Source organism: Pseudomonas sp. REP124 (genome assembly GCF_020164475.1).
Lineage (GTDB): Bacteria > Pseudomonadota > Gammaproteobacteria > Pseudomonadales > Pseudomonadaceae > Aquipseudomonas.
Map to the genome: position 1 here is coordinate 1 of NZ_JAIQWX010000036.1, position 46,874 is coordinate 46,874.

Here is a 46,874-nt window from a genome sequence, read left to right on the forward strand (position 1 = left end):
TTCGTTTCGCCACATTTCTATGCAATAGCTCCGGGCGTGGCTATCATGCGGGCCTCATGGTGAGGCGAGACTTGCATGCTGACGTTGTTAAAGCTTCTTAAGGATGGTCGATTTCACTCGGGCCAAGCTCTGGGTTCTGCCTTGGGTGTCAGTCGCAGTGCTGTATGGAAGCAGCTTCAACAGCTAGAGGCTGAGCTGGGGCTGACCATTCACAAAGTGCGAGGGCGTGGCTATCAATTGTCTGCGCCGCTGACGCTACTTGATTCTGCAGAAATCAAGAAAATGCCGCCGTACCGCGATTGGCCTGTGCTGGTCTTCGACTCAATCGATTCCACGAACGCTGAAGCCCTGCGGGCGATCGAGCGGCTTCAGCCTGCGCCATTTCTGGTGCTCGCTGAGCGGCAGACAGCTGGGCGCGGACGGCGTGGTCGGAAGTGGGTAAGTCCGTTCGCGGAAAACGTCTACTACAGCCTGGTGCTTCGTATTGATGGTGGGATGCGCCAGCTGGAAGGCCTGAGCCTCGTTGTTGGGCTCGCCGTTATGCATTCTCTGCGTGAGCTTGGTGTTCCTGGTGTGGGCTTGAAGTGGCCTAACGATGTCTTGGTCGGCCAGAAAAAAATTGCAGGGATATTGCTTGAGTTGGTTGGCGATCCTGCTGATGTGTGTCACGTGGTGCTGGGTGTCGGTATAAATGTGAACATGCAGATGACTGATGAGGTTGATCAGCAGTGGACCTCTATGCGCTTGGAAGCCAGCAGGGCCTTCGATCGTAATCGTTTGGTTGCGGAGCTGGGGGGGATGCTTCAGAAATACCTCGAACGGCATCGGGTTGGCGGTTTTGCAGCAGTCCAGGCTGAGTGGGAGCAAAACCATCTATGGCAGGGGCGCGCGGTGTCGCTAATCGCGGGTGCCAACCAGATCGATGGTGAAGTATTAGGTATCGATAGTCAGGGCGCCTTGCGTCTGAAGGTGGGTGGTGTGGAAAAGGTCTTCAGTGGCGGCGAGCTCAGCTTGAGGTTGCGCAATGATTCTTGAGCTTGACTGTGGAAACAGCTTTATCAAATGGCGTGTGCTCGGCGCGAATGCCTGCCTGCTGGTGGGGGAGGGTGTTGCCGATTCTGATCATGCGCTGATTGACGGTTTGAATGCGCTAGATGGGTTGTCCTTGAAGTTTTGTCGGCTGGTGAGTGTCCGCACTGCCGAGGAAACCGGTGTGTTAATCGCATTACTAAAGGCATCCTTTGATGTTTCGGTGGTCTGTGCCGCCCCAGCACAGGAAATGTCCGGCGTTCGTAATGGTTACGAAGAATTTGAGCGGTTGGGACTTGATCGCTGGCTCGCCTTGTTGGGGGGGTATCACCTGGCTGCGGGCGCTTGCCTTGTATTGGATTTTGGTACGGCCGTTACAGCGGATTTCGTTGCTGCGGATGGCGAGCATCTTGGTGGGTTCATTTGTCCGGGGATGCCGTTGATGCGTAACCAGCTCCGTACCCATACCCGGAAAATTCGCTATGGCGACGCCGCGGCTGAACGTGCGTTGGAGAACCTTATCCCGGGTCGTACGACGGTTGAGGCGGTTGAGCGCGGTTGTCTGCTGATGTTGCGAGGTTTCGTTCTCACTCAGCTTGAATTGGCGCGCGACTATTGGGGGCAAGATTTCACGGTCTTTCTTACGGGTGGGGATGCATCCCAGGTCTCGGAGATGGTGCCGCAGGCCAAGGTGGTTCCGGATCTGGTATTTGTTGGCTTGGCCATGGCTTGTCCCTTGCCCTGAGGTCTTTATGCGCTGGTTGTTTTTACTGCTGCTTGTTCTGAACGTCTTTTACTACATCTGGCATCAGCAAGAGGCTCCTTTGCGGGCAAAGGACGTAACGCCTCTGAGTTTATATAAAGGAGGGCAGCAGGATATTCGGCTTTTGAGTGAGGCGCCTGACGCAGCCAGGGACAAGGGCAAGGTGGTTCAGGCTGATGGTGGTTGTCTCTACTTGGGTGGTTTTGCTCGGCAGGACGCAGCTCAGGGGCTTGAGCGCAGGTTGACGGGTATGGACGTCAAGTTTCAAAGTTTGCCCAGGGCGGGCTCGGAAACCGCGTCGTACTGGGTGCGTGTTGCCCCGGAAAGCAGGCGCTGGCTGGATGACCTGCAGCTGATAAACCTTTCTAAAGAATTCAATGAGTTAAAACATAAAATAATGCCTTGCGAGGGGGTTGCGCCTTCGGAATAGTTTGCATAGAATGGCGCCCGCTCCACAGCGAAGACCTAAAGCGGTAAGCGATGTGAAGCGAAGTCAAAGCAGCTAACCTCAAGATTTTAATGAGAAAATGCTTGACAGAAGGCTGGCATAGTATAGAATGCCGGCTCGCTTAGGAGGGGTTCCCGAGCGGCCAAAGGGATCAGACTGTAAATCTGACGTCTACGACTTCGAAGGTTCGAATCCTTCCCCCTCCACCATTTTAGCGAGAGCTGCACGCCTCGCGGGTATAGTTTAGTGGTAGAACCTCAGCCTTCCAAGCTGATGATGCGGGTTCGATTCCCGCTACCCGCTCCAAGTTTGCAGGTTTTGCATAGTGTTACGCTCTTGTAGCTCAGTTGGTAGAGCACACCCTTGGTAAGGGTGAGGTCAGCGGTTCAAATCCGCTCAAGAGCTCCATATAACAAGGCAGATATGAAAATATCTGCCTTTGTTTTAATGGCCTGCAATGGTTGTGTTGGATTTGGTGGTGTTGTATGGCCGGATTCCTGTCTAGACCGGGTCATTGATTAAGCTGTTGTAAAGTCTCCTTCAGGTCAGCATAATGGTCGGCCTGATTTTGTTTTAGGTCAGTAGCTCAATTGGCAGAGCGACGGTCTCCAAAACCGTAGGTTGGGGGTTCGATTCCCTCCTGACCTGCCAGATTCACCAGGTGTGTCTGGCTTTCTTTTCACAGGATCTTCATAGATGACTCCTAAAGCTGAAGCTCAAGGCTCTCGCTTCGATCTGCTCAAGTGGCTAGTGGTAGTCGCTTTGGTGGTTGTTGGCGTTGTTGGCAATCAGTACTTCTCTGCTTCGCCGATCCTGTACCGTGTGCTTGCTTTGCTCGTGATTGCTGCTGTCGCTGCGTTTGTGGGTCTGCAGACTGTCAAGGGTAAGTCTTTCTTTGTGCTGGTGAAGGAAGCGCGCACCGAAATTCGTAAAGTCGTATGGCCAACTCGTCAGGAAACCACTCAGACCACGTTGATCGTTGTGGCTGTTGTTCTGGTTATGGCGTTGCTGTTGTGGGGTCTTGATTCCCTGCTCGGCTGGCTTGTTTCCTTGATTGTCGGTTAAGGGTGTCCCGTGGCTAAGCGTTGGTATGTTGTTCATGCTTACTCGGGTTACGAGAAGCACGTAATGCGCTCGTTGATCGAGCGTGTAAAGCTGGCTGGCATGGAAGATGGTTTCGGCGAAATTCTGGTCCCCACTGAAGAAGTGGTTGAGATGCGGAATGGTCAGAAGCGCAAGAGCGAGCGCAAATTCTTTCCAGGCTATGTGCTGGTCCAGATGGATATGAACGAGGGTACTTGGCACTTGGTCAAGGATACTCCTCGTGTCATGGGCTTTATCGGTGGGACCGCTGATAAACCTGCGCCGATTACTGACAAAGAAGCAGAGGCAATTCTGCGTCGTGTCGCTGATGGTAGCGATAAGCCGAAGCCTAAGACGCTGTTTGAGCCGGGTGAGACTGTTCGTGTCAATGACGGTCCGTTCGCTGACTTTAACGGCGTTGTCGAAGAAGTTAACTACGAAAAGAGCCGGATCCAGGTGGCAGTGCTCATTTTCGGTCGCTCTACTCCGGTAGAGTTGGAGTTCAGCCAGGTCGAAAAGGTCTAGTTGAGCAAGCATCCCAACCCCGCAGCCGTAGGCTGTGGGGTTTTGTCGTCACTGGGATAAACGCGCAAGCAACCGGGGAGCCTTTCGAGGCGTTTGAACCCGTAATTGGAGTGCCTCATGGCCAAGAAGATTACCGCTTACATCAAGCTGCAAGTGAAGGCCGCTCAGGCTAACCCAAGCCCACCTGTTGGTCCTGCTCTGGGTCAGCACGGCGTGAACATCATGGAATTCTGCAAGGCTTTCAATGCCCGTACTCAGGGTCTTGAGCCAGGTCTGCCGACTCCAGTGATCATCACTGTTTACAGCGACCGTAGCTTCACGTTCGAAACCAAATCCACCCCTGCTTCGGTTCTGCTGAAGAAGGCGGCAGGTCTGACCAGCGGTTCCGCTCGTCCGAACACCGTTAAGGTTGGCACCGTAACTCGTGCTCAGCTGGAAGAAATCGCGAAAACCAAAAACGCGGATCTGACTGCAGCTGATATGGAAGCAGCCGTGCGTACTATCGCCGGTTCTGCTCGTAGCATGGGCCTTAACGTGGAGGGTGTGTAATGGCTAAGCTGACCAAGCGTCAAAAGGCTATCGCCGGCAAAATCGAAGCAGGCAAGTCCTACAACATTGTAGACGCCGCTGCACTGCTGGCCGAGCTGTCGACTGTCAAGTTCAGCGAGTCGTTCGACGTTGCTGTAAACCTGGGTGTTGACCCACGTAAATCCGACCAGGTCGTTCGTAGCGCTACCGTGCTGCCGCACGGCACTGGCAAGACCGTTCGCGTTGCTGTGTTCACCCAGGGTCCAGCTGCTGAGGCCGCTCTGGCTGCCGGCGCTGACCGTGTAGGTATGGACGAACTGGCTGCCGAAATGAAAGGCGGCGACCTGAACTATGACGTAGTGATTGCATCTCCTGATGCAATGCGCGTTGTAGGTCAGTTGGGTCAGATCCTCGGTCCACGTGGTCTGATGCCTAACCCTAAAGTCGGCACCGTAACTCCAGACGTAGCTACCGCGGTTAAAAACGCCAAGGCTGGTCAGGTTCGTTATCGCACCGACAAAAACGGCATCATCCACACTTCCGTTGGCAAGATCGGCTTCGATGCCGTCAAGCTGAAGGAAAACGTTGAAGCCCTGATCGCTGACCTGAAGCGTATCAAGCCAGCTTCTTCGAAAGGTATCTACGTCAAGCGCGTAACCCTGAGCACCACTATGGGCCCAGGTCTGGTCATCGATCAGAGCTCGCTGGACGCGTAAGACGCGAATTGGCGCAAGAGATTGCGCCAATTGAAAAATTGGGGTCCCTGCCTGGCGGGGGCTGTCCAAGACCGTAGGCGACGAAAGTCTTAAACCACAAGCCTACGCAGATGGTGCTCCCGGTTCCTTACCGAATCAGACACCAAAACGACATCCGGTTTCGACTGGATGAAACGGTAACAAGCAGGAGTTAAACCCGTGGCAATTAAACTCGAAGACAAGAAGGCCATCGTCGCTGAAGTCAACGAGGCTGCCAAAGTCGCTCTGTCCGCTGTCGTGGCCGATGCCCGTGGCGTAACAGTAGGCGCAATGACCGGACTCCGTAAAGAGGCTCGTGAAGCTGGCGTTTACGTACGTGTCGTACGTAACACCCTGCTCAAGCGCGCTGTTGATGGCACTGAGTTCAGTGTTCTCAACGACGTGTTCACCGGCCCTACCCTGATCGCTTTCTCCAACGAACACCCGGGCGCTGCTGCTCGTCTGTTCAAAGAGTTCGCCAAGGGGCAGGACAAGTTCGAGATCAAGGCAGCTGCGTTTGATGGCAAGTTCCTTGCCGCTAACCAGATCGACGTGTTGGCTACTTTGCCGACCCGCGACGAAGCTATTGCGAAACTGATGAGCGTGATCCAAGGCGCTACCAGCAAGCTGGCTCGTACCCTGGCAGCCGTTCGCGACCAGAAAGAAGCTGCTGCAGCCTAAGGCGCAGTCGAATCTTTCAAAATCATATGTTTAATTTGATGGCTGCGTAGGCTGTCACCCCAATACAGGATTCAAGTCATGTCTCTGACTAACGAACAAATCATCGAAGCAATCGGCCAGAAAACCGTTCTGGAAGTTGTTGAGCTGATCAAAGCAATGGAAGAAACCTTCGGCGTGACCGCTGCTGTTGCTGCTGCTGGTCCAGCTGCTGCTGCCGCTGTTGTTGAAGAGCAAACCGAGTTCAACGTTGTTCTGGTTGAAGCCGGCGAGAAGAAAGTAAACGTGATCAAGGCAGTTCGTGAACTGACCGGTCTGGGCCTGAAAGAAGCCAAAGAGAAAGTCGACGGCGCTCCTCAGGTTGTAGCTGAAGGCGTTTCGAAAGAAGCTGCTGAAGACGCTAAGAAGAAGCTGGAAGAAGCAGGCGCTAAAGTCGAGCTGAAGTAAGCATCGACTTTGCTCCTCCAGCCCGAGCGTCAAGCGAAAGGCTGATGGCTGGTGGCTTTTGCCACCGGCCTTTTTCCGTTATTGGCGCTCGACTGGGTCGGCGCCTATAACGAGCTGTACCACCCGATGCGGTGGCGCAAACCATGGGGTTTGCACGATTTTCTGGCTACTCCCGTCGGGAGGGCCAAACAAGCAGGTGACCAAGCTGGGGAACGCTGATGGCTTACTCATACACTGAGAAAAAACGTATCCGCAAGGACTTTAGCAAGTTGCCGGACGTCATGGATGTGCCTTACCTCCTGGCCATCCAGCTGGATTCGTATCGTGAATTCTTGCAAGCGGGAGCGACTAAAGATCAGTTCCGCGACGTGGGCCTGCATGCGGCCTTCAAATCCGTTTTCCCGATCATCAGCTACTCCGGCAATGCTGCGCTGGAGTACGTCGGTTATCGTCTGGGCGAACCGGCATTTGATGTCAAAGAATGCGTATTGCGCGGTGTAACTTACGCCGTACCTTTGCGGGTAAAAGTGCGCCTGATCATTTTCGACAAAGAATCGTCGAACAAAGCGATCAAGGACATCAAAGAGCAAGAAGTCTACATGGGTGAAATCCCCCTGATGACTGAAAACGGTACCTTCGTAATCAACGGTACCGAGCGTGTGATCGTTTCCCAGCTGCACCGTTCTCCGGGTGTGTTCTTCGACCACGACCGTGGCAAGACGCACAGCTCCGGTAAGCTGCTGTACTCCGCGCGCATCATTCCTTACCGCGGTTCGTGGCTGGACTTCGAGTTCGACCCGAAAGACTGCGTATTCGTGCGTATCGACCGTCGTCGCAAGCTGCCTGCATCGGTATTGCTGCGCGCGCTCGGCTATACAACTGAAGAAGTGCTGGACGCGTTCTACACCACCAACGTATTCCACCTGAGCGGCGAAACGCTCAGCCTGGAGCTGGTGCCTTCCCGTCTGCGTGGCGAAGTTGCTGTTCTGGACATCCAGGATGCCAGCGGCAAAGTCATCGTTGAGCAGGGCCGTCGTATTACCGCGCGCCACATCAACCAGATCGAAAAAGCCGGCATCAAAATGCTGGACGTGCCTCTGGACTACGTCCTGGGTCGTACTACCGCCAAGGCGATCGTGCACCCGGCTACCGGCGAAATCCTGGCTGAGTGCAACACCGAGCTGAGCACCGAGATCCTGGCAAAAATCGCCAAGGCTCAGGTCGTTCGCGTCGAGACTCTGTACACCAACGACATCGACTGCGGTCCGTTCATCTCCGATACGCTGAAGATCGACTCCACCAGCAACCAATTGGAAGCCCTGGTCGAGATCTATCGCATGATGCGTCCAGGCGAGCCGCCAACCAAAGACGCTGCCGAAACCCTGTTCAACAACCTGTTCTTCAGTCCTGAGCGCTATGACCTGTCTGCGGTCGGCCGGATGAAGTTCAACCGTCGTATCGGTCGTACCGAAATCGAAGGTTCGGGCGTACTGTGCAAGGAAGACATCGTCGCGGTACTGAAGACTCTGGTCGACATCCGTAACGGTAAAGGCATCGTCGATGACATCGACCACCTGGGTAACCGTCGTGTTCGCTGCGTAGGCGAGATGGCCGAGAACCAGTTCCGCGTTGGCCTGGTACGTGTTGAGCGTGCGGTCAAAGAGCGTCTGTCGATGGCTGAAAGCGAAGGCCTGATGCCGCAAGATCTCATCAACGCCAAGCCAGTGGCTGCGGCGGTAAAAGAGTTCTTCGGTTCCAGCCAGCTGTCCCAGTTCATGGACCAGAACAACCCGCTGTCCGAGATTACCCACAAGCGTCGTGTTTCCGCACTCGGCCCGGGTGGTTTGACTCGCGAGCGCGCCGGCTTTGAAGTTCGTGACGTACACCCGACTCACTACGGTCGTGTATGCCCGATCGAGACGCCGGAAGGTCCGAACATCGGTCTGATCAACTCCCTGGCTGCGTATGCGCGCACCAACCAGTACGGCTTCCTCGAGAGCCCGTACCGTGTGGTGAAAGACGCTCTGGTCACTGACGACATCGTATTCCTGTCGGCCATCGAAGAAGCTGATCACGTGATCGCTCAGGCTTCGGCCACGATGAACGAGAAGAAGTACCTGGTCGATGAACTGGTTGCCGTTCGTCACCTGAACGAGTTCACCGTCAAGGCGCCAGAAGACGTCACCTTGATGGACGTATCGCCGAAGCAGGTTGTTTCGGTTGCAGCGTCGCTGATCCCGTTCCTCGAGCACGACGACGCCAACCGTGCGTTGATGGGTTCGAACATGCAGCGTCAAGCTGTACCAACCCTGCGTGCTGACAAGCCGCTGGTAGGTACCGGTATGGAGCGTAACGTGGCTCGCGACTCCGGCGTTTGCGTCGTGGCTCGTCGTGGCGGCGTGATCGACTCTGTCGACGCCAGCCGTATTGTTGTTCGTGTTGCAGATGACGAAGTTGAAACCGGTGAAGCCGGTGTGGACATCTACAACCTGACCAAATACACCCGCTCCAACCAGAACACCTGCATCAACCAGCGTCCGCTGGTGCGTAAAGGTGATCGGGTTCAGCGCAGCGACATCATGGCCGACGGTCCGTCCACCGACATGGGTGAACTGGCTCTGGGTCAGAACATGCGCATCGCGTTCATGGCATGGAACGGCTTCAACTTCGAAGACTCCATCTGCCTGTCCGAGCGTGTGGTACAGGAAGACCGTTTCACCACGATCCACATTCAGGAACTGACCTGTGTGGCGCGTGACACCAAGCTTGGTCCAGAGGAAATCACTGCGGACATCCCGAACGTGGGTGAGGCTGCACTGAACAAGCTGGACGAAGCCGGTATCGTTTACGTTGGTGCCGAAGTTGGCCCGGGCGACATCCTGGTTGGTAAGGTCACTCCGAAAGGTGAGACCCAACTGACACCGGAAGAAAAACTGCTGCGTGCGATCTTCGGTGAGAAGGCCAGCGACGTTAAAGACACTTCCCTGCGCGTACCAACCGGTACCAAAGGTACGGTCATCGACGTTCAGGTCTTCACCCGTGACGGCGTTGAGCGTGACAGCCGCGCCCTGTCCATCGAGAAGAGCCAGCTCGACGAGATCCGCAAGGATCTGAACGAAGAGTTCCGTATCGTTGAAGGTGCTACCTTCGAACGTCTGCGTTCCGCTCTGGTCGGCCACGTAGCCGAAGGCGGCGCAGGTCTGAAGAAAGGTCAGGTCATCTCTGATGAGGTCCTCGACGGTCTTGAGCATGGTCAGTGGTTCAAACTGCGCATGGCTGAAGATGCTCTGAACGAGCAGCTCGAGAAGGCTCAGGCCTACATCGTTGATCGCCGCCGTCTGTTGGACGACAAGTTCGAAGACAAGAAGCGCAAACTGCAGCAGGGCGATGACCTGGCTCCAGGCGTGCTGAAAATCGTCAAGGTTTACCTGGCAATCCGTCGTCGCATCCAGCCGGGCGACAAGATGGCCGGTCGTCACGGTAACAAAGGTGTGGTCTCCGTGATCATGCCGGTTGAAGACATGCCGCACGATGCCAATGGCACCCCGGTCGATGTGGTCCTCAACCCGCTGGGCGTACCTTCGCGTATGAACGTTGGTCAGATCCTTGAAACCCACCTGGGCCTCGCGGCCAAAGGTCTGGGCGAGAAGATCAACCGCATGGTCGAAGAGCAACGTAAGGTCGCTGAACTGCGCACCTTCCTGGATGAGATCTACAACCAGATCGGTGGTCGTAACGAAGCGCTGGATACGTTCTCCGACCAGGAAATCCTGGATCTGGCTCAGAACCTGCGCAACGGCGTTCCTATGGCCACTCCGGTATTCGACGGTGCCAAGGAAGTTGAAATCAAGGCCATGCTGAAACTGGCTGATCTGCCAGAAAGTGGCCAGATGCAGCTGACTGACGGCCGTACCGGCAACAAGTTCGAGCGCCCGGTTACCGTTGGCTACATGTACATGCTGAAGCTGAACCACTTGGTAGACGACAAGATGCACGCGCGTTCTACCGGTTCGTACAGCCTGGTTACCCAGCAGCCGCTGGGTGGTAAGGCGCAGTTCGGTGGTCAGCGTTTCGGGGAGATGGAGGTCTGGGCACTGGAAGCATACGGTGCTGCATACACTCTGCAAGAAATGCTCACAGTGAAGTCGGACGATGTGAACGGTCGGACCAAGATGTACAAAAACATCGTGGACGGCGATCACCGTATGGAGCCGGGCATGCCCGAGTCCTTCAACGTGTTGATCAAAGAAATTCGTTCCCTCGGCATCGATATCGATCTGGAAACCGAATAACACGTGACGCGAATCGAGAGCGGGGCAGGATTGCCCGCTCTCTGCTCCGCCAGGAGGAAAGGCCTTGAAAGACCTACTGAATTTGCTGAAAAACCAGGGTCAAGTCGAAGAGTTCGATGCCATCCGTATCGGATTGGCATCGCCTGAGATGATCCGTTCGTGGTCGTTCGGTGAAGTTAAAAAGCCGGAAACCATCAACTACCGTACGTTCAAGCCTGAGCGTGACGGTCTGTTCTGCGCCAAGATCTTTGGCCCGGTAAAGGATTACGAGTGCCTGTGCGGTAAGTACAAGCGCTTGAAGCACCGCGGTGTGATCTGCGAGAAGTGCGGCGTTGAAGTTGCACTGGCAAAAGTTCGTCGTGAGCGCATGGCGCACATTGAACTGGCATCGCCGGTTGCCCACATCTGGTTCCTGAAGTCGCTGCCGTCCCGTATCGGCTTGCTGATGGACATGACCCTGCGTGATATCGAGCGCGTTCTCTACTTCGAGAGCTACGTCGTTATCGATCCAGGCATGACCACCCTTGAAAAAGGTCAGCTGCTGAACGACGAGCAGTACTTCGAAGCCCTCGAAGAATTCGGTGACGATTTCGATGCCCGCATGGGTGCCGAAGCTGTCCGCGAACTGCTGCACGCTATCGATCTGGAACACGAGATTGGCCGTCTGCGTGAAGAAATTCCGCAAACCAACTCCGAAACCAAAATCAAGAAGCTGTCCAAGCGTCTGAAGTTGATGGAAGCCTTCCAGGGTTCCGGCAACCTGCCAGAGTGGATGGTGTTGACCGTTCTGCCGGTTCTGCCGCCAGATCTGCGTCCACTGGTCCCACTGGATGGCGGTCGTTTCGCGACTTCCGACCTCAACGATCTGTATCGTCGAGTGATCAACCGTAACAACCGCTTGAAGCGTCTGCTCGATCTGTCCGCTCCGGACATCATCGTGCGCAACGAAAAGCGTATGTTGCAGGAAGCTGTCGACGCACTGCTCGACAACGGTCGTCGTGGCCGCGCTATCACCGGTTCCAACAAGCGTCCTCTGAAATCCCTGGCTGACATGATCAAGGGTAAGCAAGGTCGTTTCCGTCAGAACCTGCTCGGTAAGCGTGTTGACTACTCCGGTCGTTCGGTAATTACCGTAGGTCCGACCCTGCGTCTGCACCAGTGCGGTCTGCCGAAGAAAATGGCTCTCGAGCTGTTCAAGCCGTTCATTTTCGGCAAGCTGGAAATGCGTGGTCTCGCAACCACCATCAAGGCCGCCAAAAAGATGGTCGAGCGCGAGCTGCCGGAAGTTTGGGACGTTCTTGCTGAAGTGATTCGCGAACACCCGGTTCTGCTCAACCGTGCACCGACCCTTCACCGTCTGGGTATCCAGGCGTTTGAACCGGTACTGATCGAAGGTAAGGCTATCCAGCTGCACCCGCTGGTCTGTGCTGCGTACAACGCCGACTTCGACGGCGACCAAATGGCCGTGCACGTACCGCTGACACTGGAAGCCCAGCTGGAAGCGCGTGCGTTGATGATGTCGACCAACAACATTCTGTCGCCAGCCAACGGTGAGCCGATCATCGTTCCGTCGCAGGACGTTGTATTGGGTCTGTACTACATGACTCGTGAAGCGATCAACGCCAAGGGCGAAGGTCGTGTGTTCGCGGATCTGCAGGAAGTTGACCGCGTATTCCGCGCTGGCGAAGCCGCGCTGCACGCGAAAGTCAAAGTGCGGATCAACGAAACCGTTAACGATCGTGATGGCGGCAGCGTGACCAGCACCCGTATCGTCGACACCACCGTCGGCCGTGCGCTGTTGTTCCAGGTCGTACCAAAAGGTCTGTCCTTCGACGTCGTCAACTTGCCGATGAAGAAAAAGGCGATCTCGAAGCTGATCAACCAGTGCTACCGCGTGGTTGGTCTGAAAGAGACCGTGATCTTCGCTGACCAGTTGATGTACACCGGTTTTGCCTATTCGACCATTTCCGGCGTTTCCATCGGTGTTAACGACTTCGTTATCCCAGATGAAAAAGCCCGCATTATCGGTACCGCTACCGACGAAGTGAAAGAGATCGAAAGCCAGTACGCTTCCGGCCTGGTAACCCAGGGCGAGAAGTACAACAAGGTAATCGACCTCTGGTCCAAGGCGAACGACGAAGTTTCCAAGGCGATGATGGCCAACCTCTCGAAAGAGAAAGTCATCGACCGTCACGGTGACGAAGTCGACCAGGAATCCTTCAACTCGATGTACATGATGGCCGACTCGGGTGCGCGGGGTTCTGCTGCGCAAATCCGTCAGCTCGCCGGTATGCGTGGTCTGATGGCCAAGCCAGACGGTTCCATCATCGAGACGCCGATTACTGCGAACTTCCGTGAAGGTTTGAGCGTACTTCAGTACTTCATCTCCACTCACGGTGCTCGTAAGGGTTTGGCGGATACCGCATTGAAAACTGCGAACTCCGGTTACCTGACTCGTCGTCTGGTAGACGTGGCGCAGGATCTGGTTGTTACCGAGATCGATTGCGGCACCGAGCACGGCCTGCTGATGACTCCGCACATTGAAGGCGGTGACGTTGTAGAGCCTCTGGGTGAGCGCGTATTGGGTCGTGTTATCGCCCGTGATGTATTCAAGCCAGGTACCGAGGACGTCATCGTTCCTGCCGGCACGCTGGTTGACGAGAAGTGGGTTGAATTCATCGAGCTGAACAGCATCGACGAAGTGATCGTGCGTTCGCCGATCAGCTGCGAAACCCGCTATGGCATTTGCGCCAAGTGCTACGGCCGTGATCTGGCTCGTGGTCACCAGGTGAACATCGGTGAATCGGTCGGCGTTATCGCTGCCCAGTCCATTGGTGAGCCGGGTACCCAGCTGACAATGCGTACGTTCCACATCGGTGGTGCTGCAAGCCGGACCTCCGCAGCCGACAGCGTTCAGGTGAAGAATGGCGGTACCGTCCGTCTGCACAACCTGAAGCACGTTGAGCGAGCAGATGGTCACCTGGTGGCGGTATCCCGTTCCGGTGAGCTGGCTATCGCTGATGACTTCGGTCGCGAGCGCGAGCGTTACAAGCTGCCGTACGGTGCTGTGATTTCGGTTAAAGAAGGTGACAAGGTCGACGCTGGCGCCATCGTGGCCAAGTGGGATCCGCACACTCACCCGATCGTTACCGAAATGAAAGGTACCGTGACCTACGTGGGCATGGAAGAAGGCATCACGATCAAGCGTCAGACTGACGAATTGACCGGTATGACCAACATTGAAGTACTTGATCCGAAAGATCGTCCAGCTGCTGGCAAGGACATCCGTCCTGCCGTGAAGATGGTCGACGACAACGGCAAGGATCTGTTGCTGCCAGGCACTGACGTTATCGCTCAGTACTTCTTGCCAGCTAACGCCCTGGTCGGTGTTGCGGACGGTGCGAAAATCGCGATCGGTGACGTTATCGCGCGTATTCCGCAAGAAACTTCGAAGACTCGTGACATCACCGGTGGTCTGCCGCGTGTTGCCGACTTGTTCGAAGCTCGTCGTCCGAAAGAGGCTTCGATTCTGGCGGAAGTCAGCGGTACCATCGCGTTCGGTAAAGAGACCAAGGGCAAGCGCCGTCTGGTCATTACCCCGAACGACGGTAGCGATCCGTATGAAGAGCTGATTCCGAAGTGGCGTCACCTGAACGTCTTCGAAGGCGAACAAGTGAACCGCGGCGAAGTTATCTCCGACGGTCCAAGCGATCCACACGACATCCTGCGTCTGCTGGGTGTGAGTGCGCTGGCCAAGTACATCGTTAACGAGATCCAGGACGTTTACCGTCTGCAAGGCGTGAAGATCAACGACAAGCACATCGAGACCATCCTGCGTCAGATGCTGCGTAAAGTTGAGATCTCCGAGTCCGGCGACTCCAGCTTCATCAAGGGCGACCAGATGGAACTGACTCACGTACTGGTAGAGAACGAGCGTCTGAACGCGGAAGACAAGTTTGTCGCCAAGTTCACCCGCGTTCTGCTGGGTATCACCAAGGCGTCGTTATCCACCGAATCGTTCATCTCGGCGGCTTCCTTCCAGGAAACCACTCGCGTATTGACCGAAGCGGCGGTAACCGGCAAGCGCGATTACCTGCGCGGCCTGAAAGAAAACGTGGTCGTGGGTCGTCTGATCCCGGCTGGTACCGGTCTGGCTTATCACAGCGAGCGTAAGCGTCGCCGTGATGCGGACAAACCGTTGCGCGTGAGCGCCAGTGAAGTGGAAGCTGCACTGACCGAAGCGCTGAACTCGAGCGGTAACTGAGTTCTGCGGTAAATAAGCGTGAGGCCCTGGCCGCTCCGTTCATCGAATCAAGACAAATTGTCGAGGTTGGATGTGCGGGGAGGGCGGGGCCTTGCCTTGACTGGGGGCAGGATCCTCTTTAGACTCTTGTACCCCTAAATTTGGCGGGGATTCGTTCCTGCCATTTTGCTTTTCTTGCAAGACAATAGCGTCGCAAGACAACAGTGGAGCTAGTAGATGGCAACTATCAACCAGCTGGTACGTCAGCCGCGTAAGCGTATCGTCGAGAAATCCGACGTGCCTGCGCTGCAGAACTGCCCGCAGCGTCGTGGCGTGTGCACCCGTGTGTACACCACCACGCCGAAAAAACCTAACTCGGCACTGCGTAAAGTATGCCGTGTGCGTCTGACCAACGGTTTCGAGGTTTCCTCGTACATCGGTGGTGAAGGCCACAACCTGCAAGAGCACAGCGTGGTACTGATCCGCGGCGGTCGTGTAAAAGACTTGCCAGGTGTTCGTTACCACACCGTTCGCGGTTCTTTGGATACTTCCGGCGTTAAAGGTCGTAACCAGGGTCGTTCGAAGTACGGTACCAAGCGTCCGAAGTAATCGGCCGCTCTGCAGTTATCTATTTTATTGAGTCGATAAGAGTAAGGTCGGGCACGCATCTCTCGAGATCTGTTCCGAACTAACCTGAAGACCGTTTGAGGGCTTATCAATGCCAAGACGTCGCGTAGCAGCAAAGCGTGAGATTCTGGACGATCCGAAATACGGAAGCCAAATCCTCGCCAAATTCATGAACCACGTTATGGAAAGCGGCAAGAAAGCCGTTGCCGAGCGTATCGTTTATGGTGCCCTGGAAACCGTTGCGGCTCGTAAGACCGGCACCGATCCCCTGGAACTCTTCGAAAAAGCACTCGACGCCATCGCTCCGCTGGTCGAAGTGAAGTCGCGCCGCGTTGGTGGTGCTACTTACCAGGTTCCGGTCGAGGTTCGTCCTTCCCGTCGTAACGCTCTGGCAATGCGCTGGTTGGTAGACTTCGCCCGTAAGCGTGGCGAGAAGTCTATGGCTCTGCGTTTGGCTGGCGAGCTGCTGGATGCCGCTGAAGGTAAAGGTGCTGCAGTTAAGAAGCGTGAAGACGTGCACCGCATGGCTGAAGCTAACAAAGCTTTCTCGCACTACCGCTTCTAATTTTAGCGTCACTAATTTTGCGAGGGCTTTATGGCTCGTACTACACCGATTAATCGCTACCGTAACATTGGTATCGTAGCTCACGTGGATGCTGGTAAAACCACCACCACCGAGCGCGTCCTTTTTTACACTGGCAAAAGTCACAAAATGGGCGAGGTGCATGACGGCGCCGCGACCACCGACTGGATGGTGCAGGAGCAGGAGCGTGGTATTACCATTACTTCTGCTGCAATTACCACTTTCTGGCAGGGTTCTGACAAGCAGTTCAAGGACCAGTACCGCTTCAACGTAATCGATACCCCGGGTCACGTAGACTTCACTATTGAAGTTGAGCGTTCCCTGCGTGTACTCGACGGCGCTGTCGTTGTGTTCTGTGGTACTTCGGGTGTTGAACCTCAGTCCGAAACCGTATGGCGTCAGGCCAACAAATACGGCGTTCCGCGTCTTGTTTACGTAAACAAGATGGACCGTGCTGGTGCGAACTTCCTGCGCGTGATCGGTCAGATCAAGCAGCGTCTGGGTCACACTCCGGTGCCGATTCAGTTGGCTATCGGTTCCGAAGACAATTTCCAGGGTCAGATCGATCTGATGACCATGGAAGCTGTTTACTGGAACGATGCTGACAAGGGCACCAAGCCTCGTCGTGAAGCTATCCCTGCCGAACTGCAGGAACTGGCTGAAGAATGGCGCAACAACATGGTTGAGGCTGCGGCCGAAGCCAGCGAAGAGCTGATGAACAAGTACCTCGAAGGGGAAGAACTCTCCGTTGAGGAAATCAAGGCTGCTCTGCGTCAGCGTACTATCGCTGGTGAGATCGTCCTGGCTGTTTGCGGTTCTTCCTTCAAGAACAAGGGCGTTCCCCTGGTTCTCGACGCCGTTATCGACTTCCTGCCAGCTCCTACCGATATTCCTGCCATCAAGGGTACCGACCCGGATGACGAGGAGCATCACATGGAGCGTCATGCGGACGACAACGAGCCGTTCTCGGCTTTGGCGTTCAAGATCGCTACCGACCCATTCGTGGGTACTTTGACTTTCGTCCGTGTTTACTCGGGCGTGTTGAACTCCGGCGACGGCGTTATCAACTCGGTCAAAGGCAAGAAAGAGCGTGTCGGTCGTATGGTGCAGATGCACGCAAACAACCGTGAAGAGATCAAGGAAGTACGCGCTGGTGACATCGCGGCCCTGATCGGCATGAAGGACGTCACCACTGGTGAAACCTTGTGCAACGCTGAAAAGCCAATCATCCTCGTTCGCATGGACTTCCCGGAGCCGGTTATTTCGGTAGCCGTTGAGCCTAAGACCAAGGATGACCAGGAAAAAATGGGTATCGCACTGGGCAAACTCGCTCAGGAAGACCCTTCTTTCCGCGTCAAGACTGATGAAGAGACCGGTCAAACGATCATCTCTGGCATGGGCGAGCTGCACCTGGACATCCTGATTGACCGGATGCGCCGCGAGTTTAACGTCGAAGCCAACATCGGTAAGCCTCAGGTTTCCTATCGTGAGAAGATCACGAAGAACTGCGAAATCGAAGGCAAGTTCGTTCGTCAGTCCGGTGGTCGTGGCCAGTTCGGTCACTGCTGGATTCGTTTCGCCCCTGCTGACGATGGTCAGGAAGGTCTGGTGTTTGCGAACGAAGTAGTGGGTGGTGTGGTTCCTAAGGAATACATCCCGGCTATCCAGAAGGGTATCGAAGAGCAGATGAAGAACGGCGTCGTTGCCGGCTATCCGCTGATCGGTCTGAAGGCTACCGTGTTTGATGGTTCTTACCACGACGTCGACTCCAACGAGATGGCGTTTAAGGTGGCTGCTTCCATGGCGACCAAGCAACTGGCCCAGAAGGGTGGCGGTGTGGTGCTTGAGCCGATCATGAAGGTAGAGGTTGTTACACCTGAAGACTATATGGGTGACGTGATGGGCGACCTTAACCGTCGTCGCGGCATGATTCAGGGTATGGAAGATACGGTCTCCGGCAAGGTAATTCGCGCCGAAGTTCCGCTGGGCGAGATGTTCGGTTATGCGACCGACGTTCGCTCCATGTCCCAGGGTCGCGCAAGTTACTCTATGGAATTCGAGAAGTACTCTGAAGCTCCGTCGCACATCGTCGAAGCTATTGTTAAAAAATAAGGCTGTTTCAGTCCCCTTTAGGCAAGGAGTTAATTGTCGTGGCTAAAGAAAAATTTGATCGTTCCCTACCGCACGTAAACGTTGGCACCATCGGTCACGTTGACCACGGTAAAACCACTCTGACCGCTGCTCTGACTCGCGTCTGCTCCGAAGTTTTCGGTTCGGCCGTAGTTGAATTCGACAAGATCGACAGCGCTCCAGAAGAAAAAGCTCGCGGTATTACCATTAACACCGCGCACGTTGAGTACAACTCGAACATTCGTCACTACGCTCACGTTGACTGCCCAGGTCACGCTGACTACGTGAAGAACATGATCACCGGTGCTGCCCAGATGGACGGCGCGATCCTGGTTTGCTCGGCTGCCGATGGTCCGATGCCACAAACCCGTGAGCACATCCTGCTGTCCCGTCAGGTAGGCGTTCCGTACATCGTGGTTTTCCTGAACAAGGCTGACCTGGTAGACGACGCTGAGCTGCTGGAACTGGTTGAGATGGAAGTTCGCGACCTGCTGAGCACTTACGACTTCCCAGGTGATGACACTCCAATCATCATCGGTTCCGCTCGTATGGCGCTGGAAGGCAAAGACGACAACGAAATGGGCACTACCGCTGTTAAGAAGCTGGTAGAAACTCTGGACAGCTACATCCCAGAGCCAGAGCGTGCTATCGACAAGCCGTTCCTGATGCCAATCGAAGACGTATTCTCGATCTCCGGTCGTGGTACTGTTGTGACTGGTCGTATCGAGCGCGGTATCGTTCGCGTTCAAGACGCACTGGAAATCGTTGGTCTGCGTGACACCACCACCACCACCTGCACCGGTGTTGAAATGTTCCGCAAGCTGCTGGACGAAGGTCGTGCTGGCGAGAACTGCGGCGTTCTGCTGCGTGGTACCAAGCGTGACGACGTTGAGCGTGGTCAGGTTCTGGTTAAGCCAGGTTCGGTTAAGCCGCACACCAAGTTCACCGCAGAAGTTTACGTTCTGAGCAAGGAAGAAGGCGGCCGTCACACTCCGTTCTTCAAAGGCTACCGTCCACAGTTCTACTTCCGTACTACTGACGTGACCGGTAACTGCGAGCTGCCAGAAGGCGTTGAAATGGTAATGCCAGGTGACAACATTCAGATGACTGTTACCCTGATCAAAACCATCGCAATGGAAGACGGTCTGCGCTTCGCTATCCGTGAAGGCGGCCGTACCGTTGGTGCTGGTGTTGTAGCTAAAATCATCGAGTAATCTCTTGTCGAGATAGCTTTGATGCTTTGAAAAAGCCCCCGCTCAGCGGGGGCTTTTTTATTGGGTTGACACCTATCTGGGGCGTCTATAGAATTGCGCCTCCTTTTAACGGGCGTATTGCGCCCGGTGGGAATAGCAGCCGGAGTCTGAAATCCAATGCAAAATCAGCAAATCCGTATCAGGTTGAAGGCTTTCGACCATCGCCTGATCGACCAATCAACCCAGGAAATCGTGGAAACCGCGAAACGTACTGGTGCTCAAGTGCGTGGTCCAATTCCATTGCCTACCCGTAAAGAGCGGTTCACCGTTCTGGTCTCCCCGCACGTCAACAAAGACGCGCGTGACCAGTACGAGATCCGTACTCATAAGCGCGTTCTGGACATCGTCCAGCCAACGGATAAAACCGTTGATGCTCTTATGAAGCTTGATCTTGCGGCCGGTGTGGAAGTGCAGATCAGCCTCGGCTAAGACTCGGTCTTGGTCGTGTAACGCTCTGAAATGGGCGGCCATAGCGGGTGAAAGCCCCGTACACTCATGAGGTTTACAACATGACTATTGGTGTAGTCGGTCGTAAATGCGGTATGACCCGTATTTTCACCGAAGAAGGTGTCTCCATTCCGGTCACGGTCATTGAGATCGAGCCGAATCGTGTCACCCAGTTCAAAACTGAAGAGACCGATGGCTATCGTGCAGTGCAAGTCACTGTCGGCGAGCGTCGTGCTTCGCGTGTAACAGCAGCTCAGGCTGGCCACTTCGCCAAGGCGAACGTTGCCGCTGGTCGTACCGTAATGGAATTCCGTCTTGAAGAAGGCGAGTACCAGGCCGGCGATCTGATCAAAGCCGAACTCTTCGCCGCTGGTCAGCTGGTTGATGTAACCGGTCAGTCCAAAGGTAAAGGCTTCCAGGGTACGATCAAGCGTTGGAACTTCCGCGGGCAAGATAACACCCACGGTAACTCCGTATCCCACCGCGTTCCAGGCTCTATCGGCCAGTGCCAGACTCCTGGTCGTGTATTCAAGGGCAAGAAAATGTCCGGTCATATGGGCGCTGAGCGCGTGACCGTGCAGTCCCTCGAAGTAGTGCGCGTGGACGCTGAACGCAATCTGTTGTTGGTCAAGGGCGCTGTTCCTGGCGCTACTGGCGGCAACGTGGTTGTACGTCCAGCAGCCAAGGCTCGCGGTTAAGGGGAAGCTGACATGCAATTAAATGTAAATGACGCTCAAGCGATCGAAGTTTCCGAACTGACATTTGGCGGCGAATTCAACGAGACGCTGGTTCACCAAGCAGTCGTGGCCTACATGGCTGGCGGCCGTCAGGGTAGCAAGCAGCAGAAGACCCGTTCCGACGTTTCCGGTGGCGGCAAGCGCCCATGGCGTCAGAAAGGTACTGGCCGTGCTCGTGCCGGTACTATCCGTAGCCCAATCTGGCGTGGCGGCGGTACCACTTTCGCAGCTCGTCCTCAGGATCACTCCCAGAAGCTGAACAAGAAAATGTATCGCGCTGCGCTGCGTTCGATTCTTGCTGAGCTGGTGCGTACTGATCGTCTGGTCGTGGTTCAGGATTTTGCTGTTGAAACTCCGAAAACCAAAGACCTGCTGGGCAAGCTGAACAACATGAGCCTGACCGACGTTTTGATCGTGTCGGACGCTGTTGATCAGAACCTGTACCTGGCTGCTCGCAACCTGCCGCACGTAGATGTTCGTGATGTGCAAGGTTCCGATCCAGTTAGTCTGATCGCATACGACAAGGTGTTGATCACCGTGTCGGCCGTGAAGAAATTCGAGGAGCTGCTGGGATGAACCAGGAACGCGTATTTAAAGTTCTGCTTGGCCCGCACGTTTCCGAGAAGGCTACGGTTCTGGCAGACAAGAAAGGCCAGTTCGTTTTCAAGGTTGCTACTGACGCAACCAAGCTGGAAATCAAGAAGGCCGTCGAAAGCCTGTTCAGCGTGAAAGTAGAACGCGTTACTACCCTGAATGTTCTGGGTAAGAGCAAGCGTACTGCTCGCGGTCTGGGCAAGCGTAATGACTGGAAGAAGGCAGTTATCTCCCTTCAGCCAGGCCAAGATCTCGATTTCAGCAGCAGTGCTGAGTAAGGAAGGGGTGCATCATGGCAATCGTTAAATGCAAACCGACTTCCCCTGGCCGCCGTTTTGTGGTCAAGGTGGTCAACCAGGAGCTGCATAAAGGCGCTCCTCACGCACCGCTGCTCGAGAAGAAATCGAAGTCTGGTGGTCGTAACAACAATGGCCGTATTACCACTCGTCACGTTGGTGGTGGTCATAAGCAGCATTATCGTCTGGTCGACTTCCGTCGCAACGACAAAGATGGCATCGCTGCCACTGTCGAGCGTATCGAATACGATCCAAACCGTACTGCTCACATCGCTCTGCTGCTGTACGCAGATGGCGAGCGTCGCTACATCATCGCCCCTAAAGGCGTGAGCGCTGGCGACCAGCTGATCGCAGGTGCTCTGGCGCCGATCAAGCCGGGCAACGCTCTGCAACTGCGTAACATTCCAGTTGGTAGCACCGTACACGGCATCGAGTTGAAGCCAGGTAAAGGCGCTCAGATCGCTCGTTCCGCTGGTGCTTCGGCTCAGCTGATCGCTCGTGAAGGTGTCTACGTGACCCTGCGTCTGCGTTCTGGTGAGATGCGTAAAGTGCTGGCTGAATGCCGCGCGACCCTGGGTGAAGTCTCGAACTCCGAGCACAGCCTGCGTTCGCTGGGTAAAGCTGGTGCCAAACGCTGGCGTGGCGTTCGCCCAACCGTTCGTGGTGTTGCCATGAACCCGGTTGACCACCCGCATGGTGGTGGTGAAGGTCGTACCTCCGGTGGTCGTCATCCGGTATCGCCATGGGGCTTCCCGACTAAGGGCGCGAAGACTCGTGGTAATAAGCGTACCGACAAAATGATCGTCCGTCGTCGCAAGTAAATAGAGGGATACGACAGTGCCACGTTCTCTGAAAAAAGGTCCTTTTATCGATCTTCACCTACTGAAGAAGATCGAAGTGGCGGCGGAGAAGAACGATCGCAAACCAGTGAAAACCTGGTCGCGCCGTTCGATGATCCTGCCACAAATGGTCGGTTTGACCATCGCTGTACACAACGGTCGTCAGCACGTCCCAGTTCTCGTGAACGAAGACATGGTCGGCCACAAACTGGGCGAGTTCGCCGGTACCCGCACTTATCGCGGGCACGTGGCAGACAAGAAAGCCAAGCGTTAAGGGGTTAGGAAATGGAAGTAGCCGCTAAGTTGTCGGGCGCTCGAATCTCCGCCCAGAAAGCCCGCTTGGTCGCCGACCAGATCCGCGGGAAGAAGGTGGGCGAAGCGCTCAACCTGTTGGCTTTCAGCAGCAAGAAAGCCGCCGAGATCATGAAGAAAGTGCTGGAGTCGGCCGTAGCCAACGCCGAGCATAACGAAGGCGCAGACGTTGATGACCTGAAGGTCAGCACCGTTTTCGTCAACGAAGGGCGTTCGCTGAAGCGCATCATGCCACGTGCCAAAGGCCGTGCTGATCGCATCGTCAAGCGGTCTTGCCATATCACTGTCAAGGTTGCTGACAAGTAACGGAGTCGAAGAGATGGGTCAGAAAGTACATCCCATTGGCATTCGCCTGGGAATCGTCAAGGAGCACACCTCCGTCTGGTACGCAGACGGTCGGACTTATGCGGACTATTTGCTCGCAGATCTGAATGTGCGTGAGTATCTCCAAGACAAACTAAAAAGCGCGTCCGTAAGCCGTATCGATATCCATCGTCCGGCTCAAACTGCACGCATCACCATCCACACCGCTCGTCCAGGTATCGTTATCGGGAAGAAAGGTGAAGATGTTGAGAAACTGCGTCAGGACCTGACCAAGCAAATGGGTGTGCCTGTGCACATCAATATCGAAGAGATCCGCAAGCCGGAGCTCGACGGTATGCTGGTTGCGCAGAGCGTAGCTCAGCAGCTGGAGCGTCGTGTAATGTTCCGTCGCGCTATGAAGCGCGCAGTACAGAACGCCATGCGCATTGGTGCCAAAGGCATCAAAATCCAAGTGAGCGGTCGTCTCGGCGGTGCTGAAATCGCACGTACTGAATGGTATCGCGAAGGTCGTGTGCCACTGCACACCCTGCGTGCCGATATCGACTATGCCACCTACGAAGCTCACACCACTTACGGTGTGATCGGTGTGAAGGTTTGGATCTTCAAAGGCGAAGTAATTGGTGGTCGCCAAGAAGAGCTGAAGCCACAAGCACCAGCGCCTCGTAAAAAAGCTGCTAAGTAAGGGGTACGCAAAATGTTGCAACCAAAGCGTACGAAGTTCCGCAAGCAGATGACCGGCCACAACCGTGGTCTGGCACTGCGCGGTAGCAAAGTCAGCTTCGGCGAGTTCGCGCTGAAGTCTGTTGCTCGTGGTCGTCTCACCGCTCGTCAGATCGAGTCAGCGCGTCGTGCTCTGACCCGTCACGTAAAGCGTGGCGGCAAGATCTGGATCCGTGTATTCCCGGACAAGCCTATTTCCAAAAAGCCTCTCGAAGTTCGGATGGGTAAAGGTAAGGGTAACGTCGAATACTGGGTTGCCCAGATTCAGCCAGGCAAAGTCCTGTATGAAATCGAGGGTGTTTCTGAAGAGCTGGCGCGTGAGGCTTTCGCCCTGGCTGCTGCAAAGCTGCCGCTCGCCACCTCCTTTGTTAAGCGGACGGTGATGTGATGAAAGCGAATGAACTTCGTGAAAAATCCGCACAGCAGCTGAACGAGCAACTGCTCGGCTTGCTGCGCGACCAGTTCAATCTGCGCATGCAGAAAGCAACTGGCCAGTTGGGGCAGTCGCATCTGCTCTCGCAAGTTAAGCGTGACATCGCTCGCGTGAAGACTGTGCTCAACCAGCAGGCAGGTAAGTGATCATGGCTGAAGCCGAAAAGACTGTCCGTACGCTGACTGGCCGTGTTGTCAGCGACAAGATGGACAAAACCATCACCGTTCTGATCGAGCGTCGCGTTAAGCACCCGATCTACGGTAAATATGTTAAGCGTTCGACTAAGCTGCACGCGCACGACGAAACCAACCAGTGCCACATCGGCGACAAAGTCACTATTCGTGAAACTCGTCCTTTGGCCAAGACCAAGTCTTGGGCGCTGGTTGATATTCTCGAACGCGCTGTGGAAGTCTAAGGACTAGGGGTCGGAGAAATTATATGATTCAGACTCAATCCATGCTCGATGTGGCCGATAACAGCGGCGCTCGCCGTGTTATGTGCATCAAGGTGCTGGGTGGCTCCCATCGTCGTTACGCTGGTATCGGTGACATCATCAAAGTTACCGTCAAGGAAGCAATTCCTCGCGGTAAAGTGAAAAAAGGCCAAGTGATGACTGCTGTAGTAGTCCGCACTCGTCACGGCGTACGTCGTGCTGATGGCTCCATTATCCGCTTTGATGGCAACGCTGCTGTTCTGTTGAACAACAAGCAAGAGCCGATCGGCACCCGTATCTTTGGGCCAGTGACCCGTGAACTTCGTACTGAGAAGTTCATGAAGATCGTCTCGCTCGCCCCAGAAGTGCTGTAAGGAGATCCGACATGCAAAAGATTCGTCGTGACGACGAGATCATCGTGATCGCCGGCAAAGACAAAGGTAAGCGCGGTAAGGTGCTGAAGGTTCTTGCTGACAACCGTCTGGTTGTTGGTGGTCTGAACCTGGTCAAGCGTCATACCAAGCCTAACCCGATGTCGGGCGTACAAGGCGGTATCGTCGAGAAAGAAGCGCCACTGCACGCTTCCAACGTCGCCATCTTCAACGGCGAAACCAACAAGGCTGACCGCGTTGGTTTCAAAGTAGAAGACGGTAAGAAAATTCGTGTCTTCAAGTCGACCCAAAAAGCGGTTGATGCTTGAACACTGCTAGGTAGAAGACCATGGCACGACTAAAAGAGATTTACCGGAAGGAAATCGCACCGAAACTTAAGGAAGAACTTAAGCTTTCGAACGTGATGGAAGTTCCGCGCGTTACCAAGATCACCCTGAACATGGGTCTGGGCGAAGCGATCGGCGACAAGAAAGTCATCGAGCACGCTGTTGCTGACCTGGAAAAGATCACCGGCCAGAAAGTCGTTGTGACCTACGCTCGCAAATCCATCGCTGGCTTTAAAGTCCGTGAAGGTTGGCCGATCGGCGTCAAAGTGACCCTGCGCCGTGAGCGTATGTACGAGTTCCTGGATCGTCTGCTGTCGATCTCCCTGCCTCGGGTTCGCGACTTCCGCGGCCTGAATGCCAAGTCCTTCGATGGTCGTGGCAACTACAGCATGGGCGTGAAAGAGCAGATCATTTTCCCGGAAATCGACTACGACAAGATCGATGCTCTCCGCGGTCTGGACATTACCCTGACCACCACTGCCAAGAACGATGACGAAGGCCGCGCACTGCTGCGTGCTTTCAAATTCCCGTTCCGCAACTGATTGGAGTAGGAAAATGGCCAAGAAGAGCATGAAAAACCGTGAGCTGAAGCGTCAGCTCACTGTTGCCAAGTACGCCACCAAGCGTGCAGCGCTGAAAGCTATCATCGTTGATCTGAACGCAAGTCCAGAAGCGCGTTGGGAAGCTACCGTAGCTCTGCAGAAGCAACCACGTGACGCAAGCGCCTCGCGCATGCGTAACCGTTGCCGCCTGACTGGTCGTCCGCATGGCGTTTACCGCAAGTTCGGCCTGGGCCGTAACAAACTGCGTGAAGCGGCAATGCGTGGTGACGTACCAGGTCTGGTTAAAGCCAGCTGGTAAGCACTGTCAAAGTCTCGGCGTTCCGGTTTGCAATAACCTGACCGCCGGTGGCCTTGAATCTGAATCAAGCCCCTTATGGGGCTTGATTCATTTCCGGGGTGTGTCTAGAATACCCGGCTCGCCTGAGCCCGTGTTTTTTATGCTCGGAGATTCTCGGCGATACGTAGTAGCCGCAAGGCTAATTTTTCTGTTTTAGGAGCGTCTAGCCCATGAGTATGCAGGACCCGTTAGCGGACATGCTAACTCGAATCCGTAATGCCCAGATGGCTGAAAAGTCCGTCGTAAGCATGCCTTCTTCCACGTTGAAGGTGGCTGTTGCCAAAGTCCTGAAGGACGAAGGTTACATTGCGGGTTATCAGATCAGCAGCGAAACCAAGCCACTGCTGTCTATCGAGCTGAAATATTTCGAAGGCCGTCCGGTTATCGAAGAAGTTAAGCGCGTTAGCCGTCCAGGCCTGCGTCAGTACAAGTCCGTCGAAGATCTGCCGAAAGTTCGTGGCGGTCTGGGCGTGTCTATCGTCTCCACCAACAAGGGTGTGATGACTGATCGTGCTGCGCGCGCTGCCGGTGTCGGCGGCGAAGTTCTTTGCACTGTGTTCTAAGGGGGGATAAGCATGTCTCGCGTCGCTAAGAACCCCGTTAAGCTGCCAGCCGGCGTCGAAGTAAAATTCGCAGGCCAACAGCTTTCGGTGAAGGGTGCCAAGGGCACTCTCGAACTGAACGTCCATTCGTCCGTTGAGATCGTTGAAGAAGCCGGTGAGTTGCGTTTCGCTGCTCGCAATGGCGATCAACAGACTCGCGCAATGGCCGGTACCACTCGTGCGCTGGTTAACAACATGGTCCAAGGCGTAAGCCAAGGCTTCGAGCGCAAGCTCCAGCTGGTCGGTGTTGGTTACAAAGCGCAAGCAAAAGGCACAGTGCTGAACCTGGCTCTTGGCTTCTCGCATCCAGTGGATTACGAACTGCCGGCAGGCATCACTGCTGAGACTCCTAGCCAGACCGATATCCTGATCAAGGGCATCGACAAGCAGCTGGTAGGTCAAGTGGCCGCCGAGATCCGCGACTTCCGTCCACCAGAGCCGTACAAAGGCAAAGGTGTGCGCTACGCGGACGAAGTCGTCCGTCGTAAAGAAGCCAAGAAGAAGTAGGGCATAGCAAATGACCGACAAAAAAGTTACTCGACTGCGTCGCGCTCGCAAAGCACGCCTGAAAATGCACGAACTCGAAGTCGTGCGTCTCTGCGTGTTCCGCTCTTCGCAGCACATCTACGCCCAGGTCATTTCGGCCGACGGCAACAAAGTCCTGGCAAGCGCCTCGACTTTGGATAAAGAACTGCGTGATGGTGCCACCGGCAACATCGACGCGGCCACTAAGGTTGGCCAGCTGGTCGCTTCGCGTGCTAAGGCCGCTGGCGTCTCGCAGGTGGCTTTCGACCGCTCTGGCTTCAAGTACCACGGCCGCGTTAAGGCGCTGGCTGATGCTGCTCGTGAAGCTGGGCTGGAGTTCTAAGTTATGTCAAATAACGACCAAAAGCGCGACGAAGGCTACATCGAGAAGCTGGTTCAAGTTAACCGCGTAGCCAAAACCGTTAAAGGCGGCCGTATCTTCACTTTCACCGCGTTGACCGTGGTTGGTGATGGTAAAGGGCGTGTTGGCTTCGGCCGTGGCAAGTCGCGTGAAGTGCCTGCTGCGATCCAGAAGGCAATGGAAGCTGCTCGCCGCAACATGATCCAGGTTGATCTGAACGGCACCACTCTGCAGTACTCCACGAAGTCCGCTCACGGCGCTTCGAAGGTTTACATGCAGCCTGCTTCTGAAGGTACCGGTATCATCGCTGGCGGCGCTATGCGTGCCGTTCTCGAAGTTGCTGGCGTTCAGAACGTTCTGGCCAAGTGCTATGGCTCGACTAACCCTGTAAACGTGGTTCACGCCACTTTCAAGGGTCTGAAGGCTATGCAATCTCCTGAGTCCATTGCTGCCAAGCGTGGCAAAAGCGTGAAGGAGATCATCTGATCATGGCTACCGTAAAAGTTACGCTGATCAAAAGCATGACCGGCCGCATCCCTAACCACAAACTGTGCGTTAAGGGTCTGGGTCTGCGTCGCATCGGTCACACTGTAGAAGTCCAGGATACTCCCGAGAATCGCGGGATGATCAACAAGGCTTACTACATGCTGCGTGTCGAGGGTTAATCGATGAAACTCAATGATCTGAGTCCAGCGCCGGGTTCCCGTCGCGAAAAGCATCGTCCGGGCCGTGGTATCGGTAGTGGTTTGGGTAAGACTGGTGGCCGTGGTCACAAAGGTCAGACCTCCCGCTCCGGTGGCACCATTGCTCCAGGCTTTGAAGGCGGTCAACAGCCGCTGCATCGTCGCCTGCCGAAGTTCGGTTTCGTTTCCCTGAAAGCCATGGATCGCGCAGAAGTGCGTCTGTCCGAGCTGGCTAAAGTGGAAGGCGACATCGTCACCGTGCAGTCCCTGAAAGATGCCAACGTGATCAACGTCAACGTACAGCGCGTGAAAATCATGCTGTCCGGTGAAGTGGCTCGCGCTGTAACCATCGGAAAGGGAATCGGCGCCACCAAAGGTGCGCGTGCGGCTATCGAAGCAGCTGGCGGCAAGTTCGAGGAATAAATGGCTAAGCAAGGTGCTCTCTCTGCGCTCGGCAAAGGCGGTATGTCTGAACTCTGGGCTCGTCTGCGTTTTCTGTTCCTGGCGATTATCGTCTACCGAATAGGCGCACACATCCCGGTTCCAGGTATCAACCCGGACCGACTCGCGGACCTGTTTCGACAGAATGAGGGGACCATTCTTAGCTTGTTCAACATGTTTTCCGGCGGCGCGCTGGAGCGTATGAGCATCTTTGCACTGGGGATCATGCCGTACATTTCGGCGTCGATCATCATGCAGCTCATGACCGCTGTCAGTCCGCAGCTGGAGCAGTTGAAGAAGGAAGGTGAAGCTGGCCGTCGCAAGATCAGCCAGTACACCCGCTACGGCACTGTCGTCCTCGCCCTCGTTCAGGCTATTGGCATGTCCATTGGTCTGGCGGGGCAGGGCGTAGCGTTCACTGGTGACTTTGGCTTCCATTTCGTCGCGGTATCCACTTTTGTGGCTGGCGCGATGTTCATGATGTGGCTGGGTGAGCAGATTACTGAGCGTGGTGTTGGCAACGGTATCTCGATGTTGATTTTTTCGGGTATCGTCGCCGGTCTTCCGAGAGCGATCGGGCAGTCTTTCGAGTCTGCGCGTCAGGGTGATATCAACATCTTCGCCCTGGTTGCCATCGGTTTGCTGGCAGTAGCGATTATCGGTTTCGTGGTGTTCATTGAGCGTGGTCAGCGTCGTATCGCTGTTCACTACGCCAAGCGTCAGCAGGGCCGCAAGGTCTTTGCTGCGCAGACCAGCCACTTGCCGTTGAAGGTGAACATGGCCGGCGTTATTCCGGCCATTTTCGCGAGCAGCATCTTGCTGTTCCCGGCTTCGTTGGGTGCCTGGTTCGGCCAGTCTGAAGGTATGGGCTGGTTGCAGGACATCTCGCAGTCGATCGCTCCTGGTCAGCCGTTGAATATTCTGCTGTTTAGTGCAGGGATTATTTTCTTCTGCTTCTTCTATACGGCGTTGATGTTCAATCCGAAAGACGTAGCGGAAAACCTGAAGAAGTCCGGTGCCTTTATTCCGGGCATCCGTCCAGGTGAGCAGTCTGCGCGCTACATTGATGGCGTTCTGACTCGCTTGACCATGTTCGGTGCTCTTTACATGACGGCCGTCTGCCTGTTGCCCCAGTTCCTGGTGGTTGCAGCCAACGTTCCGTTCTACCTTGGCGGGACCTCGTTGCTGATCGTGGTCGTGGTTGTGATGGACTTCATGTCCCAAGTACAATCGCACCTCGTTTCGCACCAGTACGAATCCCTGATGAAGAAAGCCAACCTGAAGGGTTACGGCAGCGGCATGTTGCGCTGAGTACCCATAAGGTTCGAGGAGTTGGTGATGAAAGTTCGTGCATCGGTGAAAAAGCTGTGCCGTAACTGCAAGATTATTCGCCGCGAAGGTGTTGTTCGAGTAATTTGCAGCGCGGAACCGCGTCACAAACAGCGCCAAGGCTGAGTGTGATTGTGCTTCAAGCCCGGCAGCTAGTGCGCTGCCGGGTTGATTATTTGTTATTACAGCGATATTATCTCGCGCCCTATTTCTTGGCTTCCGGGGCGTAGGTAGCTGTCAATTGGAGTCCCACTGAATGGCCCGTATTGCAGGCGTTAACATTCCAGATAACAAGCATACTGTTATCTCGCTGACCTACATCTATGGTGTTGGTCGCACTACTGCACAGAAAATCTGTGCAGAGACTGGGGTAAACCCAGCTGCGAAGATCAAGGATCTGAGCGACGAGCAAATTGAACAGCTGCGTGGCGAAGTGGCGAAGTTCACCACTGAAGGTGACCTGCGTCGCGAAATCAACATGAAAATCAAGCGCTTGATGGACCTCGGTTGCTATCGCGGTCTGCGTCATCGTCGTGGTCTGCCAGTACGCGGTCAGCGTACCAAGACCAACGCGCGTACCCGTAAAGGTCCGCGTAAGCCGATCCGCAAGTAATCGCCCCAGCGAATCGACAGGAATTTAATCATGGCAAAACCTGCTGCTCGTCCTCGTAAAAAAGTTAAAAAGACAGTGGTTGATGGCATCGCCCACATCCATGCTTCTTTTAACAACACCATCGTGACCATTACCGACCGTCAAGGTAACGCTCTTTCCTGGGCTACCTCCGGTGGTTCGGGTTTCCGCGGTTCCCGCAAGTCCACCCCGTTCGCTGCTCAAGTAGCTGCTGAGCGTGCTGGTCAAGCTGCGCTGGAATACGGCCTGAAAAACCTCGACGTAAACGTCAAGGGCCCAGGTCCAGGTCGTGAATCCGCAGTCCGCGCTTTGAACGGCTGTGGCTACAAGATCGCCAGCATCACCGACGTGACGCCAATCCCGCACAACGGGTGCCGTCCGCCGAAGAAGCGCCGCGTGTAATCCAGGAGATTGTAAAGAATGGCTCGTTACATTGGTCCAAAATGCAAACTCGCTCGTCGCGAAGGCACCGATCTCTTCCTGAAGAGCGGCGTGCGCGCGATCGAATCGAAGTGCAACATTGAAGCAGCACCTGGTATCCACGGCCAGCGCCGCGGTCGCCAGTCCGATTACGGCACCCAACTGCGTGAAAAGCAGAAGGTCCGTCGTATCTACGGCGTTCTCGAGCGTCAGTTCAGCGGCTACTACAAAGAAGCTGCTGGCAAGAAAGGCGCAACTGGCGAAAACCTGTTGCAACTGCTCGAATGCCGTCTGGACAACGTTGTATACCGTATGGGCTTTGGTTCGACTCGTGCCGAATCCCGTCAGCTGGTATCGCACAAGTCGATCAGCGTAAACGGCAAAACCGTTAACGTTCCGTCCTACCAGGTTCGTGCTGGTGACGTGGTTGCTGTTCGCGAGAAAGCAAAAAACCAACTTCGCATTGTCCAAGCTCTCGATCTGTGTGCTCAACGTGGCCGCGTAGAGTGGGTAGAAGTAGACACTGAGAAGAAGTCGGGCGTTTTCAAGAACGTTCCAGCTCGCAGTGATCTGTCCGCCGACATCAACGAAAGCCTGATTGTCGAGCTCTACTCCAAGTAAGGGCTAGAAAATAGGTGCATCCATGCAGATTTCGGTAAATGAGTTCCTGACACCCCGTCACATTGATGTGCAGGTTGTCAGTCCAACCCGCGCCAAGATCACTCTCGAGCCTCTCGAGCGTGGTTTTGGCCACACCCTGGGCAACGCGCTGCGCCGCATCCTGTTGTCCTCAATGCCTGGCTGTGCAGTAGTCGAGGCCGAGATTGACGGTGTGCTCCACGAGTACAGCGCCATCGAAGGTGTACAGGAAGACGTAATTGAAATCCTGTTGAACCTTAAGGGTCTGGCTATCAAGCTGCACGGCCGTGACGAAGTTACGCTGACCTTGTCGAAGAAGGGTTCGGGGGTGGTTACCGCTGCCGATATTCAGCTGGATCATGATGTCGAGATCGTTAATCCCGATCACGTAATCGCTAACCTGGCGTCTAACGGCGCCCTGAACATGAAGCTCGTAGTAGCTCGTGGTCGTGGTTATGAGCCGGCAGACTCGCGTCAGAGCGATGAAGACGAAAGCCGCAGCATTGGTCGCTTGCAGCTCGACTCTTCGTTCAGCCCGGTTCGCCGTATCGCATACGTGGTGGAAAACGCCCGTGTCGAGCAGCGTACTAACCTGGACAAGCTGGTTATTGATCTGGAAACCAACGGTACTCTGGATCCTGAAGAGGCTATCCGCCGTGCTGCAACCATTCTGCAACAGCAGTTGGCTGCGTTCGTCGACCTCAAAGGTGACAGCGAACCAGTGGTAATCGAGCAGGAAGACGAGATCGATCCGATCCTGCTTCGCCCGGTTGACGATCTGGAACTGACTGTACGTTCGGCTAACTGCCTTAAGGCGGAAAACATCTACTACATCGGCGACCTGATTCAGCGTACCGAAGTAGAGCTGTTGAAGACTCCGAACCTGGGCAAGAAATCCTTGACTGAAATCAAGGACGTTCTGGCCTCCCGCGGTCTGTCCCTCGGCATGCGCCTCGACAACTGGCCGCCTGCAAGTCTTAAGAAGGACGACAAGGCGACTGCCTGATCGTCGTAATCACCGAACGTAGTGTTTGGTAAGGAATGAACCATGCGTCATCGTAAAAGTGGGCGTCACCTGAGCCGCACCAGCTCGCACCGCAAGGCCATGTTCCAGAACATGGCGGTGTCGCTGTTCGAGCACGAGCTGATCAAAACTACTCTGCCAAAAGCCAAAGAACTGCGCCGCGTTGCCGAGCCGCTGATCACTCTGGCCAAGACAGACAGCGTTGCCAACCGTCGTCTGGCTTTCGACCGTACTCGTTCGAAAGCTATCGTAGGCAAGCTCTTCAACGACCTGGGCAAGCGTTACGCTACCCGTGAGGGTGGCTACCTGCGCATCCTCAAGTGCGGTTTCCGCGCTGGCGACAACGCTCCTATGGCGTACGTCGAGTTGGTTGATCGTGCTACCGGCGGCGAAGCTGTTTCCGCTGAGTAAGACGTCAGTCTGAAACAAAGAACCGGGCCCAGTGCCCGGTTTTTTGTGCGCGCTTGAAAAGTGGATTGACGTTCTCTTGGTATTGGTAATCTCTATCGATTGAGATGAGTTAATGAATTAGATGGTGTCATGTTCATCGTCAATACTTCCTTTCAGCCGATTAGCCGGCAGTTCAAGACCGATAAAGGAAGAGATCGCATGAGCCAAAACAAGATACTTACCACTGCCAGTGGCGCTCCTGTCGCTGATAATCAGAATTCCCGCTCCGCCGGCCCACGTGGGCCGCTGCTGCTCGACGACTTCCACCTGATCGAGAAGTTGGCGCACTTCAACCGTGAAAACATTCCAGAGCGCCGCGTGCATGCCAAAGGCTCAGGGGCATATGGCACCTTCACCGTTACTCGTGATATCACCGAGTACACCAGCGCCAAGCTGTTCGCGGCTGTCGGCAAACAAACTCCCACCTTCCTGCGATTCTCCACTGTGGGTGGTGAACGTGGTTCGGCTGACACTGAGCGCGACCCACGGGGTTTTGCGCTGAAGTTCTACACCGAAGAAGGCAACTGGGACATTGTGGGTAACAACACGCCAGTGTTCTTCATCCGTGATCCTTTGAAATTCCCGGACTTTATCCACACCCAAAAACGTCTGCCGCAAAGCAACCTGAAAAGTGCGCAAGCGATGTGGGATTTCTGGTCGCACTCCCCTGAGGCACTGCACCAGGTTACGATCCTGTTCTCGGACCGCGGCATCCCCGACGGCTATCGCCACATGCACGGCTTCGGTAGCCACACCTACAGCCTGATCAGCGCCAAGGGCGAACGGCACTGGGTGAAATGGCACTACAAAACCAAGCAGGGCATCAAGAACCTGGCGCCAGCAGAGGCCGCGCGCCTGGCAGGTACCGACCCGGATTACGCCCAGCGCGACCTGTTCGAAGCCATCGAGCGCGGTGATTTCCCGAAATGGAGCGTGTGCATCCAAATCATGACCGAGGCCCAGGCCGCTGCGCATTACGAAAACCCGTTCGACGTGACCAAAACCTGGTCGCAGAGAGAGTTTCCGCTGATCGAGGTCGGTGAGCTGGAATTGAACCGCAACCCGCTCAACTATTTCGCGGAAGTAGAACAGGCTGCCTTTGGCCCAAGCAACATGGTGCCAGGTGTAGGCCTCTCTCCGGATCGCATGCTGCAAGGTCGCGTCTTCGCCTATGCCGACGCGCACCGCTACCGTGTGGGCACCAATTACCAGCAACTGCCGGTGAACGCACCTCGTAGCACGGTCAACAGCTACCAGCGCGATGGTTCGATGGCGTTCGGCACCAATGGTGGCGCGGCGCCGAATTACGAGCCCAACAGCTACGTCGACTCGCCAAAGCAAACTCCGCACTACGCCGAGCCGCAGTTGGCTCTGAGTGGCGCTGCCGATCGCTACGATCATCGCGAAGACACGGACTACTACAGCCACGCAGGCGCGCTGTTCCGCCTGATGAGCGATGAACAGAAGACGCTGCTGGTTAGCAACATCGCTGGTGCGATGGCAGGTGTATCGAGCGATGTCGTCGATCGCCAGTTGCAGCATTTCTTCAGGGCTGATCCGGCGTATGGAGAAGCAATCGCAAAGCTGCTCAATGTACAGATTAACGAAGTCTAAATGAGAAGCAGAACCGCCCTTATTTGGGCGGTTTTTGCGTTATTTAGGCTGCTTTTCTAAGAATATCTTCGCTTTTATTGCGTTTGGTCCGTGACGATGGAGTCGTGTTGGTTCAAACTACAGACTTTCAAGCAGGGAGATGTAGGGCGATGAAAGGCCACCCAGACGTTATCGATTACCTCAACACGTTGCTGACCGGCGAATTGGCCGCGCGTGACCAATATTTCGTGCACTCGCGGATGTATGAGGACTGGGGTTTCACCAAGCTCTACGAACGAATCAACCACGAGATGGAAGAAGAAGCCGGGCATGCCGATGCACTGATGCGCCGCATTCTGATGCTCGAAGGTACTCCACGCATGCGTCCTGATGATCTCGATGTCGGCACCACGGTACCGGAGATGCTGGAAGCGGACCTGCGCCTCGAGTACAAAGTACGCGCCGCTCTCTGCAAAGGCATCGAGCTCTGCGAGAAGCACCAGGATTACATCAGCCGCGAGATCCTCGAAGTTCAGCTCAACGACACAGAAGAAGATCACACCTATTGGCTGGAAAAGCAGCTGGGCCTGATCAAGCTGATCGGTATCCAGAACTACCTGCAGTCCCACGCCTGATTCACCCAGATACAAAAAAGCCCCGGCCACTGAGACAGTGACCGGGGCTTTTTCATGGGCCTTGATCAGGCCCGATCACGCTCCAGCAGCGGTTTGAGGTAGTAGCCGGTATGAGATTGTTTCATCTCGGCGACTTCCTCTGGTGTGCCAACGGCGATGATCTGGCCACCTTTGGAGCCGCCTTCCGGCCCCAGGTCCACCAGCCAGTCGGCTGTCTTGATCACGTCCAGGTTGTGCTCGATCACCACCACGGTATTGCCGTGATCGCGCAAGCGGTGCAATACGTCGAGCAGTTGCTGGATATCCGCGAAGTGCAGGCCGGTTGTCGGCTCGTCGAGGATGTACAGGGTCTTGCCGGTATCGCGCTTGGACAGTTCGCGGGAAAGCTTGACCCGCTGTGCCTCGCCACCGGACAGCGTGGTCGCCGATTGCCCCAGTTTGATGTAGGACAGGCCGACGTCCATCAACGTCTGTAGCTTGCGCGCCAGGGCCGGGACCGCGTCAAAGAACTCTCGGGCTTCCTCGATGGTCATCTCGAGGGTCTCGTGAATGCTCTTGCCCTTGTACTTGATCTCCAGGGTTTCGCGGTTGTAGCGCTTGCTCTTGCAGACGTCGCACGGTACGTAGATGTCCGGCAGGAAGTGCATCTCGACCTTGATCAGACCATCGCCCTGACAGGCTTCGCAGCGCCCACCCTTTACGTTGAACGAGAAGCGCCCCGGACCATAACCGCGGGAGCGGGACTCTGGCACGCCGGCGAACAGCTCGCGAATCGGCGTGAACAACCCGGTGTAAGTCGCCGGGTTGGAGCGCGGCGTGCGTCCAATCGGGCTCTGGTCGATATCGACCACCTTATCCAGATGCTCCAGCCCCTTGATGCTGTCGTGCGGAGCCGCTTCGAGTGTCGTCGCACCGTTCAGCGCCGTGGCGCTGAGAGGGAAAAGCGTATTGTTGATCAGCGTGGATTTGCCCGAGCCGGACACACCCGTCACGCAAGTCAGCAAGCCGATCGGAATATCCAGATCGACATTGCGCAAGTTGTTGCCACGGGCGCCTTTCAGCGACAGCGACAGCTTCTTGTTGCGAGGTGTGCGCTTGGCCGGTACTTCGATCTTCACCCGACCCGACAGGTACTTGCCGGTCAGCGAATCCGGATGCGACATCACCTCGTCCGGCGTACCCTCGGCAACGATGGCGCCGCCATGGACCCCGGCCCCCGGGCCGATATCCACCACGTAGTCGGCCAGGCGAATGGCGTCCTCGTCGTGTTCGACCACGATCACCGTGTTACCGATGTCGCGCAGGTGCTTCAGAGTGCCCAGCAGGCGGTCGTTATCGCGCTGGTGCAGGCCAATCGAAGGTTCGTCGAGAATGTACAGCACGCCGACCAGCCCCGCACCGATCTGGCTGGCCAGACGGATACGTTGTGCTTCACCGCCCGACAGCGTGTCCGCGCTGCGGTCCAGCGACAGATAGTCGAGGCCGACGTTGACCAGGAACTGCAGGCGCTCACGGATTTCCTTGAGGATCTTGTCGGCAATCTCGCCGCGACGACCGGTCAGCGACAGCCCGCCGAAATACTCGCAGGCATCGCCGATTGGCAGGTTGGTCACTGCCGGCAGGTTTTTCTCGCCCACCCACACATGCCGCGCCTCACGCCGCAGGCGGGTGCCACGGCAGTCCGGGCAGGATTGGGTGCTGAGGAACTTGGCCAGTTCTTCGCGCACCGAAGCCGATTCGGTTTCGCGATAGCGACGCTCCAGGTTCGGCACGATGCCTTCGAACGGGTGCGAGCGTTTGACGATGTCGCCGCGATCATTCAGGTATTTGAAGTCGACGTTCTGTGAGCCGGTGCCGTGCAGGATCTGCTTTTGCTTGTCGGCCGGCAGCTCGTTGAACGGCACTTCCAGGCTGAACTTGAAGTGGCTGGCCAATGAGCCAAGCATCTGGAAGTAATAGACGTTGCGCCGGTCCCAGCCGCGAATCGCCCCTTCTGCCAGGGTGAGCTCGCCGTTGACCAGTCGCTTGATGTCGAAGAACTGCTTGACCCCCAGGCCATCGCAGGTCGGGCAGGCGCCGGCCGGGTTGTTGAAGGAAAACAGTTTGGGTTCGAGTTCGCTGATGGCATGGCCGCAGATCGGGCAGGCGAAGCGTGCGGAGAAGATCATCTCTTCGCCCGGTTCGTCGTCCATCGGCGCCACCAGCGCAATGCCGTCCGCCAGCTTGAGCGCAGTTTCGAAGGATTCGGCCAGACGTTGTTGCAGATCGGCGCGGACCTTGAAACGGTCGACCACCACGTCAATGGTGTGTTTCTTCTGTTTGTCGAGCTTTGGCGCTTCGTCCAGCTCATAGAGCTTGCCGTTGATCCGGGCACGAACGAAACCCTGGGCTCGCAGCTCTTCGAAGACCGAGAGGTGCTCGCCTTTGCGCTCGCGGATGACCGGTGCCAGCAGCATGAGTTTGCTGCCCTCCGGCTGCGCGAGGACCAGGTCGACCATCTGGCTGACGGTCTGCGCTTCCAGCGGGATGTCGTGATCCGGGCAGCGCGGGATGCCGACGCGGGCATACAGCAAGCGCAGGTAGTCGTAGATCTCGGTGATGGTGCCGACGGTCGAGCGCGGGTTGTGCGAGGTCGACTTCTGTTCGATGGAGATCGCCGGCGACAGGCCTTCGATGGTGTCGACGTCGGGCTTTTCCATCATCGACAGGAATTGTCGGGCGTAGGCTGACAGCGATTCGACGTAGCGGCGCTGGCCTTCGGCGTACAGTGTGTCGAAGGCCAGCGACGACTTGCCGGAGCCGGACAGGCCGGTGATGACGATCAGCTTGTCCCGCGGCAGGGTCAGGTCGATGTTCTTCAGGTTGTGGGTTCGAGCCCCACGGATCAGGATCTTGTCCAAAGTGGCCTCGCTTGGCGGGCGTCGAAAACGTAGGAGTATACGGCCAAATACTGGATGGATGCACACTATCGAATGATGTCATTGCAGGCTTACATGAAAGGTCTTTCATCTACACGCGGCAAAGCGTCGCGATATACCCAGTCAATCGATCGGACTGGTAGAATCGCCGCCGGTTCACACGAGGTTTTTCCATGCACGATCCCCACAGCGAACGCATGAGTGGCAGCGAGACCCGCGCGGCGAGCGGTCTGGCCCTGGTGTTCGCCTTCCGCATGCTGGGCATGTTCATGGTGTTGCCGGTACTGGCGACCTATGGCATGGACCTCGCCGGAGCGACCCCGGCCCTGATCGGGCTGGCGATTGGCGCTTATGGCCTGACCCAGGCAATTTTCCAGATTCCTTTCGGCATCATTTCCGACCGTATCGGCCGTCGCCCGGTGATTTACCTTGGGTTGGTGGTATTCGCCCTTGGCAGCGTATTGGCGGCCAACGCCGATTCGATCTGGGGCGTGATCGCCGGTCGTATCCTGCAGGGCGCTGGAGCGATTTCCGCGGCGGTCATGGCGCTGCTGTCCGATCTGACTCGCGAACAGCATCGCACCAAGGCCATGGCCATGATCGGCATGACCATCGGCCTGTCGTTCGCCGTGGCGATGGTGGTCGGTCCCTTGCTGACCCGGGCTTTCGGCCTTTCCGGATTGTTCCTGGCCACCGGTGGCATGGCGCTGGTGGGTATCGTGATCGTGATGTTCATGGTGCCGCGCTCCACCGGTCCATTGCAGCACCGCGAGTCCGGCGTCGCGCGCCAGGCCTTGATGCCGACACTCAAGCACCCGGACCTGTTGCGCCTGGATTTGGGTATCTTCGTGTTGCACGCGATGTTGATGTCGAGCTTCGTGGCCTTGCCGCTTGCGCTGGTCGAGAAGGCCGGGCTGCCCAAGGAACAGCACTGGTGGGTGTACCTCACGGCGCTGCTGATCTCGTTCTTCGCCATGATCCCGTTCATTATCTACGGCGAAAAACGACGCAAAATGAAACGAGTTCTGCTCGGTGCCGTCGTGACGCTGATGCTCACTGAGCTATTCTTCTGGCAGTTCGGCGACAGCCTGCGGGCTCTGGTGGTGGGTACGGTGGTGTTCTTCACCGCGTTCAACCTGCTGGAGGCTTCGCTGCCGTCGCTGATCAGCAAGGTTTCACCGGCTGGCGGCAAGGGCACGGCGATGGGGGTTTATTCCACCAGTCAATTCCTCGGTTCGGCATTGGGCGGAATTCTCGGCGGCTGGATGTTCCAGCACGGCGGTTTGTCGGTTGTGTTCCTGGGATGTGCGGCTCTGGCTGCACTCTGGCTGGCCTTTGCTGTTACCATGCGTGAACCTCCCTACGTGACAAGCCTGCGCTTGCCGTTGTCGCCCGAGGCGATCCGCGAAGCGGGTCTGGTCGAGCGCCTGAAGGCCGTCGTAGGGGTAACAGATGCAGTGATAGTCGCTGATGAGGCGGCCATTTACATCAAATTGGACACCGAACTATTGGATCGCAGCACCCTGGAAGACCTGGTGAACAACCCGGCCGGGGCAGCGTGCGTAGCCTAGGAGAACGTAATGGCCCGTGGGGTTAACAAAGTCATATTGGTCGGCACTTGCGGCCAGGATCCTGAAGTTCGCTACCTGCCGAACGGTAACGCCGTGACCAACCTGAGTCTGGCGACCAGTGAACAGTGGACCGACAAGCAAACCGGTCAGAAAGTCGAAAAGACCGAATGGCACCGTGTATCGATGTTCGGCAAAGTGGCGGAAATTGCCGGCGAATACCTGCGTAAAGGTTCGCAAGTCTACATCGAAGGCAAGTTGCAGACCCGCGAGTGGGAAAAAGACGGCATCAAGCGTTACACCACTGAAATCGTGGTCGACATGCAAGGCACCATGCAGCTGCTGGGCGGTCGTCCACAGCAGGGTGACCAACAAGGCGGTGGTAACAACTACCAGCAGTCCGCGCCACGCCAGCAGGCTCCACGCCCTCAGCAGTCGGCACCGCAGCAGCGTCCAGCGCCACAACAGGCCGCTCCGCAGCCAGCTCCGGATTTCGACAGCTTTGATGACGATATCCCGTTCTAAGCAAAACGCTTGGAACAAAAAAAGCCCGGCATTCCCAAAGGATCCCGGGCTTTTTGTTACCCGCGATTTTTCAGTCGAGTATCAGGTGCGGCAGGAACCGGCTCGAGTCCTTGGTGATCAGGCTGTTGTCTTCCCGGACACCGATGCCCGCCGCCTGATCGCCGATCACCCAGGAGCCGATCAGCGTATAGCTGTCGTCGAATTTCGGCAGCGGGGCGAATTCCTGCAGGATGAACGGTGCGTCCGTGTAAGGCCCATCCTGCTTCACGATCAGGCCCTCCGTGGTTTGCAGCTCGATGTTGGCGCCTTCCCGCGAGAAGTACGGTTTGCGAACCCAGCCCTTGGGCACCGCTTTGCCTGGCTCGGTATCCAGATGGGCGGCGAGCAGGTTCGGGTGACCTTTGTTGAATTCCCACAGCAGCGGCAGGATGCCCTTGTTGGACAGGATCGACTTCCAGGCCGGCTCGAAAAACTGCGTGTCACTCTCGGCAATCGCCGCGCCGAATGGTTCGTGGAAGATGAACTCCTAGGCATGCAGCTTGAACAGGTGAGGGATCCAGCGATCTTCAAGATCGACGAAACGGCCTTCACTGGTCAGCCCGATATCTTCTATATCGATGTGCCGTGATTCGATGCCGACCTTTTCGGCGATCAGGCGCAGATAGTCAGTGGTGCCCCTGTCCTCCACCGAGTCTTTCATCGAGGCAAAGTAGAACGGTTGCTTGAGCTGAAGCTGGGCGAAGGCCTGATGCAGTTTGGTGTCGATGCTGTTGAACTGGTCGGAACCCTTGGGCAGCAATCCGCGCTCGATGCACTGCTCCAGCCAGCCCCATTGAAAGGCGGCGGCTTCGTACAGACTGGTGGGGGTGTCGTAGTTCAGCTCCAGCAACTTGGCAGGGCCGTTGCCGTTGTAGGAGAAATCCATGCGCCCGTACAGGTGCGGATGGCCTTCGAGCCACGACGTGCGGATCAGGTCGTGGAAGGGCGCAGGAATGCTCAGGCGCTCCAGCAGCTCTTCGCTCTTGACCACCCGGGCCACCAGATCCATGCACATTTCGTGGATCTCGGTGGTCGGGTCTTCCAGATCGTTTTCGATCTGTTTGAGCGTGAACTGGTAGTACGCGCTTTCGTCCCAGTAGGGTTCGTCGTCGATGGTATGGAACAGAAAGCCGAGGCTCTCGGCCGTCTGTTTCCAGTCATGCCGCTCTGCGCAGTGGATTTTCTTCATGGCCTTGCGTCCTCAGCTGCTCGATCCGCCGCCCCAGCCGCTGCGGGCACTGGCCTTGCTGCCGAAGCCGCCACGGGAGGTGGAAGAAGCCACGGAAATCGGTTTCTTGGCCGGGCGCGTAGAGGTGGTGCTGTAGCCGCTGCCGTATTTCGCCTGGTTGGAGCGGTAGAACGTTGAGCCCTTGGCGATCCGCTGACTGAGCGTGGAAGAACCGTAGCTGCCACGATCATCGCGATAGCGATAGACCGGCTCGGAGTAGTAGCTGTTACGGTTGTTGCTCAGCATGTTGCCGATCAGCAGGCCGGTCAGCAGGCTACTGGTGGAAAAGCCCGAACCGCCGCCACTGTTGCTGGTTTCTGAGGCAGGCAATTGGGCCCGCGCGGCGTCCACCTGGGATTGCGTGACCTGGCCATCAGCCGTCAGTTCGAAGCCGCCCAGCCGGGGGATGAACTTGCCGGCCGAGTCCTGCTGGCACCAGTCGGCGACGAAGTCGGCATCGCAATCGGCCTGGTTGTCGTACACCGGGGCCATGCGGCGATGCTCGGCCAGGGCGGTCATGTAGGCGTCGGAGCAGACATCCACCGGCAACTTTTCATCGGCGCACTGCTGAACGGACTGGAAGTTGTACTTCTTCTGCACAGCGTAGGTTTTTTCCGTTGGCCCGCAGCCCGATATCGCCATGGCGACCGACGCGGCCAGCGGAAGCTGTACGTACTTGCTTCGTTTCATTCGGCGCTCCCTGCCGTCAGTTCTGGGATGGGGTCATGCACGCGGCGTTCAACATGCCGACGCTGATGGCCACTGCCGCCACATAGATACCCGCAGCAATTTCACCTTTTTGAATGCGCTCGGACACGCCCTTGAGCACCAGGCTGGTCATCAGGAACGCCAGCAACTGGACGAACGCGGCGATCACGGCCCAGACAACGAAATCCAGAATGCTGATGGAGTAAGCGATGACATTGCTGGCCGGAATGGCGAAACCGATGATCGCGCCACCCAGGGCAATCGCGGCGGCCACGTTGCCCGAGCGGATCAGTTCGAATTCCTTGTGGGGCGTGATTCGGGTGTAGATCAGCTGGAACAATGCGAATAACGCCGCAGCGCCGCCAAGGTACAAGACGAACCCGAGCACGGCGGCTTTGTTCAGGGAGATGGAGAGTGCTTCCAGCATGGATAACTTCCTGTTTAAAAAATAGTCAGATCGGTGGTGTACAGCGAGATGCCCCGGGACGTGCTCAGGCTGATGGTGCCCTCTGCGTCTTCCTCGACGGAAAACAGCAGGAACTCCCGGCGATTGGTCAGGCCGGTGTCGCGGGCGTAGAGCATCGAATGGTGTCCGATGCTGTAAGTCTCCTCGGGATTGCTCAGGTTTTCGCTCAGCGACACCAGTTCCGTCTGGCCGGCCTCGCTGCCCCATTCACGGGTGAAAACCACGCCGTCGTGGGTGTAGGTCGGCAGGCCGATCAGGCTGTCGGGACCTGCCAGCCGGCGCAGTTCCGCTTCAGTGTTGATGGTGACGTAATCCAGGTAATTGAACAGGATCACCGACTCGACTTGTCCGGCGATTTCGCCGCTGGTGTGCACTTGCAGCCAGTGATCTTCGTCGTTGAGGTAGTAGCGCGACAGCCAGGTCGATTGACCGAGGTCGATGGTGCCGGCGCTCCAGATCTGCTGGGACTCGGGGATCGCCACGGTGGTTTTTCCGTCAAGCAGCAGTTTCAGGGTCGAGTCGAACATCACGCCCTTGCCGAACGCCAGGCCCAGCGGCCCGGCGAGCGCCTCATTGGACGGCACGCTGTCGTTGGCAATCCACTTCGAGTCCGAGTTTGGAGCTTCGAGCCCCATGAACTTTTTAAACCATCCCATCGAAGACCTCGAATCGACAAAATGAAAGAAGGGCAATCAATGCCCTTCTTGCTCTGCGGTTGCCGCCTGGATCACTCGGCGGACTGTTTTTTCAGGCGCTCGAGAATGGCGTTGGCGCTGCCTGCGTCCGGGGTGATGCCGGCCTCGCGCAGTTTGCGATCCAGATCGTTGCCGGATGAAGCCTCTGCCAGTTCGTCCTGGGCGTTCAGCTCAGCCGCGCGCTGCTGTTGCTTGGCTTGCAGGCGATTGAGAGTGCCGACCGCGGTTTCCAGCTTGCCGTTGGCGCCACCGCTGGCAATCGAAGCGCTGACCTGGGCCTTCTGCACGCTTTCGCGGGCCTTGGCCATGTCCACTTGCTGGCGCAGGCTCTTGATCCGCGCTTCGGCCTTGTTGATGTCCTTGCGCATGTTGTCGGCGTAGGTGCCGAACTCGGTGGCCTGCTTCTGTTCGACATCCAGATCGTTGGTCAGGGTCGAAATGGCTTCGGCCACTTCCAGCGCCAGGTCTTCGCGATTGGCCTGGATCGCGGCGAGTGCCTTGGACTCCAAGTCCTTGATCTTGGCGTTGTACTCACCGACGCGATCGGCCGAGAGTTTGTGTTTGGCCATGATAGTCACCAGCTCGCGCCTGGCATTGGCCAGGGCGCTGTCGGCGTCGCGGATTTCCTGATCGAGGATGCGCAGGGCCTGCTGGTCGACGATGGCCTCGCCGACTTCGCTGGCGCCGCCGCGCAATGCGGTGAACAACTTGCTCCAGATGGACTGAGTCATTGGATTTTCCCTGTTTGCGAATGGCTTGGAAGAGGATTACTTGAAGAAGTGTTCGAAGGCTTCGCTGGCGCGATGCACGTTGTCCACCAGGGTTTTGATCTCGGTGACCACGTTGGTCAGGCTCGAGTCGGAGCTCAGCGCGCCGAACATGTTGTAGACGGTCTGCCCGTTCGGCATGGATTCGATACCGATCGAGGACAGCGGGAACAGCTCGCGGCTGCGCAACACGGCTTCGTTGAAGGCACGCACGTCGCTGATCGAGTCGATGTCGACCAGTACGGTGTCGACGATGATCTGCTCGCCGACCACCGCGATGTAAATCGGCAGGCCACCAAACTCGTTCATTTCCAGCTTGATGCTGGATTCGGAGCCTTGGACGAGGGAGAGGGTGATTTCCTGCGATACCACTTCGTCCAGGGCCTGAAGGGCGGTGAACAGGCGGTCGATGGTCCAGTTGTTACCTGCGCTCATGTAATTCTCCGACATGAATGAGCCAGCCAGAATCGGTTGGCGTAGCTGTTGCTCCATTTGCTTGAGCAGGCTTCGATTTTCCGGAAGCACCCAAGTTTCGTGTTTCACATAACCGGCGGCGGCCAGTCCAGCGCGCATCTGCTTCATGTAGAAGCTCGAGGGCTTTTTCGTGGACGGTTTCGAGCGCTCTTCCTTGCCGGCGGATGCCCGTGCTGAAGAGCTGCTTTTCATGGTGGCCACTCCCGTTATGAAAACTCACGCGCTGAAACACTACAGTCAATTCTGACAGCTCACAATGGCTCACGCGTGAGATTTTCAGACACACAAAAAAGGCCGGTAACCTGTGTGAGGCTACCGGCCTTGAGCGTTTGCGGGGTCGATCAGTTGGCGGACAGGAACTCCTCGGTCGATATCACTTTGGCATAGGCAAAACCGAGAGCCGACATGAATGCGGCATGCACATGCGCCGCTGGAACGGTCACGCCATTGAATTCCAGATCGCGGGAGGCACAGGCGTCGTGGATCACCGTGACGCTGTAGCCCAGGTCATCGGCGGCACGGGTGATGCCGTCGATGCACATGTGGCTCATGCTGCCGGCCACCACCAGTTCCTTGATGCCTTGCTCGTCGAGGATCGACTGCAATTCGGTTTCGCGGAACGAATTGACGAAGTGCTTGAGGACCACCGGTTCGTTGTTCTGGTTGAGGACTTTGGGGTGCAATTTTGCGCCTTCCGAGCCCGGGGTGAAGAACGGTGCGGCGTCGGAGGTGAATTCGTGGCGGATATGCACCACCGAATCACCGGCTTCACGGAAGGACTTGAGCAGGCGTACGGCGTTGTCCGCGGCGGCATCGGCGCCGGCCAGCGGCCACTTGCCTTGTGGGAAGTAGTCGTTCTGGATATCAACTACGATGAGTGCTTGCTTGGCCATGACTGTTTCCTCGAAGTGCGGTTTGGGTGTGGAATGTAGTATTGGCGCTGGCGCTCCGATCGGGGATTGGCCGCACCGACAATAGACGGGGGAAAACTGACAATGGATGCACAAAGGGCAATCGTCGAACTGGGCGTGTTGATCTATCCCGGCGCGCAGATGGCGGCGGTGCATGGGCTGACTGATCTGTTCGAGGTGGCCAACGGAGTCGCCGCAGAGCATCAAGCTGCGCATTTGCCGTTTCTGCGCGTCAGCCATTGGCGGGCAGATGGCGATAAGACGCCTACCCGCGTCTACGACAGTTATCCCCGCAACCAAGGTGGGTTGATGGCGGTATTGATCCCGCCATCAATCGCCGGTTTCACCGAAGGCCAGGCGCCGCAGTCTCTGCTGGATTGGCTGCGGCAGCAGCATGCCAATGGCGCGACCCTGGGCGGGGTGTGCGTCGGCTCGCTGCTGTTGGCCGAAAGCGGTCTGCTTGACGGTCGCAGCGCCACGACCCACTGGACCTCGGCCAAATCCTTCGCCGAACGTTACCCGGCGATCAAGCTCAAGGCCGATACGCCCATCGTCGATGACGGCGACCTGATCACCACCGCCGGGCTGATGGCCTGGTCCGAGCTGGGCCTGCGTTTGGTCGACCGCCTGTTGGGGCCGAGCATCGCCACCGGCACCGCGCGTTTTCTGGTGGTGGAACACAGCGACAGCGCCAGCGAGTGCGGCAGCAATTTCGCGCCGATCCTGAGCCATGGCGATGCTTCGATCCTCAAGGTGCAGCACTGGCTGCAGAGCACTGGTGCCACTGACGTGTCGCTTAGCGCGATGGCCGAGCGCGCGGGGCTGGAGGAACGCACTTTTTTGCGGCGCTTTCGTTCAGCGACCGGGCTCAAACCCACCGAATACTGCCAGCATCTGCGGGTGGGCAAGGCGCGGGAGATGCTCGAGTTCACCAATGGGACTATCGATCATATTGCCTGGACTGTCGGGTATCAGGACCCGGGCGCGTTTCGGTCGACCTTCAAGAAAATCACCGGGCTGGCGCCGAGTGATTATCGGACGCGGTTTGGGGTGACGCCGGGGGTTGCATCCCGTTAGCCGCCACACCACAAATCCCCTTGTGGGAGCGGGCTTGCTCGCGAAAGCG

55 protein-coding genes, 4 tRNA genes and 1 pseudogene are annotated in these 46,874 nt (G+C 56.4%); 52 read left to right on the plus strand and 8 right to left on the minus strand.

The genetic code is table 11. The features are described 5' to 3' along the window. Positions 1-75 precede the first annotated feature (75 nt). The 49 genes from birA to bfr all read left to right on the plus strand — a co-directional run bounded on the left by birA (position 76) and on the right by bfr (position 35,449). Positions 76-1,035: a bifunctional biotin--[acetyl-CoA-carboxylase] ligase/biotin operon repressor BirA gene (gene birA, locus K9857_RS11560; RefSeq protein WP_224535883.1), complete on the plus strand. Its 960-nt coding sequence runs from the start codon at positions 76-78 to the stop codon at positions 1,033-1,035. After that, positions 1,025-1,774 carry a pantothenate kinase gene (locus K9857_RS11565; protein ID WP_224535885.1) on the plus strand — a complete coding sequence of 250 codons (750 nt, stop codon included), beginning with the start codon at positions 1,025-1,027 and terminating at the stop codon, positions 1,772-1,774. The genes birA and K9857_RS11565 overlap by 11 nt, the downstream gene beginning before the upstream one ends. 7 nt (positions 1,775-1,781) lie before the next feature. Further along, positions 1,782-2,222 carry a hypothetical protein gene (locus K9857_RS11570; RefSeq protein ID WP_224535886.1) on the plus strand — a complete coding sequence of 147 codons (441 nt, stop codon included), beginning with the start codon at positions 1,782-1,784 and terminating at the stop codon, positions 2,220-2,222. 142 nt (positions 2,223-2,364) lie between these two features. Beyond that, positions 2,365-2,449: transfer RNA gene (locus K9857_RS11575), tRNA-Tyr, on the plus strand. A 23-nt stretch (positions 2,450-2,472) separates the two neighbouring features. Next, positions 2,473-2,546 (plus strand) — tRNA-Gly (locus K9857_RS11580). Positions 2,547-2,572: 26 nt separating this feature from the next. After that, positions 2,573-2,648 (plus strand) — tRNA-Thr (locus K9857_RS11585). Between the two features lie 167 nt (positions 2,649-2,815). Further along, positions 2,816-2,891 (plus strand) — tRNA-Trp (locus K9857_RS11590). 45 nt (positions 2,892-2,936) lie between these two features. After that, complete coding sequence (gene secE / locus K9857_RS11595) at positions 2,937-3,305, plus strand: preprotein translocase subunit SecE (protein WP_110965138.1); 369 nt, start codon at positions 2,937-2,939, stop codon at positions 3,303-3,305. A 9-nt stretch (positions 3,306-3,314) separates the two neighbouring features. Further along, the gene (nusG, locus tag K9857_RS11600) at positions 3,315-3,848 is read left to right on the plus strand and encodes a transcription termination/antitermination protein NusG (RefSeq protein ID WP_007957598.1); all 534 of its coding nucleotides are present in this window, start codon (positions 3,315-3,317) and stop codon (positions 3,846-3,848) included. A 117-nt stretch (positions 3,849-3,965) separates the two neighbouring features. Continuing rightward, complete coding sequence (gene rplK / locus K9857_RS11605; protein WP_007933726.1) at positions 3,966-4,397, plus strand: 50S ribosomal protein L11; 432 nt, start codon at positions 3,966-3,968, stop codon at positions 4,395-4,397. Further along, positions 4,397-5,092, plus strand: coding sequence for a 50S ribosomal protein L1 (gene rplA, locus K9857_RS11610; protein ID WP_224535888.1), 696 nt, complete (start codon positions 4,397-4,399; stop codon positions 5,090-5,092). Before rplK ends, rplA begins: the two co-directional genes overlap by 1 nt. Positions 5,093-5,290: 198 nt before the next feature. After that, entirely contained in the window at positions 5,291-5,791 is a 501-nt protein-coding gene (rplJ, locus tag K9857_RS11615; RefSeq protein ID WP_175377080.1) for a 50S ribosomal protein L10, read from the plus strand. Between the two features lie 78 nt (positions 5,792-5,869). After that, positions 5,870-6,235, plus strand: a complete 366-nt coding sequence (gene rplL / locus K9857_RS11620; protein WP_007957596.1) for a 50S ribosomal protein L7/L12 — start codon at positions 5,870-5,872, stop codon at positions 6,233-6,235. Between the two features lie 218 nt (positions 6,236-6,453). Continuing rightward, positions 6,454-10,527 carry a DNA-directed RNA polymerase subunit beta gene (gene rpoB, locus K9857_RS11625; RefSeq protein WP_175377081.1) on the plus strand — a complete coding sequence of 1,358 codons (4,074 nt, stop codon included), beginning with the start codon at positions 6,454-6,456 and terminating at the stop codon, positions 10,525-10,527. A 64-nt stretch (positions 10,528-10,591) separates the two neighbouring features. Next, entirely contained in the window at positions 10,592-14,791 is a 4,200-nt protein-coding gene (gene rpoC / locus K9857_RS11630) for a DNA-directed RNA polymerase subunit beta' (protein ID WP_175377082.1), read from the plus strand. A gap of 216 nt (positions 14,792-15,007) precedes the next feature. Next, entirely contained in the window at positions 15,008-15,379 is a 372-nt protein-coding gene (rpsL, locus tag K9857_RS11635; protein WP_003186084.1) for a 30S ribosomal protein S12, read from the plus strand. A gap of 109 nt (positions 15,380-15,488) precedes the next feature. After that, the gene (gene rpsG / locus K9857_RS11640) at positions 15,489-15,962 is read left to right on the plus strand and encodes a 30S ribosomal protein S7 (RefSeq protein ID WP_007957592.1); all 474 of its coding nucleotides are present in this window, start codon (positions 15,489-15,491) and stop codon (positions 15,960-15,962) included. A gap of 30 nt (positions 15,963-15,992) precedes the next feature. Next, entirely contained in the window at positions 15,993-18,092 is a 2,100-nt protein-coding gene (gene fusA / locus K9857_RS11645; protein ID WP_224535890.1) for an elongation factor G, read from the plus strand. A gap of 38 nt (positions 18,093-18,130) precedes the next feature. Then, complete coding sequence (tuf, locus tag K9857_RS11650; RefSeq protein ID WP_010220303.1) at positions 18,131-19,324, plus strand: elongation factor Tu; 1,194 nt, start codon at positions 18,131-18,133, stop codon at positions 19,322-19,324. 156 nt (positions 19,325-19,480) lie between these two features. Continuing rightward, complete coding sequence (gene rpsJ, locus K9857_RS11655; protein WP_003186070.1) at positions 19,481-19,792, plus strand: 30S ribosomal protein S10; 312 nt, start codon at positions 19,481-19,483, stop codon at positions 19,790-19,792. Positions 19,793-19,872: 80 nt separating this feature from the next. Beyond that, positions 19,873-20,508 carry a 50S ribosomal protein L3 gene (rplC, locus tag K9857_RS11660; RefSeq protein ID WP_085728002.1) on the plus strand — a complete coding sequence of 212 codons (636 nt, stop codon included), beginning with the start codon at positions 19,873-19,875 and terminating at the stop codon, positions 20,506-20,508. A 12-nt stretch (positions 20,509-20,520) separates the two neighbouring features. Then, entirely contained in the window at positions 20,521-21,123 is a 603-nt protein-coding gene (rplD, locus tag K9857_RS11665) for a 50S ribosomal protein L4 (RefSeq protein WP_080925911.1), read from the plus strand. Beyond that, the gene (rplW, locus tag K9857_RS11670) at positions 21,120-21,419 is read left to right on the plus strand and encodes a 50S ribosomal protein L23 (RefSeq protein ID WP_002555488.1); all 300 of its coding nucleotides are present in this window, start codon (positions 21,120-21,122) and stop codon (positions 21,417-21,419) included. The genes rplD and rplW overlap by 4 nt, the downstream gene beginning before the upstream one ends. A 14-nt stretch (positions 21,420-21,433) precedes the next feature. Beyond that, positions 21,434-22,258, plus strand: coding sequence for a 50S ribosomal protein L2 (gene rplB / locus K9857_RS11675; protein WP_007924198.1), 825 nt, complete (start codon positions 21,434-21,436; stop codon positions 22,256-22,258). Between the two features lie 16 nt (positions 22,259-22,274). After that, positions 22,275-22,550 carry a 30S ribosomal protein S19 gene (gene rpsS, locus K9857_RS11680; RefSeq protein WP_002555486.1) on the plus strand — a complete coding sequence of 92 codons (276 nt, stop codon included), beginning with the start codon at positions 22,275-22,277 and terminating at the stop codon, positions 22,548-22,550. Between the two features lie 11 nt (positions 22,551-22,561). Beyond that, positions 22,562-22,894 carry a 50S ribosomal protein L22 gene (gene rplV, locus K9857_RS11685; RefSeq protein ID WP_003103908.1) on the plus strand — a complete coding sequence of 111 codons (333 nt, stop codon included), beginning with the start codon at positions 22,562-22,564 and terminating at the stop codon, positions 22,892-22,894. Between the two features lie 13 nt (positions 22,895-22,907). After that, entirely contained in the window at positions 22,908-23,594 is a 687-nt protein-coding gene (rpsC, locus tag K9857_RS11690) for a 30S ribosomal protein S3 (RefSeq protein WP_007924192.1), read from the plus strand. Positions 23,595-23,606: 12 nt separating this feature from the next. Next, positions 23,607-24,020: a 50S ribosomal protein L16 gene (rplP, locus tag K9857_RS11695; RefSeq protein WP_003228729.1), complete on the plus strand. Its 414-nt coding sequence runs from the start codon at positions 23,607-23,609 to the stop codon at positions 24,018-24,020. Next, positions 24,020-24,211 carry a 50S ribosomal protein L29 gene (rpmC, locus tag K9857_RS11700; RefSeq protein WP_002555481.1) on the plus strand — a complete coding sequence of 64 codons (192 nt, stop codon included), beginning with the start codon at positions 24,020-24,022 and terminating at the stop codon, positions 24,209-24,211. Before rplP ends, rpmC begins: the two co-directional genes overlap by 1 nt. A gap of 2 nt (positions 24,212-24,213) precedes the next feature. Beyond that, positions 24,214-24,480 carry a 30S ribosomal protein S17 gene (gene rpsQ, locus K9857_RS11705; protein ID WP_003444370.1) on the plus strand — a complete coding sequence of 89 codons (267 nt, stop codon included), beginning with the start codon at positions 24,214-24,216 and terminating at the stop codon, positions 24,478-24,480. A gap of 23 nt (positions 24,481-24,503) precedes the next feature. Then, the gene (gene rplN / locus K9857_RS11710; protein ID WP_002555479.1) at positions 24,504-24,872 is read left to right on the plus strand and encodes a 50S ribosomal protein L14; all 369 of its coding nucleotides are present in this window, start codon (positions 24,504-24,506) and stop codon (positions 24,870-24,872) included. Positions 24,873-24,883: 11 nt separating this feature from the next. Further along, positions 24,884-25,198, plus strand: a complete 315-nt coding sequence (gene rplX / locus K9857_RS11715) for a 50S ribosomal protein L24 (RefSeq protein WP_003186046.1) — start codon at positions 24,884-24,886, stop codon at positions 25,196-25,198. A gap of 20 nt (positions 25,199-25,218) precedes the next feature. Beyond that, complete coding sequence (gene rplE, locus K9857_RS11720; RefSeq protein ID WP_003210069.1) at positions 25,219-25,758, plus strand: 50S ribosomal protein L5; 540 nt, start codon at positions 25,219-25,221, stop codon at positions 25,756-25,758. A gap of 13 nt (positions 25,759-25,771) precedes the next feature. Beyond that, positions 25,772-26,077: a 30S ribosomal protein S14 gene (gene rpsN / locus K9857_RS11725; protein ID WP_003228726.1), complete on the plus strand. Its 306-nt coding sequence runs from the start codon at positions 25,772-25,774 to the stop codon at positions 26,075-26,077. 209 nt (positions 26,078-26,286) lie between these two features. After that, positions 26,287-26,679, plus strand: a complete 393-nt coding sequence (gene rpsH, locus K9857_RS11730; protein WP_003228724.1) for a 30S ribosomal protein S8 — start codon at positions 26,287-26,289, stop codon at positions 26,677-26,679. A gap of 12 nt (positions 26,680-26,691) precedes the next feature. After that, positions 26,692-27,225 (plus strand): 50S ribosomal protein L6, encoded by a 534-nt coding sequence (rplF, locus tag K9857_RS11735; RefSeq protein WP_175377085.1) that lies wholly within the window; start codon positions 26,692-26,694, stop codon positions 27,223-27,225. A gap of 10 nt (positions 27,226-27,235) precedes the next feature. Then, positions 27,236-27,586, plus strand: a complete 351-nt coding sequence (rplR, locus tag K9857_RS11740) for a 50S ribosomal protein L18 (protein ID WP_010443919.1) — start codon at positions 27,236-27,238, stop codon at positions 27,584-27,586. A gap of 3 nt (positions 27,587-27,589) precedes the next feature. Then, positions 27,590-28,090: a 30S ribosomal protein S5 gene (gene rpsE, locus K9857_RS11745; protein WP_175377086.1), complete on the plus strand. Its 501-nt coding sequence runs from the start codon at positions 27,590-27,592 to the stop codon at positions 28,088-28,090. Between the two features lie 2 nt (positions 28,091-28,092). Further along, entirely contained in the window at positions 28,093-28,269 is a 177-nt protein-coding gene (gene rpmD / locus K9857_RS11750) for a 50S ribosomal protein L30 (RefSeq protein WP_003176408.1), read from the plus strand. Positions 28,270-28,272: 3 nt separating this feature from the next. Then, complete coding sequence (gene rplO, locus K9857_RS11755; RefSeq protein ID WP_011336169.1) at positions 28,273-28,710, plus strand: 50S ribosomal protein L15; 438 nt, start codon at positions 28,273-28,275, stop codon at positions 28,708-28,710. Then, a complete protein-coding gene (gene secY, locus K9857_RS11760) occupies positions 28,711-30,039 on the plus strand; it encodes a preprotein translocase subunit SecY (protein WP_003228718.1) in 1,329 nt (442 codons plus the stop codon). A gap of 27 nt (positions 30,040-30,066) precedes the next feature. After that, positions 30,067-30,183 carry a 50S ribosomal protein L36 gene (rpmJ, locus tag K9857_RS11765; RefSeq protein WP_002555468.1) on the plus strand — a complete coding sequence of 39 codons (117 nt, stop codon included), beginning with the start codon at positions 30,067-30,069 and terminating at the stop codon, positions 30,181-30,183. 130 nt (positions 30,184-30,313) lie between these two features. Then, complete coding sequence (gene rpsM, locus K9857_RS11770; RefSeq protein WP_009045849.1) at positions 30,314-30,670, plus strand: 30S ribosomal protein S13; 357 nt, start codon at positions 30,314-30,316, stop codon at positions 30,668-30,670. Between the two features lie 30 nt (positions 30,671-30,700). Next, a complete protein-coding gene (gene rpsK / locus K9857_RS11775; RefSeq protein ID WP_002555466.1) occupies positions 30,701-31,090 on the plus strand; it encodes a 30S ribosomal protein S11 in 390 nt (129 codons plus the stop codon). An 18-nt stretch (positions 31,091-31,108) separates the two neighbouring features. After that, a complete protein-coding gene (gene rpsD / locus K9857_RS11780; RefSeq protein WP_122852423.1) occupies positions 31,109-31,729 on the plus strand; it encodes a 30S ribosomal protein S4 in 621 nt (206 codons plus the stop codon). A gap of 22 nt (positions 31,730-31,751) precedes the next feature. After that, the gene (locus K9857_RS11785) at positions 31,752-32,753 is read left to right on the plus strand and encodes a DNA-directed RNA polymerase subunit alpha (protein ID WP_007924176.1); all 1,002 of its coding nucleotides are present in this window, start codon (positions 31,752-31,754) and stop codon (positions 32,751-32,753) included. Positions 32,754-32,795: 42 nt separating this feature from the next. After that, positions 32,796-33,182 carry a 50S ribosomal protein L17 gene (rplQ, locus tag K9857_RS11790; RefSeq protein ID WP_110965127.1) on the plus strand — a complete coding sequence of 129 codons (387 nt, stop codon included), beginning with the start codon at positions 32,796-32,798 and terminating at the stop codon, positions 33,180-33,182. Positions 33,183-33,380: 198 nt separating this feature from the next. Beyond that, positions 33,381-34,835 (plus strand): catalase, encoded by a 1,455-nt coding sequence (locus K9857_RS11795; protein WP_224535908.1) that lies wholly within the window; start codon positions 33,381-33,383, stop codon positions 34,833-34,835. Between the two features lie 149 nt (positions 34,836-34,984). Continuing rightward, positions 34,985-35,449, plus strand: a complete 465-nt coding sequence (gene bfr, locus K9857_RS11800; RefSeq protein ID WP_110965125.1) for a bacterioferritin — start codon at positions 34,985-34,987, stop codon at positions 35,447-35,449. A gap of 65 nt (positions 35,450-35,514) precedes the next feature. Here bfr and uvrA read toward each other — a convergent pair whose 3' ends face one another. After that, positions 35,515-38,349 (minus strand): excinuclease ABC subunit UvrA, encoded by a 2,835-nt coding sequence (gene uvrA, locus K9857_RS11805; RefSeq protein ID WP_224535892.1) that lies wholly within the window; start codon positions 38,347-38,349, stop codon positions 35,515-35,517. Positions 38,350-38,540: 191 nt separating this feature from the next. Between uvrA and K9857_RS11810 the strand changes: the two genes are divergently transcribed. Together K9857_RS11810 and K9857_RS11815 are read left to right on the plus strand one after the other, a co-directional pair. Continuing rightward, complete coding sequence (locus K9857_RS11810; protein ID WP_224535894.1) at positions 38,541-39,938, plus strand: MFS transporter; 1,398 nt, start codon at positions 38,541-38,543, stop codon at positions 39,936-39,938. 9 nt (positions 39,939-39,947) lie between these two features. Beyond that, positions 39,948-40,460, plus strand: a complete 513-nt coding sequence (locus tag K9857_RS11815) for a single-stranded DNA-binding protein (RefSeq protein ID WP_110965122.1) — start codon at positions 39,948-39,950, stop codon at positions 40,458-40,460. Positions 40,461-40,530: 70 nt separating this feature from the next. On the opposite strand, the pseudogene K9857_RS11820 reads toward K9857_RS11815, so the two are convergent. From K9857_RS11820 to K9857_RS11850, 7 genes and pseudogenes are all read right to left on the minus strand, one after another. Beyond that, positions 40,531-41,688 (minus strand): annotated as a pseudogene (locus K9857_RS11820) (glutathionylspermidine synthase family protein). 12 nt (positions 41,689-41,700) lie between these two features. Further along, on the minus strand, positions 41,701-42,417 hold the full coding sequence (locus tag K9857_RS11825; protein ID WP_224535895.1) for a DUF1190 domain-containing protein: 717 nt from the start codon (positions 42,415-42,417) through the stop codon (positions 41,701-41,703). Positions 42,418-42,433: 16 nt separating this feature from the next. Next, on the minus strand, positions 42,434-42,862 hold the full coding sequence (locus tag K9857_RS11830; protein ID WP_224535897.1) for a DUF350 domain-containing protein: 429 nt from the start codon (positions 42,860-42,862) through the stop codon (positions 42,434-42,436). Between the two features lie 14 nt (positions 42,863-42,876). Continuing rightward, entirely contained in the window at positions 42,877-43,557 is a 681-nt protein-coding gene (locus tag K9857_RS11835) for a DUF2491 family protein (RefSeq protein ID WP_224535900.1), read from the minus strand. A 71-nt stretch (positions 43,558-43,628) separates the two neighbouring features. After that, entirely contained in the window at positions 43,629-44,327 is a 699-nt protein-coding gene (locus K9857_RS11840) for a PspA/IM30 family protein (protein WP_224535902.1), read from the minus strand. A 36-nt stretch (positions 44,328-44,363) separates the two neighbouring features. Then, a complete protein-coding gene (locus tag K9857_RS11845) occupies positions 44,364-44,945 on the minus strand; it encodes a YjfI family protein (RefSeq protein WP_224535910.1) in 582 nt (193 codons plus the stop codon). 233 nt (positions 44,946-45,178) lie between these two features. After that, complete coding sequence (locus tag K9857_RS11850; protein ID WP_224535904.1) at positions 45,179-45,730, minus strand: cysteine hydrolase family protein; 552 nt, start codon at positions 45,728-45,730, stop codon at positions 45,179-45,181. A gap of 102 nt (positions 45,731-45,832) precedes the next feature. Between K9857_RS11850 and K9857_RS11855 the strand changes: the two genes are divergently transcribed. After that, positions 45,833-46,825, plus strand: coding sequence for a GlxA family transcriptional regulator (locus K9857_RS11855; RefSeq protein WP_224535906.1), 993 nt, complete (start codon positions 45,833-45,835; stop codon positions 46,823-46,825). Positions 46,826-46,874: the final 49 nt, after the last annotated feature.

What these genes read in the sequence shown, in the direction of transcription:
- K9857_RS11570 (WP_224535886.1), top strand. Translation starts at nt 1,782, where the DNA reads ATGCGCTGGTTGTTTTTACTGCTGCTTGTTCTGAACGTCTTTTACTAC.
- rpsL (WP_003186084.1), top strand. Translation starts at nt 15,008, where the DNA reads ATGGCAACTATCAACCAGCTGGTACGTCAGCCGCGTAAGCGTATCGTC.
- K9857_RS11565 (WP_224535885.1), top strand. Translation starts at nt 1,025, where the DNA reads ATGATTCTTGAGCTTGACTGTGGAAACAGCTTTATCAAATGGCGTGTG.
- rplF (WP_175377085.1), top strand. Translation starts at nt 26,692, where the DNA reads ATGTCTCGCGTCGCTAAGAACCCCGTTAAGCTGCCAGCCGGCGTCGAA.
- K9857_RS11840 (WP_224535902.1), bottom strand. Translation starts at nt 44,327, where the DNA reads ATGACTCAGTCCATCTGGAGCAAGTTGTTCACCGCATTGCGCGGCGGC.
- rpmD (WP_003176408.1), top strand. Translation starts at nt 28,093, where the DNA reads ATGGCTACCGTAAAAGTTACGCTGATCAAAAGCATGACCGGCCGCATC.
- K9857_RS11845 (WP_224535910.1), bottom strand. Translation starts at nt 44,945, where the DNA reads ATGAAGCAGATGCGCGCTGGACTGGCCGCCGCCGGTTATGTGAAACAC.
- rpsE (WP_175377086.1), top strand. Translation starts at nt 27,590, where the DNA reads ATGTCAAATAACGACCAAAAGCGCGACGAAGGCTACATCGAGAAGCTG.
- rplW (WP_002555488.1), top strand. Translation starts at nt 21,120, where the DNA reads ATGAACCAGGAACGCGTATTTAAAGTTCTGCTTGGCCCGCACGTTTCC.
- rplR (WP_010443919.1), top strand. Translation starts at nt 27,236, where the DNA reads ATGACCGACAAAAAAGTTACTCGACTGCGTCGCGCTCGCAAAGCACGC.
- rplK (WP_007933726.1), top strand. Translation starts at nt 3,966, where the DNA reads ATGGCCAAGAAGATTACCGCTTACATCAAGCTGCAAGTGAAGGCCGCT.
- rplL (WP_007957596.1), top strand. Translation starts at nt 5,870, where the DNA reads ATGTCTCTGACTAACGAACAAATCATCGAAGCAATCGGCCAGAAAACC.
- rplD (WP_080925911.1), top strand. Translation starts at nt 20,521, where the DNA reads ATGCAATTAAATGTAAATGACGCTCAAGCGATCGAAGTTTCCGAACTG.
- rpsH (WP_003228724.1), top strand. Translation starts at nt 26,287, where the DNA reads ATGAGTATGCAGGACCCGTTAGCGGACATGCTAACTCGAATCCGTAAT.
- rplO (WP_011336169.1), top strand. Translation starts at nt 28,273, where the DNA reads ATGAAACTCAATGATCTGAGTCCAGCGCCGGGTTCCCGTCGCGAAAAG.
- rplV (WP_003103908.1), top strand. Translation starts at nt 22,562, where the DNA reads ATGGAAGTAGCCGCTAAGTTGTCGGGCGCTCGAATCTCCGCCCAGAAA.
- K9857_RS11785 (WP_007924176.1), top strand. Translation starts at nt 31,752, where the DNA reads ATGCAGATTTCGGTAAATGAGTTCCTGACACCCCGTCACATTGATGTG.
- rpoB (WP_175377081.1), top strand. Translation starts at nt 6,454, where the DNA reads ATGGCTTACTCATACACTGAGAAAAAACGTATCCGCAAGGACTTTAGC.
- K9857_RS11815 (WP_110965122.1), top strand. Translation starts at nt 39,948, where the DNA reads ATGGCCCGTGGGGTTAACAAAGTCATATTGGTCGGCACTTGCGGCCAG.
- K9857_RS11825 (WP_224535895.1), bottom strand. Translation starts at nt 42,417, where the DNA reads ATGAAACGAAGCAAGTACGTACAGCTTCCGCTGGCCGCGTCGGTCGCC.
- K9857_RS11810 (WP_224535894.1), top strand. Translation starts at nt 38,541, where the DNA reads ATGCACGATCCCCACAGCGAACGCATGAGTGGCAGCGAGACCCGCGCG.
- rplA (WP_224535888.1), top strand. Translation starts at nt 4,397, where the DNA reads ATGGCTAAGCTGACCAAGCGTCAAAAGGCTATCGCCGGCAAAATCGAA.
- rplN (WP_002555479.1), top strand. Translation starts at nt 24,504, where the DNA reads ATGATTCAGACTCAATCCATGCTCGATGTGGCCGATAACAGCGGCGCT.
- K9857_RS11795 (WP_224535908.1), top strand. Translation starts at nt 33,381, where the DNA reads ATGAGCCAAAACAAGATACTTACCACTGCCAGTGGCGCTCCTGTCGCT.
- rpsD (WP_122852423.1), top strand. Translation starts at nt 31,109, where the DNA reads ATGGCTCGTTACATTGGTCCAAAATGCAAACTCGCTCGTCGCGAAGGC.
- K9857_RS11850 (WP_224535904.1), bottom strand. Translation starts at nt 45,730, where the DNA reads ATGGCCAAGCAAGCACTCATCGTAGTTGATATCCAGAACGACTACTTC.
- K9857_RS11835 (WP_224535900.1), bottom strand. Translation starts at nt 43,557, where the DNA reads ATGGGATGGTTTAAAAAGTTCATGGGGCTCGAAGCTCCAAACTCGGAC.
- rpsC (WP_007924192.1), top strand. Translation starts at nt 22,908, where the DNA reads ATGGGTCAGAAAGTACATCCCATTGGCATTCGCCTGGGAATCGTCAAG.
- rplP (WP_003228729.1), top strand. Translation starts at nt 23,607, where the DNA reads ATGTTGCAACCAAAGCGTACGAAGTTCCGCAAGCAGATGACCGGCCAC.
- rpsG (WP_007957592.1), top strand. Translation starts at nt 15,489, where the DNA reads ATGCCAAGACGTCGCGTAGCAGCAAAGCGTGAGATTCTGGACGATCCG.
- rpsK (WP_002555466.1), top strand. Translation starts at nt 30,701, where the DNA reads ATGGCAAAACCTGCTGCTCGTCCTCGTAAAAAAGTTAAAAAGACAGTG.
- bfr (WP_110965125.1), top strand. Translation starts at nt 34,985, where the DNA reads ATGAAAGGCCACCCAGACGTTATCGATTACCTCAACACGTTGCTGACC.
- birA (WP_224535883.1), top strand. Translation starts at nt 76, where the DNA reads ATGCTGACGTTGTTAAAGCTTCTTAAGGATGGTCGATTTCACTCGGGC.
- rplQ (WP_110965127.1), top strand. Translation starts at nt 32,796, where the DNA reads ATGCGTCATCGTAAAAGTGGGCGTCACCTGAGCCGCACCAGCTCGCAC.
- rplB (WP_007924198.1), top strand. Translation starts at nt 21,434, where the DNA reads ATGGCAATCGTTAAATGCAAACCGACTTCCCCTGGCCGCCGTTTTGTG.
- secE (WP_110965138.1), top strand. Translation starts at nt 2,937, where the DNA reads ATGACTCCTAAAGCTGAAGCTCAAGGCTCTCGCTTCGATCTGCTCAAG.
- rplC (WP_085728002.1), top strand. Translation starts at nt 19,873, where the DNA reads ATGACTATTGGTGTAGTCGGTCGTAAATGCGGTATGACCCGTATTTTC.
- fusA (WP_224535890.1), top strand. Translation starts at nt 15,993, where the DNA reads ATGGCTCGTACTACACCGATTAATCGCTACCGTAACATTGGTATCGTA.
- rpsJ (WP_003186070.1), top strand. Translation starts at nt 19,481, where the DNA reads ATGCAAAATCAGCAAATCCGTATCAGGTTGAAGGCTTTCGACCATCGC.
- rpmC (WP_002555481.1), top strand. Translation starts at nt 24,020, where the DNA reads ATGAAAGCGAATGAACTTCGTGAAAAATCCGCACAGCAGCTGAACGAG.
- rpsM (WP_009045849.1), top strand. Translation starts at nt 30,314, where the DNA reads ATGGCCCGTATTGCAGGCGTTAACATTCCAGATAACAAGCATACTGTT.
- rpmJ (WP_002555468.1), top strand. Translation starts at nt 30,067, where the DNA reads ATGAAAGTTCGTGCATCGGTGAAAAAGCTGTGCCGTAACTGCAAGATT.
- K9857_RS11830 (WP_224535897.1), bottom strand. Translation starts at nt 42,862, where the DNA reads ATGCTGGAAGCACTCTCCATCTCCCTGAACAAAGCCGCCGTGCTCGGG.
- rplE (WP_003210069.1), top strand. Translation starts at nt 25,219, where the DNA reads ATGGCACGACTAAAAGAGATTTACCGGAAGGAAATCGCACCGAAACTT.
- secY (WP_003228718.1), top strand. Translation starts at nt 28,711, where the DNA reads ATGGCTAAGCAAGGTGCTCTCTCTGCGCTCGGCAAAGGCGGTATGTCT.
- K9857_RS11855 (WP_224535906.1), top strand. Translation starts at nt 45,833, where the DNA reads ATGGATGCACAAAGGGCAATCGTCGAACTGGGCGTGTTGATCTATCCC.
- rpsQ (WP_003444370.1), top strand. Translation starts at nt 24,214, where the DNA reads ATGGCTGAAGCCGAAAAGACTGTCCGTACGCTGACTGGCCGTGTTGTC.
- rpsN (WP_003228726.1), top strand. Translation starts at nt 25,772, where the DNA reads ATGGCCAAGAAGAGCATGAAAAACCGTGAGCTGAAGCGTCAGCTCACT.
- rplX (WP_003186046.1), top strand. Translation starts at nt 24,884, where the DNA reads ATGCAAAAGATTCGTCGTGACGACGAGATCATCGTGATCGCCGGCAAA.